Source organism: Kitasatospora sp. NPDC092039, from assembly GCF_044756065.1.
Classification (GTDB): Bacteria; Actinomycetota; Actinomycetes; order Streptomycetales; family Streptomycetaceae; genus Kitasatospora.
The window spans coordinates 113,015-169,832 of sequence record NZ_JBIVSD010000007.1; the positions used below are offsets into that span (position 1 = coordinate 113,015).

Sequence of the window (56,818 nt, forward strand, 5' to 3'; positions counted from 1 at the left end):
TCGGCAAGGTCCGGGTGCCGATCGAGGAGCTGAAGAAGCGCGGCATCCTGGTCGACCGCGACGAGGACGGCTACCTGCTGCAGATCTTCACCAAGCCGATCGGCGACCGCCCCACCGTCTTCTACGAGTTCATCGAGCGGCACGGTTCGCTCGGCTTCGGGAAGGGCAACTTCAAGGCGCTCTTCGAGTCCATCGAGCGCGAGCAGGACCGACGCGGCAACCTGTGAGCGTCGACGGGATCCGACGATCGGGTGGCCGACCAACGGGTCTCCGACGAGCGGGTCTCCGACGAGCTGGTCTCTGACGAGCGGATCTCTGCCAAACGGTCGAGGAGGACCACGGAGATGGCGTACTACCGGCAGCTGGGCAGCATCCCGCCCAAGCGGCACACCCAGCACCGCACCCCCGAAGGCGGGCTGTACTACGAGGAGTTGATGGGCGAGGAGGGGTTCTCCTCGGACTCCTCGCTGCTCTACCACCGGGGCATCCCCTCGGCGGTGGTCAACGCGGTGCCCTGGGAGCTGCCGGACCAGTCCACGGTGCCCAACCACCCGCTCCTCCCCCGTCACCTCAAGCTGCACGAGCTGTTCGCGGACCAGGACTGGAAGTCCGCGGACGTCGTCGGCAGCCGTCGGCTGGTCCTCGGCAACGGCGACGTGCGGATCTCGTACGTCGCCGCCGGGGCCCCGAGCGAGCTCTACCGCAACGGACTCGGCGACGAGTGCGTGTACGTGGAGTCCGGCTCCGGCACGGTCGAGACGGTCTTCGGCTCGATCGAGGTCGGGCAGGGCGACTACGTGATCATCCCGCGCGCCACCACCCACCGCTGGGTGCCGGCCGGCGACGAGCCGCTGCGCGCGTACTGCATCGAGGCGAACAGCCACATCACCCCGGTCAAGCGCTACCTCTCCAAGTACGGGCAGCTGCTGGAGCACGCGCCGTACTGCGAACGGGACTTCCGCGGACCGGTCGGCCCGCTGGTCGTCGACGCCCCCGGGGACGTCGACGTGCTGGTCAAGCACCGCGGACCGAACGGGATCGCGGGTACCCGCTACACGGTGCCGCACCACCCCTTCGACGTGGTCGGCTGGGACGGCTGCCTGTACCCGTACGCCTTCAACATCAGGGACTTCGAGCCGATCACCGGCCGGATCCACCAGCCGCCGCCGGCCCACCAGGTGTTCGAGGGCAACGGCTTCGTGATCTGCAACTTCGTTCCGCGCAAGGTGGACTACCACCCGCTGGCGATCCCGGTGCCGTACTACCACGCCAACGTGGACAGCGACGAGGTCATGTTCTACTGCGGCGGCGACTACGCGGCCCGCAAGGGCTCCGGCATCGGCCAGGGCTCGATCTCGCTGCACCCCGGCGGGCACACCCACGGGCCGCAGCCCGGGGCGTACGAGCGCAGCATCGGCGCGGAGTTCTTCGACGAGCTGGCCGTCATGGTGGACACCTTCCGCCCGCTGGAACTCGGCGAGGGCGGCCGGGCCGTCGAGGACGGCGACTACGCCTGGACCTGGGCCGGTCGGGGGCCCGGGCGATGAGCGCACTGCCTACGGGGGGCTCGGCCCCGGGCGGGATTCCCGGTGCGCCCCCGGGCACGATCCCCGAGCTGTTCCGCGGGCTGTTCGACGACGCGGCGGTGTTCCCTCCCGGGAACCTGCCGGTCGTCGAGGCGGTGCCCGCGCACCGCGTGCACCGCGCGGCCTGGTACGCCGAGGCGGTCGGCCCCTTCCTCTGCGGAGCCGGCCGGGTGGGCGAGCTGGCCGGGGCGGTCTCGAACTCGCCGGCGGCCGCGGGCCCTTCCGCTTCCCCGGGTACCCCGGCGGTGACGGCCGCCGCGACAGCGGGGGACCCGGCGGGGGCGGACGGCAGGGCGGCGGGCCACGGGCCGCTCAAGGTCGGGCTGGTGCTGCCGGGGGGCAGCACCGAGCTCGCCCCGGCGCTCGCCGCCGCCGCGCCGTTCGAGCTGGCCGGCGTCGAGCTGGCCGCCCGGGACGCCGCCGAGGCGGTGGCCGCGCTGGACCGGCTGCTGCCGCCCGACGTCCCGGCCGCCGTCGAACTTCCGCGCGAACTCCTGCGCGGGGACGCCCTGGACGCCGTCCTGGACGTGCTGGTGGACAGTCCGTACCGGGCGAAGTTCCGCACCGGCGGGCTGGTCGCCGAGGCCTTCCCGGACGAGGACGAGCTGGCCGCCTTCCTCACCGGCTGCGCGCGGCGCGGACTGCCGTACAAGTGCACGGCCGGCCTGCACAACGCCGTCCGGCACACCGATCCGGAGACCGGATTCGAGCACCACGGCTTCCTGAACGTGCTGCTGGCCGCGCAGGAGACCGACCGGGCGGCCGCCGCGGCGGTGCTGGCGGAGCGCGATGGCGAGGTGCTGGCCAAGGCGGTTCGGGCACTGACGGTCCATCAGGTTACCGTGATCCGGAACTCGTTCACCGCGTTCGGCACCTGTAGCATCGCCGATCCCCTGGGCGACCTGGCCGCGCTCGGCCTGCTGTCGTCGCCCAGTCCACTGCACCAGGAGGACCGTTGACCACCCCCCGCAGCTGGCTCGCCAGCGCCCAGGACTCGCCGTTCGGCGTGCACAACCTGCCGTACGGCGTCTTCACCGCCGCCGACCAGCCCGGGCGGCGCCGGATCGGCGTGCGCGTCGGGGACTTCGTGCTGGACGCCGGGGCGGCCGCCCGCGCGGCCGGCTCGCCGTCGGCGCTGCTGGAGGCGGACTCGCTCAACCCGCTGATGGCGGCGGGGCGTCCGGTCTGGACCCGGGTGCGGGCGGACCTGACCACCTGGCTCACCGACGAGTCCTTCCGCGAGGCGCTGTCGCCGGCTCTGGTGCCCGCCGACGAGGTGGAGCTGCACCTGCCGTTCGAGGTGGCCGACTACGTCGACTTCTACGCCTCGGAGCACCACGCCACCAACCTGGGCCGGATCTTCCGCCCGGGCTCGGAGCCGCTCACCCCCAACTGGAAGCACCTGCCGATCGGTTACCACGGGCGGGCGGGCACGGTCGTGGTCTCCGGCACGCCGGTGGTGCGGCCGCACGGGCAGCGCAAGGCACCCACCGACGCCGCGCCGGGCTTCGGGCCGTCGCGCCGGCTGGACATCGAGGCCGAGGTCGGCTTCGTCGTCGGCGCGCCGTCGGAGCTGGGCCGACCGGTCGTGCTGGACGACTTCCGCGAGCACGTGTTCGGCGTCTGCCTGCTCAACGACTGGTCGGCGCGCGACATCCAGGCCTGGGAGTACGTGCCGCTCGGCCCGTTCCTCGGCAAGTCCTTCGCGACCTCGGTCTCGCCGTGGATCGTCCCGCTGGACGCCCTGGAGCACGCCCGGGTCACCCCGCCGGAGCGCGACGTCGAGCCGCTGGCGTACCTGGACGACCGGGGCGGCGAGCCGTGGGGCCTGGACCTGGCGATGGAGGTCCGGCTGAACGGGCACCCGGTCTCCCGGCCGCCGTTCGCCACCATGTACTGGACGGCGCAGCAGCAGCTGACCCACATGACCGTCAACGGCGCCTCGCTGCGCACCGGCGACCTGTTCGCCTCGGGGACGGTCAGCGGGCCTGAGCGGGACACCCGGGGTGCGCTGATCGAGCTGACCTGGAACGGCGAGGAGCCGCTGAAGCTTCCGGACGGGTCGACCCGGACGTTCCTGGAGGACGGCGACGAGGTGTCCATCACCGCCACCGCGCCCGGGCCGGACGGCGCCGTGATCGGGTTCGGCGAGGTCACCGGGCGCGTGCGGGGTTGAGGGCGGCGCGCCGAGGCATCACGAGCGACGAATAACAGATGACGGACAACGGATGACAGCTGACAGATTTCATCATCTGTCAGCTGTCATCCGTTCGCCCACCTCTGCCCACCGCCCCGCCCCCGGTGGCACGCTCGGTCCGAACTAACTACAGCCCCGCCCCGCCGGTGGCGTCGACGACCCGCCCGGTCACCCAGCGGGCGTCGTCGGAGGCGAGGAAGGCGACGATGTCCGCGATGTCCTCCGGCTGCCCCACCCGGCCGAGCGCGGCGACCGACGCCGCGTACGCCTCCGCCTCCGCGTTGCCGCGCAGCCAGCCCGCGTTGACATCGGTGTCCACGATGCCGGGCGCGACCGAGTTCACCGTGATCCCGCGCGGGCCGAGCTGCTTGGCGAGGTTGAGGGTGAAGGTGTCCAGCGCGCCCTTGGTCGCGCCGTAGGCGATGATCTCGGGCATCGCCAGCCGGGCTGCGCCGCTGGAGACGTTGATGATCCGGCCGCCGTCCCGCAGCCGCTCCAGCCCGTGCTGCACCACGAAGAACGGCGCCCGGACGTTGACCGCGAACACCGCGTCGAAGTCCTCCTCGGTCAGCGACTCGAGGTCCGAACTGCGCCCGATGCCGGCGTTGTTCACGATGATGTCCACCCCGCCGTCCGGAGCGTGCGCCCCGATCCCGGCGTCGAAGGCCGCCCAGAGCGCGGCGGCGTCACCGTGCCGGCCGAGTTCGGCCCGCAGCGCGAACGCTCGCCCGCCGTCGGCGCGGATGCCGGCCACCACCTCCTCGGCCGCCGCCCCGTCCCGGGCGTAGCCGACGGCGACGGTGGCGCCGTCCCGCCCGAGCCGCCGGGCGATGGCCCGGCCGATCCCCCTGCTGCCGCCGGTGACCAGCGCCGTCTTGCCCCGAAGTCCGTACGCGCCCATGGCCGGGCCCCCTCCTGTTTGCACTCCGCGTCATTGTTGAGCGTTCGATCAAGAAAGACGCTAGCACACACTTCTTGAGCGAGTGCTCTAAAATTCGGCGCATGACAGAGGCGCAGAAGCCGACAGCGGCGTCCGGCAGCGGCACGACCAGCCCCGGGCCGGCCCCCCGACGCGGCCGCCCGCCGGCCTTCGACCGCGACGAGGCACTCGCCACGGCCACCCGGCTCTTCTGGCAGCACGGCTACGAGGCCACCTCGATCACCGACCTCACCAGCGCCATGGGCATCCGCCCCGGCAGCCTGTACGCGGCCTTCGGCGACAAGCGGTCGCTGTTCGAGGAGGTTGTCCGCCAGTACGGCCGCTCCCCCGTCGGCGCGTTCGCGACCGTCGCACTGGCGGAGGAGCCGACCGCGTACGGCGCCTTCGCCCGCATCCTGCGCGAGGCCGCCGCCGTCTACCCCGACCCGTCCCACCCGGCCGGCTGCCTGGTGATCTCCGCCGCCACCAACGTCACCCCGCAGGACGCCGGTGTCCAGGCCCAGCTGCGCGAGCTGCGCAACGCGAACCTGCGGACCTTCGAGGCCCGGCTGTCCCAGGCCCGGCAGGACGGCGAACTGCCGCCTGAGGCCGATCCCAAGGCGCTGGCCGGCTACCTCGGCACCGTCCTCCAGGGGATGTCCCAGCAGGCCCGGGACGGCGCCACCGCCGCCGACCTGGCCCGGACCGCCGAACTCGCCCTGCGCGCCTGGCCCTGAGCCGCGCCGGACTCCCCGCCCCCGGCCCGGTGATCACAACTGCCCACCCGCCCCGGTACGGTGGATCGCGGAAGCCGGCCGGGGCCGGGAGGAATGGCCCGGCCTGGAGGAACGGCCGCGCCGGCAGGAACGGACAGCGGACGCCGACCGGTCCCGGTGGACACCGGCGGACTCCGGCGGACGTCGACATCACCGAGGAACGGGAGCTTGGCCCGATGAGCACAGAGGTGGCGGAGGTCCAGGCGTTCCTGGACGGCGGCGTCGGACGGCTCGTGCTGAACCGTCCGCGGGCGCTCAACTCGCTGACCCACGGCATGGTCACCGCCCTGCGAGCCACCCTGGACGACTGGGCCACGGACGACCGGATACGCGCCGTCGTGCTGACCGGCGCGGGCGAGCGCGGCCTGTGCGCGGGCGGCGACATCCGCGCGATGCACGACGACGCCAAGGCGGGCGGGGCCGGCACCCGGGCCTTCTTCCGCGACGAGTACCGGCTGAACGCGCTGACCGCCCGCTACCCGAAGCCGTACGTCGCGGTGCTGGACGGCATCACCATGGGCGGCGGCGTCGGCGTGTCCGCCCACGGCGCGGTGCGGATCGTCACCGAGCGCTCCACCGTCGCGATGCCCGAGACCCGGATCGGCATCGTGCCGGACGTCGGCGGCAGTCGGCTGCTCGCCCTCGCCCCGGGCGAGTTGGGCACCCACCTCGGGCTCACCGCGGCCTCGATGGGCCCGGGCGACGCCCTGCTCTGCGGCTTCGCGGACCACTTCGTGTCCTCCTCGCGCGTGCCCGACCTGCTCGACGCCCTGGCCCGGAGCACCGCCGCGGCGACCGGGAGCACCACCGCCGAGGTCACCGCCCTCGTCACCGGTCTCGTCGCCGCGCACGCCGAGCCCGCGCCGCCCGCCGCGCTGGCCGCCCAGCGCCCCTGGATCGACGCCTGCTACGCGGCCGACACGGTCGAGGAGATCGTCGACCGGCTGCTGGACTCCGGCGTTCCGGAGGCCAAGGAGGCCGCCGAAGCCGTCCTGGCGAACTCCCCCACCGCCGTGAAGACCACGCTGGCCGCGCTGCGCCGCGCCCGCACGCTCCCCTCACTGGAGGCCGTGCTCGACCAGGAGTACCGGATCTCCTGCACCGCGCTGGAGAGCCATGACATGGTCGAGGGCATCCGCGCGCAGGTGATCGACAAGGACCGCACCCCCCGCTGGAATCCCGGCACGCTCGCCGAGGTGACGGAGGCGGACGTCGCCCGCTTCCTCGCCCCGCGGGAGGGTGACGAACTGGGCCTGGGCTGACCCCCGCCCCTCCTCCACCGGCACGCCTCGAGCCGCCCGTGAACCGGCCGGTCCCCCGCCGACCCCGGCCGGGGGCAACCGGCCCCGCTGTCCCGGGGTCCGTCTGGTGACCGGCGTCTCGCATACCAAGACTGGCGCGAGACGGGGCGCTTCGTAGATCGTTGGGTGGTCAGGGCGCGCCCACGGGCGCCGAGCAGCGGAAATGGGAGTCGACGGCGATGACCGAGACCGAGACCTACGAGACGATCCTGGTCGAGCGCAAGGGCCGGGTGGGGCTGATCACGCTCAACCGGCCCAAGGCGCTCAACGCGCTGAACACCCAGCTGATGAACGAGGTGGTCGCCGCCGCGACCGCCTTCGACCGGGACCCGGAGATCGGCTGTCTGGTGATCACCGGCTCGGAGAAGGCCTTCGCGGCCGGCGCCGACATCAAGGAGATGCAGGGCAACCGGTTCCCGGACGTCTACCTGGACGACTGGCTGGGCCCGTGGGACCGGCTCGGCGCCCTGCGCAAGCCGGTGGTCGCGGCGGTGGCCGGGTTCGCCCTGGGCGGTGGCTGCGAGCTGGCGATGCTGTGCGACATCCTGCTGGCGGCGGACACCGCGAAGTTCGGACAGCCGGAGATCAAGCTCGGGGTCATTCCCGGCATCGGCGGCTCGCAGCGGCTGACCCGGGCGGTCGGCAAGGCCAAGGCCATGGAGCTGTGCCTGACCGGTCGGATGATGGGCGCCGAGGAGGCCGAGCGGGCCGGGCTGGTCTCCCGGATCGTCCCCGCGGACCAGCTGCTGTCCGAGGCGCTGGCCACCGCCGAGACGGTCGCGGCGATGTCCGCCCCGGCGGCGGTCATGATGAAGGAGAGCGTCAACCGCGCCTTCGAGACCACCCTGGCCGAGGGCGTCCGCTTCGAGCGCCGGCTCTTCCACGCGGCCTTCGCCACGGCGGACCAGAAGGAGGGCATGGCGGCCTTCGCCGAGAAGCGCCCGCCGGAGTTCCAGAACCGCTGACGACGGGGACGGCTGACAGATGACAGCTGACAGATTTCAGATGATGAAATCTGTCAGCTGAACTCTGTCGGCTGTTCGCTGTCGGCTGTTCGCGGTCGGCCGTCGGTTGTCAGTTGTCGGTTGTCCACTGCCGACTGCTGCCTTCCCCCCGAGAGCCGGCGCCCCTCCGCCGCGCTCACCCCTCCTCCTCCACCGCCACCGTGTTCAGCCGGGCGAGTCCGCTGCGGGTGGCGGCGACCACGATCTGGTCGCCCGGGGCGAGCCGCCGGGTGCGGTCCGCGAAGTTCCACTGCAACGGCCCGCCGTGGGCGAGGCGCACGGCGATCACCCGGACGCCGCCCGGGTCCTCCAGGTCGTGCCGGTTCAACCCGATCAGTCCGCTGCCGTCCTCCGCCTTCAGCTCGGCGATCAGCAGCACGTGCCGGAGCACCGACAGCGTCCCGCGCACCTCGCGCCCCATCAGCGCCGCCGCGAAGGCGGGCGCGGCCAGGTAGGACACCGACCGGGAGGCCGCGTTGTCCAGCGTCCTGTAGAAGTGGCCGGCGAAGTCGTCCTCGAACAGCCGCACCACCACCCGGACCCCGGGATTGCCGTGGCGCGCCTCCAGGGCCGCCTCCAGGTTGGTGGCGTCGTCCCCGCTGACCGCGACCAGCGCCCGGCTGTGCTTCAGCCGGGCCCGGCGCAGCTGCTGCTCGAACGGTCCGTCGCCCAGCACCACCGGGATCCCCAGCGCCCGTACGGCGGCGATGCCGCGCGCCTGCGGGTCCCGCTCCATGCAGACCACCGGCACGCCCATGTCGTGCAGCTGGGTCGCGACCCGCGTGCCGACGTTGCCGAGGCCGACGACGATCACGTGGTCCCGGGTGCCCGCCCCGGGGTTGCGCGGCTGCCCGCGCCGCCCGGAGCCCAGCACCTCGACCGCGATGGCGGTGGCGACCGGCGCGAAGGTGATCCCGCAGATGGTGATCACCACCTGCGCGACCCGCTGCCAGAACCCGCCGGTGCCCGTCCCGTCGGCGATGTCGGAGAGCTGGTCCGGCTGGGCGGCGCCGGCCAGGTCGAGCAGCGTGATGTAGACGGTCCAGCCGAAGTTCCGGTTCAGGTACCAGAGCACCCCGAAGGCCAGCAGCACGGCCGCGAGGGCGGTGAGCAGCACCAGCCGCATCCGGGCGCTGGTGAAGAAGCGCATGGTGTCGAGCAGCCGCCAGCGCACCCGCCGCTTCCAGTCGATCGGCTCCCGGGGCTCGATCCGCAGGGCCTGGAGCGCCGCCCGGCCGCCCGGTTCCTCCTCCGGGGCGGGGTCGGCCGACGACACCGGTCCGCGTCGCAGGTCGCCGGGGCGGATCGGCCCGTTGTCGCCGAACTCCCGGGCGAACCGGACGAATTCGGCCGAGTCGCCCTGCTGCTCGGGCAGCAGTCGGATCCTGCCGAGGTCCTGCCGGTCGATGTGGTCGGCGACCACGCAGATCCGGTCGGAGGTGATGTCGTCGTCGAACGCGATGTGCAGGTAACGCCCGTCGACCTCCACCGAGTTGGGCCGCCCGAGCGCCGCGGAGGCGAAGGCCGGGGCGGCGGTGGCGGAGCCGGAGAGCGCGGCACCGTTCCTGAGCAACCGTTCGATGTTCTCGCCGAGCCGCTGGTTGAACATCCGGAACACGATGCGGATGTCCGGGTTGTGGTTCTGGGCGCTGAGCGCCGCGTGGATGTTCTCCTGGTCGCTCCCCTCGACCAGGGCGAGACCGCGCGCGGTGCCGATGGACACCGCGCGCAGCGCCTCCTCGGTGACGCTGGCGTACTCCACGACGGCCGCGACGCCGGAGAGTTGTTCGATCTGCGGCGCGTGGTCACGGGTTCGGTCGGCGACCAGGACGACGACCGGGACCTCGTAGTGCTCGACGAGTTCCCGGACCAGTCGGTGTGCCAGCGCGTTGCCCCCGCAGACGATGTAGTGCTGGCTGATCGGCTCGACCGGAGGGGTCCCCCACCCTTCAGAAGTCATATTGACGGATGTTATCGACGGAAAGTGTCCGGAGGGTGACGTTCCGGCGACCGCGGCGGATCCCCCGAACGGCCGTACCGGGCGCGCGGCCCCGCCGTGGCGCGGAGAGGCTGGGGTACGTTCCCTGCCCGTCAGCCGGCCGACCCGACCCCGCCCGTCCCGCGTCGCACCCGCCTCGTACCCGCGTCGCGCCCGACCAGCACGGCACCCGTCGCCCGTCGCCCGGCGTCAGCCCGAGGAGTACGCCACCGTGGCCCCTCCGATCATCACCCCCGACGGCACCCCGGTCCAGGGCCCGCTCGGACTGCTCGCCAAGGCCGCCTGGCAGGTCCTGCTGGTCGCCGGACTCGCCTCCCTCGCCCTCGGGATCGTGGTCTTCGCCTGGCCCCGGGAGACGCTCCTGGTGGTGGGCGTCCTGTTCGGCCTCTACCTGCTGGTGATCGGCATCGTGCAGCTGGTCGCCGCGTTCGGCACCCACTCCACCACCGCGCTGCGGGTGCTGGCCTTCATCAGCGGCGCGATCTGCGTGCTGCTGGGACTGCTCTGCTTCCGCAGCGCGGTGCAGTCGCTGCTGCTGCTCGCGCTCTGGATCGGGATCGGCTGGCTGTTCCGCGGGATCACCCAGCTCGCCGCCGCGCTCTCCGACCCGCTGATGCCCGCCCGCGCCTGGCAGGCCTTCGCGGGCGTGGCCAACACCCTGGCCGGCGTGCTGCTGATGGTCTGGCCGGTCGGGTCGATCACCGCGCTGACCGTGCTGGCGGGCTGCTGGCTGGTGATCCTGGGCCTCGTCGAGATCGTGACGGCGATCCAGGTGCGCGGCCAGGCCAGGCGGATCCCGTCGGGGGTCTGACCGCCCCACCCCACGGGACGTCACCTCGCGCGGTAGCCGCCTCGCCGGAGGCGCCACCTCGTGGAAGCCGTCACCTGCCGGCCGGAGCCGCCCACCGCCCGTCGACTGTTACGGGCGCGGCGCGAAGCCGATCCGGAAGGTAGCGGCCTCCAGGCGTTCCGGGTCGAGCCGGACGTCCGTCAGCCGCTCGGCGAGTGCGAACGCGGCCTCGCCGCACAGGCCGTACGCCTCCGTCTCCAGCTCGAAGCCGCAGGCGGTCAGCAGCTCCGGGACGCCGGGGGCCTCGGCGTCCGTGCCGTCCCGCTGGGTGGGGAAGAGCGGCTCGAAGTGCAGCCGCCGGACGCCGTGCTCCCACCAGTGGAAGTGGTCCACGGCGTTGACGTTGCGGAAGTGCGAGACCAGCCGGGTGCCCTCACCGAGCCGGGGGATCACCGTGTCCAGGGTGCCGAGGTAGCCGTTCGGCTCGATCGCGAGAGCCCAGCCGTCGAGTTCGGTCACCGCGACGAGCAGCCGGTCCTCGGTGAGGTCGAACAGCGCCTCGGCCTCCTCGTCCTCCTCGTCCAGGTAGGCGTCCCAGCGGGCCATCACCGCCCCCAGGCCGACGGCGTCGCTCCCCGGCAGGGCGTCGAAGCGGCGCAGCAGCTCGTCGGCCGTGAGCCCCTGCGCCCGGGTGAGGCAGTAGGCCTCGCCCAGGTCCGGGTAGCGCTCGTCGAACCAGGTGTAGTCGGTGGCGTGTGCGGTCATGACGGCGATGCTGCCAGACGCCTCGGACAGCCACCCGCCGGAGGTTCAGAGCCAGACCGGCTCGTCCGTCCCCCAGCGCCCCGGCGGGCGCGACCAGTCGGTGGGCGCTCCCTCGTACCCGATCGGCGGCAGGGCGTGGCGCAGCCGCCCGTAGTCGGAGTCGGTCTCGGCGAGCCACCGGGAGGGGTCGTACGGCTCGGACGGGACGCCCCGCGGCGTCTCCTCCGGTTCGATGCCGTGCAGCAGCCAGGAGGCCGTGCCGGCGAGGGAGAAGCGCAGGTGGCGTCCGCCGGGGCGACGGGTGCGCTGGTCGGTGAGGGAGCGCAGGACGGCGGCGGCGAGGAGGTAGCCGGTGCCGTGGTCGAGGGCCTGGGCGGGCAGCACACCGGGACGGCTTTCAGGGGCGGACCCGGGTGCGGCGGCGCGGGTGGACTCGTGGCCGGCGGCGTGGGGAGTCTCGCGGACGAACTCGTGGGCGGCGATGCCGACGCCCGCCTGGACCAGGCTGTCGAAGCCGCGCCGGCCGGCCCATCGGCCGGTCCAGCCCCAGGCGCGGATCTGGGCGAGGACCAGGTCCGGGCGGCGGGCGAACAGCGCCTCCGGGCTCAGGCCGTAGGCGTCGAGGGCGCCGGGGCGGTAGCCGGTGACGAGGACGTCGGCGGTGGCGAGCAGGTCCTCGAAGACGGCACGGTCGGCCGGCGCGGCCAGGTCGAGCCGGGTGGAGCGCTTGCCGAAGCCGGTGTCGGCGTGGGCGTCGTCGGCCTCCGGCAGCCGGGGCGAGTCGACGCGCAGGACGTCGGCACCGAGCAGGGCCAGGGTGCGGGTGGCGACCGGTCCGGCGATCACCCGGGTGAGGTCGAGGACCCGGACCCCGGCGGCGGGCCGGTCCAGCGGGGCCCCGCCGAGCGGGCGGACCGGCGCGGCCCCCGTGGCGGCACCGGTCTCCCGGTGCTCCACGAGGGGGTGCACGGCCGGGCTCACCGGCGCGACGGCCACCGCGAGCGCTCCCGCCTCGTACGCGCGCTCCTGGATCCGCTCGGCCGGCAGCCTGCCGAGCACCTCGGCGAGCTGCTCGGGGCCGGCGTCCGCGGCGAGGCCGAGGGCAGCGAGCAGCCGGGCGCGGTGGTGCGGGTAGTTGGCGTGGGTGCGCACCCAGCCGTCGGCGGTGCGCCAGAAGCCGGAGTGCGGGGCGAAGGTGACGGGCGTCCGGCCGTCGACCGTCAGGTGCCGCTCGCTGACGAAGGCGGTGGCGACCGCCCCCTGGTCCACCAGGACGGCGGGGACGGGCGCGCCGGTGCGGTGGGCCGCGAGTTCGGCCGCGGCCAGCGAACAGACGGCCACGGTCGCCCGGGCGAGCCGGCGCACCGGGAGACCGGAGGGCAGGACGTCGTCCGGGCCCTGGAAGCCCACCCATTCCAGCAGTTCGGGCGGGCCGCCGAGCGCCGCCCAGGCGTGGGCGGTCGGGCCGTCGACACACCCGGCGGACCCGGCGGACCCGGCGGACCCGGCGGTTCCGGTGGTTCCGGTGGTTCCTTCTGGCAACGGACGATCAGTCATGTCCGGCATTGTGCTCCGGTTCTCAGGCGCTCGCCGTGACGCCCGCCACCAGCATCAGCAGGACCGCCGAGACCATCGTCATCCGGCGGGCCGCCTGCGGGGTGCCGCCGAAGCGGCCGCCGAGCCGCCCGCTGGCGTGCGCGACCAGCCCGTACACGACCGCGCAGGCCAGCACGTTGAGCGAGCCGAGCGCGAGCACCTGCCCGCCGACCGGCAGCGCGGCGCCCGGATCGACGAACTGCGGCACCAGGGAGAGGTAGAGCAGCAGCCCCTTGGGGTTGAGCAGCGCGGTCAGCATGCTCTGGCGCAGCACCGTCGCGGTGGGCTGCGGCTTGGGCGCGGCCAGGGCGGCGGCGCCCCCGCCCTTGCGCAGTGCCAGCAGCATCATCACGGCGAGCACCAGCAGGTAGGCGGCGCCGGTGAGGCGCAGCACGGGCAGGGCGGCCGGGACGGCGCGCAGCGCGGCGGCCAGTCCGGCGCTGGAGAGCAGGGTGTGGACGGCGTACCCGGCGCAGACCCCGCCGACCGCGGTCAGCGCGGCACGGCGGCCCTGGCCGAGGCCTCGGGCGGCGATGTAGAGCCAGTCGGGGCCCGGGGTGCAGACCAGCAGCAGGTCGACTCCGAGGAAGAGGAGGAGGGCGTGGGTGTCCATGGGCGTGGGCGTGGCCTGTCGTGCTCGTCGCGGTGTGGGCCCGGCGCATCGGCCAGGGGTTCCCGGGGGTGTCCCGGGTGGTGGCCGGGGTAGTTCCGGGTGGGGGCCGGGTGGCCGGGGTGGTTCCGGCGGTCGGCTGGAGAGGCTCCGGCGCACCGGCCGGAGTGCCCCGGGTCAGGGGCCGGGATCTCCCGTTGACCGGTGCGGTCACTGAAGGTAGCCGGACGGGGCTGGCACGCGATGGCGACTTCTCACTGGTCGGAGGCGCGTTTTGGCAGAATATTGCGCCATGGACCGAATCGACCGCAGAATCCTCCGCGAGCTCCAGCAGGACGGGCGTCTGACCAACACCGAGCTGGCCGCGCGGGTGGACCTCACCCCCTCCCCCTGCCTGCGCCGAGTGCGCCAGCTGGAGCAGGACGGAGTGATCCGCGGCTACCGGGCGGTGCTGGACGGCGCGGCGGTCGGGCGCGGGTTCCAGCCCTTCGTGACGATCACCATGCGTCACGAGGACCAGGTGACGGTCGCCGAGTTCGAGCGCCGGGTGGCCGAGCTGCCGGAGGTGGTGGAGGCGCACCGGCTGTTCGGCGAACCCGACTACCTGCTGCGGATCGCGGTGGCCGACATCGCCGCGTACGAGCGCTTCATCACCGACGTGCTCTCCGGCCTGCCGGGCATCGCGCAGGTCAACTCGCACCTGACGATGAAGCAGGTGAAGCCCGACCGGGGGCTGCCGGTCGGCGGGTAGGGTGCGAACCGGGGGCCCGCGCGGCCACCCGTACGGGGGCCGACGACGCACTGCGACATGGGGGCTGAATTGCGCGTGATCCGCCGTCTCGACCTGGGGTACTTCGTCCGGCCGGCCGGCGAGGTGGGCGGCCCGGAGCCGCGCGTGGAGCCGGTGCTCGCGTACCTGGTCCGGCGTCCGGAGGGGCTGCTGCTGTTCGACACCGGGATCGGCGGCGGCGAGCCGGAGACCGAGGTCCACTACCGCCCGGTCCGCCGGCCGCTGCCGGAGGCGCTCGCCGCCGCCGGGGTGGCCGTCGCCGACATCGACCTGGTGGTCAACTGCCACCTGCACTTCGATCACTGCGGCGGCAACCCGCTGTTCGCCGGCACGACCGTCGTGGTCCAGGCGGAGGAGCTGGCCACCGCCCGGCGCGGCGGGTACACCATCGACGCGCTGGTCGACTTCCCCGGCGCCGAGTACCGCGAACTCGACGGCGAGGCCGAGGTGTGGCCGGGCGTGCGGGTGCTGCCCACCCCCGGCCACACCGCGGGCCACCAGTCGCTGCTGGTCGACCGCCCGGGCGGCGCGCCGGTCCTGCTGGCCGGGCAGGCGTACGACTTCGCCTCCGAGTACGGGCAGGCGCTGCTCGCCCGACGGGCGGCCCGCGAGGGCGTGGACCCGCCGCTGCCCGGGTACCGGCCCTGGCTCGACCGGGTGGCGGAGCACGGCCCGCACCGGGTGCTGTTCGCACACGACCACGCGGTGTGGGAGGCGGGCGACTGGTAGCGGCGGAAGCCGTGGCCGCTCAGGGGGCCGGCTCCGCGGGGGTGCGGACCTCCCGGGCTGTCCAGGCTTCTCGGGAGGTCCACGCTTCTCGGGAGGTCCACGCTTCTCGGGAGGTCCACGCTTCTCGGGAGGTCCACGCTTCTCGGGAGGTCCACGCTTCTCGGGAGGTTCAGGCCTCTCAGCAGGTTCAGAAGGTGAAGCGCAGCGAGCGGACCCGGTGGTCGAAGCTGGACGGGACGAGCTGCGGCTCGCCGACCGACCGCGCTTCGGGCAGGCGGGTGAGCAGCTCGTGGAAGAGCGCCGTCATCTCCTGCCGGGCCAGGTGCGCGCCGAGGCAGTAGTGCGGGCCGCCCCCGCCGAAACCGAGGTGGGGGTTGGGCGTGCGGGTGATGTCGAAGGCGTCCGGGTCGGGGAAGACCTCCTCGTCGCGGTTGGCGGAGCCGTAGAACAGCGCGACCTTCTCGCCCGCGCGCAGCAGTGTCCCGCCGGAGCCGCCCAGCTCGTGGTCGACGGCGAGGGTCCGGTTGAACTGGATGATCGGCGTGGCGTGGCGGATCATCTCGTCCACCGCACCGCCGAGCCGCCCGTCGAGGTCTTCGAGCAGCAGGGCGCGCTGCTCGGGGTGGACGGTCAGCAGGTGCAGGCCGTGGGCCAGCGCGTTGCGGGTGGTCTCGACCCCGGCGACCAGCAGCAGGCTGAAGAAGGCGCCCAGCTCGCGCCCGGTGAGCCGGCGGCCGTCCACGTCGGCGGTCACCAGCGCGGAGATCAGGTCCTCCTCCGGTCGGCGACGGCGCCGGCGGCCGATCCCGGCGACGATGCCCTGCATCCGGGCGAGCGCCCGCAGCCCGCGCCCGGGCGCCCGGAGGCGACGGCGCAGCGGGCGGGCCACGCCGATGTCCTCGGAACTGCGGTTGACCAGGTCCAGGATGGTGCGGCGCGGCCCCTCCGGGATGCCCATCATGGTGCAGATCACCTGGAACGGGAGCTCGGCGGCGACCGCGGTCACGAAGTCCTCCGGCCGCTCCCGCTCGATCCGGTCGACCAGCTCGGTGCTGATCCGCCGGACGTCCTCCTCGACCCGGTCGAGCAGCCGCGGGGTGAACGCCCGCGAGACGATCCGGCGCAGCTGGGCGTGGCGGGGGTCGTCCAGGTTGACCATCGAGTCGCCGAACGCCAGCCGGACCCAGCGGGCCGGGGCGGGGGTGGTCACGCCGGGCCCGCTGAGGAAGACGGCGGGGTTGCGGCTGGCCTCCACCACGTCGGCGTGGCGGACCAGGGCGTGGAAGCCCCGGCCGGTGGCACGGTCGCCGAAGAACACCGGGCCCGGGCGGCGGCGCAGTTCGGCGAAGGCGGCGACGCGGGCGGGGGCGGGCAGCTTCCAGAAGCCGGGGTCGGCGAGGTCGGCCAGGTCGGCGCTCGGGGGCGTGGCGGCGGAGGGCTCGGCGGCTTCTGCGGGCTCTGCGGGCTCTGCCGCGTCGGCGGGGTCGGCGGGGTCGGCCGCGTCGGCGGGGTCGGTGGTCTGGGGTGAGTCGGCCTGGTCGGCGGCTTCGGCCGGCTCGGTGGCCGCTGCCGGCTCGGCGGCTTCGGCTGAGTCGACCTGCTCCGTGGACTCGGTGGACTCGGTGGACTCGGCCGATTCATCGGCCTCGGCCGGCTTGGTGGCTGCTGCAGCCTCGGCCAGTCCGGCGGGTTCATCGGCCTCGGCGGCTTCGGCGGCTTCGGCCTGCTCGGCGGCGGCAGCCTTGGCCTTGACCTTGGCCTTGACCACCGCCCGTCCCGGGGCCGTGGCCTGCTGCGGGACGGTCGGCTCCGTGGGGGCAGCGGACTCGGCACTGTCGGCAATGGGCGCCGAGGTATCCGTCGGGGTCTCCAAGGCCGGACCTCCCTGCTTCTGAACGGCATCATCCCGATACGCACCGTATGGGGTGGTGCACATTAAGTGAGCATCGGATGCGCGCTGTCAAACCGCCCCGATGGTCGTACGAGCGGTTGTTCGGTTCGGCGTGCCGGGTGAATAGGCCAGGCCGAGGGGCCGGACCGGGCGGCGATCCGGCGGCCTGGGGGCGGGCGGCCGGGCATGGTCTCACGGCACAGAACCGGCCATCACCGGAGGGTGCGGTCCGGGTCCGGCGGGGTGGGTGCGACGATGAGTGCCATCGTGATGACCGACCGGATCCGCCTGCTGCGCGCCGTGGTCTTCGCCGCGCTGTGCGTGGCGACTGCCGCCGCCGCGCACGTCGCCATGGCCGGGTCCGGGGTGTCACCGACGGTGCTGGTCGGCGCGTTCGGGGCCGTCCTCGGACTGACCTGGCTGCTCGCCGGGAAGCAGCGCGGACTCGGGGTGACCAGCCTCTGGATGGTGGTGGCGCAGACCGCGTCGCACCAGCTGTTCGAGCAGGCCGGGGCGTTGTCCCGAGGAGGCGGCGGCCTCGGCCGGATCACCTCCACGGACTGGGCGGCCCTGCTGCTCTGCAACCCGGACCGGGCACCCGGCGGACTCTCCCCGGTCGAACTGGCGCGGATGGCGGGCATCGACCCGGACGTCCCGCCGGCCGGCGGCAGCCTGCGGCCGACGGCGGGAACGCACCACGCGACCTCGGGGGCGACGGCCCTGGATCCGGGACTGCCCGGGACGACCGGTGCGACCGGGATGACGGGGATGTCCACCGGGCCGCACGTGATGCCCGACGGGACGTTCCACGGCGCCGGGTCGTACGGCGGGGCGCAGGACCTGGTGAGCGGACCGGCGCACGACATGGCGCACGGGATGCCCCACGGCATGTCGCCCGGGATGACCGCCGCCCACGTGCTCGCCGCGCTGGCGTGCGCGCTCCTGCTCTGGCGCGGCGACGCGGCGCTCGTCCGGCTCTTCGAGCTGCTCGGCGCGCTCGGCTCGGTGGTGGCGGGGGCCCTGCTGCTCCCGCTGCTGGCGCTGTTCGCGCACCCCTTCGGCTACCGGGCCCCGGCGCCGCCCCGCCCCGCTGACGACCGGGCCCGGCCGCCGCGCTCGGTGCTGCTGACGCATGCCCTGGTCCGGCGCGGGCCGCCGGCGTTCGCCCTCGCCTGCTGACGCGCCCGCCGCCCCCTTTCCTCACCCCGGCCGCCCTCCGGTCGCCGGGACGCTCGCGACGGGCAGGTCGCCCTGCCGTACGGCCGCGCCCCGCGCCGTCGTGTCGTCAGGGTGCGGGCCCGCGTCCGCCGCCGCGCTTCCCCAGGGGTCCGGCGTGCCGCGCGCGGTTGCCCATGGACGCCGACGGCGCCGCTCTGCGCGGTGCCGCTCCCCGCCTTCCCCTCGGGACCTTCCCATGTCTGATTTCGACGGCGCACCGGCTCCGGCCGGCGCCCCCGTCCCACCGCATCCGCTCCTCGGCGCGCCCCTGCCGGGCCTACCGCTCGACGGTCTGCGGGCCGTCCGGAGCGCCCTCTCCCGGCCTGTCCTGGCCCAACCCGGCCAGCAGTCGGGCCGACCACTCCGGCGACGGCCCGTCCGCGGCGCCCGCCCGAACCCGGCCGCGCAGCTGTTCCGCGCGGGCCAGCCAGTCCCGGCAGCCGGCGCAGCGCGCGACGTGCTTGTCCAGCCGGACCTCCGGCAGGCCGCTCGGTTCGCCGTCGAGCCGGGCGGACAGGGCGATACGGAACTGTGCGCATCTCATACGACCATCGTCCTGCACGCGCGTTGTGCCGGGACCAGCCGGGTGGGAGGCCGCCGTGGATGACGAACAGCTCACCGCGCTGGCGCTGACCGCCCGCTCCGGACGGACGGCCGACGTCGAGGCCTTCGTCCGGGCGACCCAGCGGGACGTCTGGCGCTTCGTCGCCCACCTGACCGACGTGCAGTCCGCCGACGACCTCGCCCAGGAGACCTTCCTGCGCGCCCTGCGCGGCCTGCCCGCGTTCGCCGGGCGCTCCTCGGCCCGCACCTGGCTGCTGTCGATCGCCCGGCGCACGGTGATCGACCGGTACCGGATGGCCGCCGCCCGGCCGCGCTGCGCCGCGCTGCCGGACTGGCAGGAGGCGGCGGAGCGCCAGGGCGGAGCACCGACGGCCGGGTTCGAGGACGGCATCGCGCTCGACGACCTGCTCGACCGGGTGCCCGCCCAGCGACGGGAGGCCTTCGTGCTGACCCAGGTGGTCGGTCTGAGCTACGCCGAGGCGGCCGAGGTCGCCGGCTGCCCGGTCGGGACCGTCCGCTCCCGGGTCGCCCGGGCGCGGGAGGAGCTGGTGGCACGTCTGCGCGCCGCCGAGGCCGAAGCGCTCGCCCCCGCCTGCTGAGCAGCGGGCGGGGCGGAGACCGACAACGGACAGCCGACAGCTGACGATCGACGGCGAACAGATAACAGATTTCGAAATCTGTTATCTGTTCGCTGAAAGTTGCCATCTGTCGGCTGTCATCTGTCGGCTGTCGGCTGTCGGCTGTTCGCCACAGGCACCCCGCGTGCCGCCGCATCCCACCCCCATCGCACGCACACCACCCCGAGGGAAAGAAATCCCCCAGGTGTTCGGAACCGGAGCCCCCGCACGCCCGACTGCTGTACCGGACCCCGCCGCCGAGGCGGCGTCCGGTCCGGCAGCACGGGAGACGGAGGGACTTCATGACAGTGCAACCGACCCCGGCCTCCCGATACCTGACTGATCGCCAGGTCCAACCGGTCGACCGCTGGAGCCTGGTCGTGGCCGCCGGCCTGCTGTCGTTCGTCGCAATGCTCGACATGAACGTGGTCAACCTCGCGCTCACTGACATCTCGGCCGGCCTGCACGTCTCCCCCGGGATCGCCCAGTGGGCCGCGCTCGGCTACCAACTCCCGCTCGTCGCCCTGCTGTTGCCCGCCGGGCGGTGGCTGGACCAGGTCGGCACCCGTTCGGCCCTGCTGTTCGCGGTCAGCTGCTTCGCCCTGTGCAGCGCGCTGGCCGCCTGCGCCCCGTGGGCCGGTTGGCTGATCGCGGCCCGGCTGTTCCAAGGCGCCTTCGGGGCCGTGCTCTTCGTCCTGATGCCGGTGCTGGCCGCGACCTCCGTCCGGCCCGAGCTGCGCGGCCGGGCGATGAGCGTGCCCGCGACGCTCGGCCCACTCGGCGCCGTCACCGGGCCGGTGATCGGCGGCCTGCTGCTGGACCACCTGGGCTGGCGGGCGATCTTCCTCGTCAAGCTGCCGGTCTGCCTGGCCGCCGTCCTGATCGTGCGGCGCCACGCCCCGCACCGGGGCGGGCTGCGGCCGCCCGACCGGTCCTCGCTCGGCGACGCCGCGCTGATCGGCGCCGCCGTGGCCGCCACGCTGCTCGGACTCACCCTCGCCCCGCAGGCGCCGCTGTGGCTGCTGCTGGCACTGCCCGCCGTACCGCTGGTGCTGCACTGGCTGCGTCGCCCGGGCGGCCGGCCGGTGGCCGAGGTGCTGCGGGCCGCCGGGACGGCCGGGGCCAACGCCTCGGTGCTGGCGCTCGCCGCCGGCTTCGCGGCCTGCCACTACCTGCTCGCCCAGTACCTGCGCGGCCCCCGGGGCGAGAGCGCCACCGCGACCGCGCTCACCATGCTGGCGTTCCCGCTCGGCATGGTGCTGGCCGGCCGGGTCGGCGGCCGGCTGGCCGACCGCTGGGGCGCCCGGCCGACCGCGCTCACCGGTGCCGCCGTCACCACCCTCGGCCTGGCCCTGCTCGTCCCGCTGGACACCGGCTGGTCCGCCCTCGACATCGCCGCGCGACTCGCCCTCGCCGGCGCCGGGATGGGCCTCAACGGCGGCCCCACCCAGGCGCTGGTGATGTCCACCTCCCCGCCCGGAAAGCTCGCCACCGCCGGGTCCGCCGTCCAGCTCGCCCGCAGCCTCGGTTTCGCGCTCGGCCCCGCCCTCGCCACCGCCGCCTCGCTCGCCGGGGCCGGTGGCACCGCCGGGACCCGCGCCGGCATCACCCTGGCCGCCCTGGTCGCGGCCACCGCCGTCGCCCTGCTCGCCCTGCACCGCCGCCCCACGCCCTGAGCCCCGCAACACCCGTACCGAAGGACCTCCTCAGATGACCGACACCATCCCCGGCCCGGGCGCCACCGACGACGCCCCGCACTGCCCGTACGGGTACGACCGGCTCCCCTCCCCCGTCCCGCTGCACGGCCCGGCGTACAAGAGCGACCCGTACCCGCTCTACCGGCGGATGCGCGAGGCCGGGCCGGTGCACCGGGTGGAGTTCCCGAGCGGCATCCACGCCTGGCTGGTCACCGGCTACCGGGCCGCCCACGCCGCGCTCAACGACCCCCGGCTCGGCAAGAACCACGCGCTGGGCAACGACAACTGGCGCCGACGCGCGTCGATCATGCCCGAGCCGCAGCACTCCCGGCTCCAGGTCCACCTGCTCCACCAGGACCCGCCCAAGCACACCTCGATGCGCCGGCTCGTCCTGGACGCGTTCGCCCCGCGCCGGGTGGAGTCGCTGCGCCCCCGGTTCCGGGAACTGGCCGACGCGCTGGTGGACGAGCTGCCGGAGTCCGGCGGTGCGGACCTGGTGGCCGGCTTCGCGGCCCACTACCCCTTCCGGGTGCTCGCCGAAGTCATCGGCCTTCCGCCCGAGTTGGCGGAGCGATTCGACCGGGACTGGGGCAAGGTGGTCCAGCCGGTCGGGCCGCAGGACCCCGGGCGTCCGGCGTACGAGGCACGGCTGCGCGGCCTCCAGACGTACATCGCCGATGTCGTCGCCCGCAAGCGCGCCGACTGCCGGGAACCGGGCTGGGCGGCCCGGGAGGACCTGCTGGGCCGCCTCGTCGCGGCCCACGACGCAGGGGAGTTGAGCCGCGCGGAGCTCGACTCGATGGTGTTCCAGCTGCTGGTCGCCGGGCAGGAGCCGGTCACCAACCAGATCACCACCATGCTGGTCACCCTGCTGCGCCACCCCGAACAGCTCGCCCGGCTCCGCGAGGGCCTCGACGAGCCCGACCGGCTCGCCCGCGCGGTGGAGGAACTGCTGCGCCACGACGCCGCGTTCGAGCTCACCACCTGGCGGTTCTTCGCCGAGGACAGCGACCTGTTCGGCACCGCCGTCCCGGCCGGCGACTCCGTGATCGTCTCCCTCTGCGCCGCCAACCGCGACGAAGCGCAGTTCCTCGATCCCGACCGCCTCGACCTCGACCGCTCTCCCAACGCCCACCTGGCCTTCGGCCACGGCGTCCACTACTGCCCCGGCGCCGCGCTGGCCCGGGCGGAACTGCAGGTCGCCCTCGCCACCCTGCTCGGCCGGCTGACCGGCCTGCGCCCGGCCGAGGCGCCCGGCGACGGCCTGGCGGACCTGGCCTGGATCCCCGCCGTCCTGGCGCGCGGGGTAAACCGGCTGCCGGTCGCCTACGACCGCCGCCACTGACCCCCGGCGCCGAGGCACCGCCCGGCACCGCCCGCCCGCAGCCCGACACCCGTCAAACCCAGCCCCAGCCCCAGCCCCAGCTCCAGCCCAGCCCAGCCCGCAAGCCGTACCGCACGACCTTCCGTGGAGGACCCGCCATGCCGCCCGTCGGCACCGCCCCTGCCGTCACCAGCCCCGCCGCCATCACCGCCACCGTCGCCCCCGCCCTCAAGGACCGCCCCTCTGCCGAGCGACTCGCCGCCCGCGTGCTGGGCCTGCTGCTGCCGCACCGCCGCGCCGCGGACCCGGACTTCGACGCCCGCCCGGAGCACTTCCCGCTCCAGCTGGCCCGGTTGGCGGACTTCATCGCGGCCGGCGAACCGATCGTCCTGACGCTGCCCGGCTTCCCCTGCAAGTCGCCGAATCCGGCGAAGGTACTCGGCCACCTGCCGGACGAGGGCGAACGGCTGTCGCTGACCTTCCTCGACGGGCTCTGCGCCGAGATCGGCCGACTGCACGCACCCGGCGCCCGCATCCTGATCTGCTCGGACGGGCACATCTTCGGAGACCTGATCGACGTCCCGGACGACCACATAGACGCCTACTCGGACGCCCTGACCGCCATGATCGCCCGCGAGGGCCTGACCCGCCTCGACACCTTCGACCTGCGGGCCGTCCTCGGCGACCTCCCGTACGACGAGAAGCGTGCCCGGGTGCACGCCCGGTACGCGCCGAGCGTCGAGGAGTTGCGCGAAGAGGTGCTGACCGAGGAGGGGACGCTGCGGCTCTACCGGGGCATCACCCGCTTCCTCACCGAGGACGCCGTCGGCTTCCCCGGCACCCGCTCCGCCCTCCAGCGGGAGTGCCGCCGTCGCGCCTACGGCGTGATCCAGCGCAGCCGCGCCTGGGGCGAGTTGATCGCCGAGCACCACCCGCGCGCCGTCCGGCTCTCCATCCACCCGCAGCCCGCCGGAGCGTCCAAGTTCGGCATCCGGCTGCTGGCGGCAGCCGACGCCTGGACCACGCCCTGGCACTCGGCGGTCATCCACCGAACCGACGGCGGCTGGGAGTTGCTGCGCAGCGAGGAGGCCGCACGGCTCGGTCGGCTGGTCCTGCGGGACGGCCGGCCGAGCCACTACGAGAGCCGCCAGATGCTCTGACCTGGCGGCTGGCGACACGGTTCACGACCGGGTGAGCTCGAAGCCACTCGTCCGGGACGGGAGCCCGGGCGAACTACCGCCCCGGCGCGGCCGAACCGGGTGCGACGGCCTGCACCGCTGCCGGGGCGCGGTGGTCGAAGGCGATCAACGGGTCGCCGGTGAGCGGGTGTTCGACCACTGCCGCCCGTACGCCGAAGACCTCGGCCAGCAGGTCGGCGGTCAGCACCTCGCGCGGCGTACCGGAGGCCACCAGGGAGCCGTCGTGCAGGACGTGCAGGCGGTCGCAGACCGAGGCGGCGGCGTTGAGGTCGTGCAGGGCCACCAGGGTGGTGCGGCGCTGCTCGCGGAGCAGGGCGAGCAGTTCGACCTGGTGCCGGACGTCCAGGTGGTTGGTCGGCTCGTCCAGGACCAGGACGTCCGGCTGCTGGGCGAGCGCCCGGGCCAGCAGCACCCGTTGCCGTTCGCCACCGGACAGTTGGGCGAACCGGCGGTCGGCGGCCCCGGACATGCCGACCCGGTCCAGCGCCTCGGCGGTGATCCGGTGGTCCTCGGCGTCATCGGCCGCGAACGCCCGCTTGTAGGGCGTGCGGCCCATCGCGACCACCTCGCGGACGCTCAACTCGAAGTCGCCGCCGCGCTCCTGGGGCAGTGCCCCGATGTGCCGGGCGGACTGCGCCGGCCGCAGCTGCGCCAGGTCCCGTCCGGCCAGCAGCACCCGGCCGGCGCTCGGCCGCAGGTGCCGGTAGACGGTGCGCAGCAGGCTGGACTTGCCACTGCCGTTCGGCCCGACCAGTCCGGCGATCTCCCCCTCCTCGACGAGCAGGTTGGCCCCGGCCAGCACCGTCCGGCCGGCCAGGGCGACACTCAGGTCCTCGACGGCGATCCTCAACTGCGCTCCAGTCGTCGGTCCAGCAGGTAGAGCAGGGTGGGGGCGCCGAGGACGGCGGTGACCACGCCGATCGGCAGTTCCTGGCCGTCCAGGGCGGTGCGGGCCACGGTGTCGACGACGACCAGCAGCAGTGCCCCGGTGAGCGCGGACAGCGGCAGCAGCCGCCGGTGGTCGGCGCCGACCAGCAGCCGGCACACGTGCGGCACCATCAGCCCGACGAAGCCGATCGCCCCGGAGACGGCGACCAGCACCCCGGTGAGCACACTGGTGACGACGAAGACCTCGCGGCGCAGCCGGGCGACGTCCACGCCGAGCCCGGCGGCCGTCTCGTCGCCCATCAGCATCGCGTTGAGTCCTCGGGCGCGGGCCTGGAGCAGGGCCAGTCCGAGCGCCACCGCGACGGCGGGGACGGCGAGTTGGGCCCAGACGGCGCCGCCGAGGCTGCCCATCAGCCAGAACAGCACGCCCCTGGTCTGCTGTTCGTCGCGGGTCTGCAGGACCAGGTAGCTGGTGATGCCGCCGAGGAACTGGGCGATGCCGATGCCCGCGAGGACGAGGCGCAGCGGGGAGAAGCCGCCGCCGCGCCGGGCCATCAGCCAGACCAGCGAGAACGCGGCGAGCGCGCCGGCGAACGCCGCCAGGGAGACGGTGAGGCCGAGCGCGCTGCCGAAGGAGAGCTCGAGTCCGAGGGTGGTGCCGAGGACGATGGTGGCGACCGCGCCGAGCGAGGCGCCGGAGGAGATGCCGAGCAGGTAGGGGTCGGCGAGCGGGTTGCGGACGAGGGCCTGCACGGCGGTGCCGACCAGGCCGAGTCCTGCGCCCACCACTGCCGCCAACAGGGCGCGCGGGACGCGCAGTTGCCAGACGATGAGGTCGCGGGTGCCGGGTTCGGCGGCCCGGCCGGTGAGCCGGCGGGCGACCACCGACCAGACCTCGCTGGGCGGGACGTCCACCGAGCCGAGCGAGACGGCGGCGGTCAGCGCGAGCACCAGGGCGGCGACGAGGACGACGGCCAGCGGCCCGGCCCGCAGGGTGCGGGCCGGGCGGGCTTCGCCGTGCTCCTTGTGGGCGATGGCCGAAGTCACCGGCTACCGACCGTTCTTGGCGGGGTCGGCGCCCTTGACCAGGTCCGGATGGACGGTGGCGGCGATCTGCCGGACGGCGTCGGCGTTGCGCACCCCCGCGATGGTGGTCGCCTCGGAGCCGAGCCGGACGAAGTGCCCTTCCCGGACGGCCTTCAGGCCCTGGGTCGCGGGGAAGCCCTTCAGGAAGGCCTCGGCCTCGTCGAAGGCCTTGCGGGTGGCCTCCTCGCTGCCCCGGTTGCGTACGGCCAGCTGGATCCAGTCCGGGTCCTTCGCGACGACGTCCTCCCAGGAACCGGGCTTGAAGTCGGCGTCGCAGTCGGCGAACACGTTGCGCGCCCCGGCCTGGCTGATCACGGCGTTGGCGACCTGCCGTCCGCAGACCGCCACCGGCTGCTTGGTCCCGGCGTCGAAGTCGAAGACGAAGTAGCTCGGCCGCTGCCCCTCCGGCACGGCGGCGAGCGCGGTGCGGACCTCGCCGAGCTGCTTCTCCATCCCGGCGACGAGTTCCTCGGCCCGGGCGGCGGTGCCGGTGACGGCGCCGAGCCGGCGGACGTCCTCCTCGATCCCGGCGAGGTCGGTGCGCGGCGCCTTGGCGGCCTTCGGCGTCCCGGCGCAGGCGGTGGAGAGCAGGTAGACGTGCTGGATGCCGGCCGCCGCGAACTCCTCCTCGCTCGGCCCGGTGGCGCCGCCGCCCATCATCGGCATCGCGCCGAAGGTGTCCACGTAGAGGTCGGCGCCGGAGCCGAGCAGCTTCTCCTTGGGTATGCCCTTGTCCCCGAGCGCCGGCACCTTGGCGCCCTGCTCGGCGAGGGCCGCGGGCAGGGTGCCCTTGCCGGGCGGGAAGCCGGTGCCGATCACCCGCTCCCCCGCGCCGAGTCGGAGCAGCAGCTCCAGGCTGGAGGCGTTGCTGGTGACGATCCTGGCGGGCGCCTTGGCGATGGTGGTCTCCTTGCCCGCGCAGTCGGCGACCTTGACGGGGAACCCACCGCCCGGGCCGGCCTGGACGGTGACGGAGGCGTTCGGCCCGCCCTCGGTCCCGCTTCCGCAGGCCGTGGCGAACAGGGCGACAGCGGCCGCGATTCCGCAGACGACGCGAGGGCGCATGACAACTCTCCTGGTCGGTGGTGGTGCTGGGTGGTGCTCGGTGACGGTGGTGGATGGCCGTGCCGAGGGCCCGTACTGCGGACCCGGACCAGGTAGTCGGCCGGCCCGGGCGATGGGTTCCCGCGATTCGCGACCGGTCGCGGCCGGTGCGCCTGCGGGCTCGTGCGCACGCGGGTTCGTACGTACGCGGGTTCGTACGGCGCCGAGGCCCGGGACGTAGGCTGGCCGGATGGCCGACCCCACCGCCCCGCACGACGACCTCGACCTCCCCGTCCGGCTCGGGCCGCGCCCGCCCCGCCGGGTGGTCTCGCTGGTGCCGTCGCTGACCGAGGCCGTCGCCGCCACCGCACCCGGACTGCTGGTCGGCGCCACCGACTGGTGCAGCCACCCCGCCGACCTGTCCGTCACCCGGATCGGCGGCACCAAGAACCCGGACGTCCCCGGCATCCTCGCGCTCGCGCCGGACCTCGTCCTCGCCAACGAGGAGGAGAACCGGCGCCCCGACCTGAACGCGCTGCGGGCGGCCGGCGTCCCGGTCTGGGTCACCGACATCCGCACCCTGGACGACGCCTTCCGCTCCCTGGACCGGCTGCTGACCAGGGCCTGCGGGCTGCCCCGGCCGGCGTGGCTGGACGAGGCGGAGGCGGCCTGGAGCGGCGCCGGGACTGGCGCCGGGAGCGGCGACAGTCCTGCGGAGCCCGACGGCCCGCGGACCGTCGTGCCGATCTGGCGCCGCCCGTGGATGGTCCTCGGCCGCGACACCTTCGCCGGGGACCTGCTGCGCCGTCTGGGCCTGCGGCTCGTCCACGCCGACCACCCCGAGCGCTACCCGGCCGTCCCGCTGCCCGAACTGCTCGCCTGCCGACCGGAGTTGGTGGTCCTGCCGGACGAGCCCTACCGCTTCACCGCCGAGGACGGCCCGGAGGCGTTCCCCGGCACACCGGCGGCGCTGGTCAGCGGACGACACCTGACCTGGTACGGACCGTCGCTGGTCACCGCCCCCGCCGTGCTGCGGCAGGCCCTCCACCACCCGTTCGGTCCGGGAGGTACGGGCGCCTCGTAGGACGACTGCCGATCGCCAGGCCCGTCGTGGCGCCCCCGGCACGCACCCGGCGCCGAACACGAAAGGGCCCGGGACGCGTGCTCGCGTCCCGGGCCCTCGGCCCTTCGGCCGTACGTCGTCAGCCGCGCGCGGCGGACACGGCGGCGCCCAGCGCCTCCTTGATCCGGGGGCCGAGGCGGGCGAAGCCCAGCTCCTTCATCGCCGCCCGCAGCAACTCCTCGTCGTTCCGCTCGACACCGTCGCCGTCCACCCACCGCACGACGGCGAGCAGCTCGTCGGCGGAGTAGGCCGTCACCGGGCGACCGGGCGTGAAGTCCGGCTTCGCGGGACGGGCGTCGGCCTCCGGCTCAGCGGCGGGGGCCTCGGCAGCGGCCTCAGGCGCGGGCTCGGGCTCGGGCTCGGGCTCGGGCTCGGCGGAGGGCTCCTCGATCTCGACCGCAGGCGCCTCCACCACTGCCTCGGCCTCGACCACCGGCTCCGTCACCTCGACGGCGACGGCCTCGGTCTCGGGCTGGGCAGCGGGCTCCTCGATGACGGGTTCGGCCTCAGGCTCGGTCTCGGCGACCGGCTCGGCCTCTGCAGCCTCCTCCGCGACCTCGACCTCGGACTCAGGCTCGGTCTCGTCCGCGGTCTCGGTCTCGGCAGCCGGTTCCTCGACCTTGACAGGCTCCTCGGCGACCTCGGCCTCAACTGCCGCTGCTACCACGGCCTCAGGCCCGGTCTCGACTACCGGCTCGACCTCGACGGCAGGCTCGGCGGCCTCAGCGGCCGGCTCCTCGGCGGTGGGCTCCGCCGTGACGGCCTCAGGTTCGGCCTCGGTCTCGCCCACCGGCTCGGCTGCAGCCTCGGGCTCAGCCACGGGCTCGTCGGCCTCGACAGTCGGCTCCTCGACCGGAACCTCGGCGGCGGTCTCCTCGACCTCAGCGGCCTCGGCGACCGGAACGGCCTCCGGCTCTGCCTCCACCGTCGTCTCGTCCGCAGCCTCCGCCTCGGCCAGAGCGGCGGTCGCGGCGGCCACCAGGTCGTCGGCCGCCGGGGAAGGCGCCGGGAGGGTGACCACAGCGGCCGGGGCCTCCTCCTCAGCCTGCGCCGCCGACGGCTCGTCGTCAGCGGTACCCGTCTCCGGCCCCGTCTCCGCTTCGGCCTCGGCCTCGATCTCCGTCTCGGCCTCGCCCTCGGCGGCCACAGTCTCCGCAGCGGCCTCGTCGACCTCCTCGACCGGAGCCGTCACCGGAGCCGGGGTCTCCTCCACGAGTCCGGCCCGCTGACCACCGGCCAGCGCCTGCAGGGCAGCCGCCTCGGCGTCGGCCAGGTCGGCCGTCTCGTCGGCCTCGGTCTCCTCGGCCACAGCTTCCTCGACACCGGCCGCGACCGCGGTCTCAGCGACGACCTCCACCTCAGCCGCGACCTCAGCCCCGGCAGCCGCCTCGGCACTCGGCTCCTCGACCGCCGTCTCCTCGACAACAGCGGAGGCCTCCGCGAGCCCGTCCCGCTGGCCGGCGGCCAGCGCCTGGCGCGCGGTGTACGCGGCCTCGGCGGCGCGGCGGTCGGCCTTGGCCGCGGCGAGTTCGGCGAGCAGGTCGGCGAGGCCGGCCTCCTCCAGGACGGCGCGCAGGCTGCGGATGGTGGGCAGGCGGTAGAGGGTGCCCTCGTCGGCGGCGAGCCGCTCGACCAGGTCGATCAGCTCGGCGAAGGGCAGCCCGTCCAGGTCGTGGTCGGGCAGCAGGCGGGCGAGGCCGCGCAGGCCGGTGTTGATCGCCTCGAAGGCCTGGGCGGTGCGGTCGACCAGCGCGCCGTCGGAGGGCACCCGCGGGAGGGTGCCGACCGGGGCGAGGGCGGCCCAGGCGCGACGCTCGACCTCGGCGGAGGTGAGGGCCTCGTGCAGGTCCTCACGGCGGATGCGGCGGTCGGTGGCGAGCGCGACGGCCTGCTTGCGCAGCGAGCGGCCGCGCAGCCAGGAGAGCTTGACGCCGTTCTCCCGGCGCCAGGCGCTGTCGGCGGTGGCGGCGGCGAGGGCGCCGAGGTCGGCGTCGTACGCGGCGGGGAAGAGGGTCGCGGAGGTGCGGTGCACCCGCTGGAGCATCTCCACCAGCAGCGCGGTCTTGGCGACGGTGTCGGGCTCGTCCAGCTTGGCGTCGGCGGCGAGGGCGGTGACGGCCTCCCAGGTCTGCTGGAGGTCGCTGCCGCGCAGTTCGGCGAGGGCCGTGGACGCGGCGCGGGCGTCCTCGGGGGTGGCGACGGTGTCGACGGCCGCGTACCAGGCGTGGGTCTCGGCGGTGAGCGTGAAGGCCCCGAGCTCGGCGTAGCGGCCGAGGTCCTCGCGGAGGTCGGGCTCCGCTGCGGCGTCCTGGGGGTCCTTGACGTCTGCGGCGTCGGCGACGTCCGCCGGGTCGGCTGCGTCGGCGTTGCGCGAGTGAAGCACTGTCATGTGAGGTCCGGTTCTGGGCGACGACGGCGGGGCTGGCGGCGAGGGGGCGGCGGACCGGTTGCGCGGGATCGCCCCTGGGACGGGGCTGGGGGGCGCGCGGTCGGGCTGCCGGTGTGGACGCCCAGAATACGGGTGCCCGTTCGAGCCTTGCACGCACCCACCGCCCCGAACGGCGGGTGTCGTGTGCCATACCGCCCGCCTGGCCGCCACCCGGGCGGTCCGCCCGGGTGGTCCCGCAGTGCTCCGGACGGGCGTCCTCGCTGCTCACGGCTCCTCACCGCGGCTCCCCGTGCCGCCCTCCATCGGACGGACCGCGCCGACGGTCGGGCCGGCGGCCGGGACGGTCGGGGCGGTCAGGACGGTCGGGACGGCCAGGCCGGTCGGGGCGGTCAGGACGGTCGGGACGTTCGCCCGACAGACCGTCCCGCCGCCGGAGCCGTTCCAGCGGCACCTCCCGCCTGCCGCGCCCCCGCCCCTGGCCCCGTCCGCCGAGCGGCGGCCGGAACCCGGCCCGACCGAGGGCGCGCAGATCGACCGGCGCGAGGTACTCGCCGAGCGCGGTGCGGTGCCACCACGCGCCGGTTTCCCGCAGTTCGCGCCAATCGGTGAACCGGTAGAGGTAGAGGGTCGCCCGGACGTGGGTCGGCGGGGCGTCCGGGAAGGGGTTGTGGCGCAGCAGGCGCAGGGTGGCCCGGTCGCCCGACAGCAGGCGGGCGACGAAGGGCAGGAACCAGGGGCGGGCGTAGGCGGGCGAGATGCCGGCGAACCACATCAGCCAGTCGAGCCGCAGGTGGTAGGGCGCGAACTGGCGCGGGAGCCGGCGTACGTCACCGGGCTTGCCCTTGAAGCCGTACTCGCGCCAGACGGTGTGCGGGGTGAGCACGGCCTCGTCGGTGCCCTCGACCACCACCTCCTGGCGGAGCCGGTTGACGCTGCCGAAGGCGCCGTAGGTGTTGACGAGGTGCAGCCGGTTGAAGGAGCGGTTCATGGCCTGGCCACGGGAGACCATGTTGCGCACCGGCCAGTAGCTGAGCACCACGACGGCGGCGGTCAGCGCGATCACCAGCGCCTCGTACCAGACCGGGGCGCCGGGGTACGCGCGGGCGTGGACGGGCAGGCCGAGGCGGGCCGGCTGTACGGCGGCGAGGGCGAGGACGATGGTCAGCCAGTTGAGCCAGGCGAAGTTGCCGGAGGCGACCAGCCAGAGCTGGGTGGCGATGACGGCGCAGGCCGCGTAGCTCGCGACCGGCTGCGGCAGCAGCAGGGCCACCGGTACGACGAGTTGGACGACGTGGTTGACGGCCGCCTCCACCCGGTGCAGCGGGGCGGGCAGGTGGTGGAAGAACCAGCTGAGCGGTCCGGGCATCGGCTGGGTCTCGTGGTGGTACCGGAGGCAGGTCAGGTCGCGCCAGCAGCTGTCGCCGCGCAGCTTGATCAGCCCGGCGCCGAACTCGACCCGGAAGGCCAGCCAGCGCATCAGCCACAGCACCGGGGCGGGCGGGGCGGTGCCGGCGTTGCCCAGGAAGGCGGCGAGGAAGCCCGATTCGAGCAGCAGCGACTCCCAGCCGAAGGAGTACCAGGTCTGCCCGACGTTGACGATGGAGAGGTAGAGGACCCAGAGCACCGCCCACAAGAGAATCGACGCCCAGAGCGGGACGGCGGCGCCCAGCCCGGCCGCCACGGCGGCGGCGAGGGCGGCGCCGCTCCAGGCGACGGCGGCGAAGAACCGGTCGCTGTAGTGGAGGTGGAACAGGCCGGGTGACCGGCGGAACGGGACCCGGTCGGTGAACCGGGGCACCGGAAGCATGCCGTCGGTGCCGATCAGCGCGCGGAACTGCGCGGCGGCGGCCAGGAATCCGATCAGGAAGAGCGCGGCGAGCAGGCGTTGGACGAGCAGCCGGCTCAGCCAGTAGTCGGGGGCGGCGAACCAGTCCATGCGGCCCATGCCTACCATCCGGCACCCCGGGCGCGGGCCCGGCCGGGGCGGCGGCGGGCGGACGGTTCACCCGCTCGGCCCGGGCCGCGGGCCCGGCGGGCTCCGGAACGAACGCCGGAAGACGCCCGAGCGAAGCCGGTGGCGGGAAGCCGGTGGCGGGAAGCCGGTGGCGGACTGCGGGACCCGACACTGTGGCGGGCACCGGTACGGAAGCCGGTGGCAGCCCCATCAAGCGACACCCGGCGAACTCCCGGCCCCGGACGGCACCGTGGCGGGGTCCTCTCCACGGGGGTGAGAGGCACCCCGCCACGGCGGTGGACGGGTCCGCACCGGTCGGCCGGGTTCAGCCGGGCAGGCCGGGGCCGGCCTCGCCGGTGATGGCCGATCGGCCGGGCACGGAGGCGCCGCTCTGCTGGAGCCGGTCGACGAGCAGGGCGGCCAGGGTGCCGAGCTCCTCCTCGGTGCGGGACCGGGCGGTGATGTCCATGCCGACGGTGAGGACACCGTTGATCCGGCCGGTGAGCGCGGCCCGCAGCGGGGTGCAGGTGAAGCTGAAGACCTGTCGGCCGCGCTGGGCGTCCGGGCGGGCGGACTGGAGCCGGACGTCGTCGAGGACGGCGGTGCGACCGGTGTGGTACGCCTCCACGACGGCCTGTTCGAGGCCCGCCGCGCCGAGCTGCGGGTAGGCGGCGCCGATCGTCCCGTACGCCGTCGGCGCGCCGAAGGTGTCGGCGTGCTGGGCGTTGGCGTACCGGATCTCCTGGCCCGGGCCCTCGGTGAGCATGATGGGGAACGGCGAGCCGTCGAAGGCGGCGAACATCTCCTGGCGCTGGGCGAGCAGGCTGTCGCGCAACCGGATCTCGGAGAGCAGTGCTTCGGCGAGGTGCTGGATGTCGCGCAGCCGTTCGCGCCCCCACTGCCGGGGTTCCCGGTCGAGGACGCAGACGGTGCCGATGACGGTGTTGGTGTCGTCGACGAGCGGGGCGCCGAGGTAGGCGCGGACGCCGAGTTCGTCCACCACCGGGTTCCCGGCGAAGCGGGGGTAGGCGAGGATGTCGTCGAGGGCGAGCGGGGAGCGCTGGGCGACCACGTGCGGGCAGAAGCCGTGGCTCAGCGGCATCTCGCGGGTGGGAAGGTCGAAGGCGATGCCGCGGTCCGCCCAGGACGATCCGTCCTCGGCCTTGGTGTCGGCCGAACTTGGCGGAATGTAGAGCCCCCGGAACATCTGGCGCTCGTCATTGATGAAGTTGACCATCGCGATGGGGGCGCGCGTGATACTGGCTGCCAGGTGGGCGAAGCGGTCGAAGGCCTCGTCCGCGGACGGGTCGTTGAGCCCAAGGCCGCGCAGCCTGCGGGTTCGCGCGGACTCCCCGGAGGCACCCGGGAACTGGCCTTGAGTGCTCATCACATCAGTCATGGCGCACATGTAACCAGACATCAGAACGGCCGGGCGGTGCCGATCGACCGTTCCTCAGCCTTGCCGATGGCCAGTCAAAACCGCACGTGAACGACCGGTCGACGGTCGGTCACGAAGCGCTGATCGATTCCCGTCCGGGGCCCGGGCGAAACCCCTCGGCACGGGGACGGGCCGAATCACGCCAATCCAAGATCGACTCTGGGATGCCCCGGTGCCCCATACAACAATGAGCCCTGCCGAAGACACGGACGGTGCCCGTCGCCGGGACACCGCCCGGTGACGCGTGCGCCGATCGCACCGGGGCGACCGGCCGACACTCCCGCACCCCCACCCCCCGTGGGTCGCCGGAGCGGCATCGACGGCACGGACGGAGGCACGGCACCACCCGCATCGAGAGGACCGGAGCATGGCGATGGACTACTTCACCGACGACCGTCACGAGGACCTTCGCGCCGAGGTCCGTGACTTCGCGGAGAAGGAGGTGCGTCCGCGGGTGTCCAGGATGGAGGCCGAGCGGAAGATCGAGTTCGAGCTGGCCCGGGAGATCGCCCGCCAGGGCTGGATCGGCGTGACGATCCCGCGGGAGTTCGGCGGCCTCGGCCTGGGTCACGTCGCCAAGACCGTGATCATCGAGGAGCTGGCCCGGGTCAGCGGAGCCGCCGGCTCGATCGCGCAGGCCTCCCAGCTGGGCGTGGCCAAGGTCCTCCACTACGGCTCCCAGGCCCAACGCCGCAAGTGGCTGCCGAAGTTCGCCTCCGGTGAGTGCCTGCCGACCATCGCCGTCACCGAGCCGGAGTCCGGCGGGCACGTGCTCGGGATGACCGGCACCGCGGTGCGCGACGGCGACGAGTACGTGCTCAACGGCCGCAAGTGGTTCGTCGGCAACTCCCACATCGGGGACGTGCACGGCGTGGTCCTGCGCACCGGCCAGGGCAGCCGGGGCCTGTCCGCCTTCCTGGTGGAGAGCGACCGCCCGGGGTTCCGCACCGGCTCCCCCGGGTCGCAGAGCGGGCTGCACGGCTTCAGCTTCGGCGAGATCCTATTGGAGGACTGCCGCGTCCCGGCCGGCAACCGGCTCGGCCGGGAGGGGCAGGGGCTGGACGTCGCCTACTCCTCCTCCACCCTCTACGGCCGGATCAACCTCGCCGCCGTCGCGCTCGGCATCCACACCGCGATCGTCGAGGACACCGCCCGGTTCGCCGAGGGGCGCGTCCTGTACGGCCAGCCGATCAACCAACTCCCGAACATCATGCTGAAGTTGGGGGAGATGCAGTCACGGCTGATGACCGCCAGGCTGGCCGCGTACCACGCCTCCCACCTGCTCGACCACGGCCGCGCCTGCGACGCCGAGCTGATGAACGCCAAGCTGATCAACACCGAGTACGCGCTGGACTCCGCGCGCAACGCCATGGAGATCCACGCCGCCCGCGGCCTCCAGCCCGAGTTCGGCATCGAGCGCTACCTGCGGGACGCCACCCACGTCTACCCGCCGGCCGGCACCTCGGACGTCCAGCGGCTGCGGCTCGGGCAGGTCGCGTCGGGCACGTACGGCAAGCAGTGGTCGGCGGAGCTCTCCGACCTGACCAGCTGGGCCTGGAGCGAACTCGCCGCCCAGCGGGACGCCCCGGCGGAGGAACCGCCGGGGCGGCGCGGGCGGGTGCTGCCGATGCCACTGGCGGGCTGAGCCCGCCCGTCGGAGCGGCACTTGACCCGTTCGCGACGGATCCCCCAGCGGCCGCCCGGGCCGCCGGGGACCCTCGGACCGGACCGGCCGAGGGTCGTGAGCTGCGGCGTTGCGTCGTCGAACGATTCGCCCCGGACTCCACCCCTACGCCATCAGCCCCTCGCACAGGGCCAGTTGAGGTTGCGGCGCCGACACCACGGGCTGATAGCGTTCCGTGACGTCGGCGGTCGCGCTGCACCCCCGCCGGGCCCGGTGGCAGGTCGTCACCGGCTCCGGCAGTCCCGGCCTCGACTCCCTGAAGCCCGGCCGCGCCGTACGGGGTCGACCCGCCGCCCGGACCCCATCGGTCCGCGACCGGCGGCCCGGTCCCTCGGCTCGGCCCTGCAGCAAGGAATCAGATGCCAGGCATATCGGGCCCTCGCACGGGCCACCACGCCGGCCGGTCCGGCTCCCTCCGCCGCCCGCTCCTCGCCCTCGTCCTGGTCCCCGGCCTGGGCCTCGCCGCCGCCTGGGGGTACGCCCTCTACCTGCTGCGCGGGTCCGGACAGCGCACCGAACTGCTGATCGGCAGCGCGGCCGTCGCCCTGGTGCTGCTGATCAGCCTGTTCCGCGGCCTCCGGACCGCCTGGACGCTGTCCGCGCGGCTGTCCGGCCTACGGGCCGACACCTTCGCGCTCGCCCAGCGGGAGATCCCCGAGGTGGTCGAACGGCTGCGCGCCGGGGAGCAGGTGCCCGCCCCGCCCGTCTGGGCGCCGTCCCGGCGGACCGGCGACGACGTCCAGCAGGCCTCCGAGGGCCTCGCCGCCGTCCGCCAGGCCGCGGTCGCCGCCATCGTCCACCAGGCCCAGGGCCGTGAGGGGACGAAGAAGGTCTTCCTCAACATCGCCCGGCGCACCCAGATCCTGATCCACCGGCAGATCAGCATGCTGGACGCGCTGGAACGCGAGCACGAGGACCCTGAGCTGCTGCGCGAACTGTTCGCGGTCGACCACCTGGCCACCCGGATGCGGCGCAACGCCGAGAACCTGGTCATCCTCGGCGGCGCCCTGCCCGCCCGGCGCTGGCGCACCGCCGTACCCGTGGTCAACGTGCTGCGCAGCGCCGTCTCGGAGACCGAGAGCTACTCCCGGGTCGTCGTCCGGGGCGTGCCGCGCGTCTCGCTCGGCGGGCAGGCCGTCGCCGACGTCATCCACCTGGTCGCCGAACTGATCGAGAACGGCACCACCTTCTCCCCGCCGTACGCCCAGGTGCAGGTCTCCGCGCAGGAGGTCTCCGAGGGCCTGTCGGTGGAGGTCGAGGACCGCGGGCTCGGCATGACCGAGGAGGAGTACCGGCGGCTCAACGAGTACCTGGCCCACCCGCCCGAGCTGGACGTCTCCGCGCTCGGCGACGACCTGCGGCTCGGCCTGTTCGTCGTCGCGCGGCTGGCCGCCCGGCACGACGTCCGGGTCACCCTGGGGCCGTCCCCGTACGGCGGCACCCGGGCCGTGGTGCTGGTGCCCTCGGCGCTGCTGGAGCAGGCCCGGCAGCCGGCCGCGGCGCCCGGGCAGTCGGCCGCCGTGCCCGGGCTGCCGTCGGGGGCCCGGATCACCCGGGCTCCGGTGGCCGACGTGCGGCAGGCGGCGGCGGGTGGGGACGGGGCCGCCCCCGGGGAGGGGGCAGGGCCCGATGCCCTCGGGCCGGTGCCGTCGGGCGGGACGGCCGGAGGGACGGCCGGAGGGACGGCCGGTGGGACGGCCGGAGGGGTCGGCGGACTGCCGGGCGGGGGCCAGGGGGCTCCGGGGCCCTTCGGCGCCCCGGGGGCTCCGGCCGTCCCGTACACCGCGGACGGCGCAGCGGCGGGCGCCGGTACGGGCGCCGCCGGGGCGGGCGCTGTGGGCGGCGGGGGTGCCGTCCGCGCGGAGGCACCCGTCAACGGCGGCCTGGCGGTGGGCGCCGAGATCCCCGGACTGCCCGGCGCCGTGGTCGTACCCCGCCCCGTGCTGCCGCGCGTGTACGACCTGTCGGGCGGCCCCGCGGTGGGCGGTCGCGCCGCGGGAACGTCCGCAGACGGCCCGGACGGCCGGCCGCGCGCCCTTCCGGTCCTGCCGCAGCGGGCCCATGACGCCGGGACGGGCGCGCCCTCCGCCCCGCAGCAGGCCCCCGCGGAAGCCCCCGCCGGCCGGGAGACCGAGGAGCCGAAGTGACGACGCGACGGGCGCCGGCTTCGGACCCCGCCGAGTCGTTCAGGCCTTGGCGCGGGGCCTCAGGCCTTGGCGTGGGGCGTCAGGCCTTGGCGTGGGGCGTCAGGCCTTGGCGTGGACCGGGTGGAGCTCACCGAGCGATTCCACCAGCGGGGCCAGCTCGGGGACGTCGGTGGCCTCGGCCAACGTCGCCTCCAGGGCGGCGTCGTGCACCGGGCGGGCGGCCGTCAGCAGGTCCCGGCCCTCGGGCGTCAGCTCGGTGTAGATGCCGCGCCGGTCGTCCACACAGAGGAAGCGGCTGAGCAGGCCGCGGTCCTCCAGGCGGCTCACCAGCCGGGTGGTCGCGCTGCTGCTCAGCGCCGCCGCCCGGGCCAGCTGCTGCATCCGCATGTGCCAGCCGTCCTGACGGGAGAGCGCCTCCAGCACCGTGTACTCGACCACCGAGAGCTTGAACTCGGCCTGCAGCGCCTTCTCCAGCGCGGTGTCGATCATCCCGTGCAGCGCGGCGAGCGTCCGCCAGCCGCGAGCCCGGATCTCGGCCGCATCGTCGCGGATTCCCATGACTCGCCCACCCTTCCGTCGCGCTGATCGTGCCGTTTCGTGCCGTGTGCCGGACGAGGCCGTGTGCCAGGTCTCGTCCGGTGTCCTCGATCTACGACAAGTATGCCAGTAGGCGCGGAATATCGGACTGTGCAAATAGTTCGCCTTATACCTGGGCGGTTCACCCCTCTCCGGACCAGGCCGCCGCGCACAGCGCCGTGGCCAGCTCCTCGGTGTAGGAGGCCGCGGCCAGCCAGGCGGCGGCGAAAGCCTCGTGGTCGTCCGTGACGACCCGGCCGAAGACGTCGCGCGGCCGGTTCTCGGCGGCGGCCCGCAGGCCGTCGAGGAGTTCGGCGGCGGTGGCCAGTCCGGCGGCGCGCAGCAGGGCGCGGTCGGCCGCCGCCAAGGCCTCGCTCGGGGCGAGGGCGTGCCGACCGGTGGTGACCGTCTGCTCGACCCGGCGGCCGAGCACATGGACGGGCGGGCCGTACGGGGCCGGGGCCGTCGGCTGGTCCGCCCGCTCGTCGGCGGGTTGGTCCGCAGGTTGCTCCGCCCGGCCGGGCCCGGTGGGCGGGGCGGTCGCGGGCCAGGCAGGCGCGGGCCCTGCGAGGTCGGCGGTCTGGAGGCGTTCGAGGCCGAGGTTGACCCGGCCGGCCCGGTCCGCGGGCAGGGTGAGCGGGCCGGGGTCGTCCGGGGGTGTGCCGACCGCGAGCAGGTGCAGCTCCGGGCGGTCCGCGCGCTCCAGTCGGCCGATCACCCGCAGCCGTAGGCCGGGCGCGGTGGCGAGCAGCGCGAGGTTCGCCCGGAACGGCAGGCCGGGGTGGTCGTGCGCCGAGCGCAGGACGATCACCGGGCCGCCGGCGGCGCCCTGCGCCGAACCGCCTGCCGGGCCGCCCGGCGTACAGCGCGCCAGCAGTTGCGGCGTCCCGCCCGGACCGGTGGGGGCGGGACCCAGCAGCGTGACGTCCAGGAACAGCAGGTCGCTCCCGGCCGGGCGGCTCTCGTACGGCAGCTCCTGCGCCGCGAGTGCCCGGGCCACCTGGGCGGCTGCCGGTTGGCTCCAGAGCCGGGCGGCCGGCTCCGCCGTCCACGCCGCGCCCGCCGCTCGGACCGCTCGCACCGAGGCGCCGGCGCCCAGTCGGCCGCCGGTGGACCTGGTCGCGCCCTGAACGGCCAGCCCGGCGCGGCTGAACTCGCGGTGGCTGAGCGCGGCGTCGCCCAGCCGGAGCGTCCGGTTGCCCGCCCCGACCGCCTGCCGGGCGGCGGCCGCCGCGTCGTCGTCGTGCGGCATCACCTCGGCGATCGAGCTGAGGCGCCCGGTGGCGTCCACCGCCCAGCTGACCGCGCCCGCGTGGGTGGCCGTCAGCACCGGCTCGGCGAACAGGCCGTGGAGCCGCAGACCGCCCTCCTCCCGGTAGGCCTGGCGCGCGGTGCCGCGCAGCTCGGCGACCGGGGCGGCGCCGGTGGCCAGCGCGGTGGTGAGGCCGAGCAGTTCGCGCAGGCCGGCCACCAGGTCCACCAGGCGGTGGTCGGGCGCGCCGGAACGCGCCGCCCGGATCCGGGTCGCGACGGTGACCGCCGCCGCGGCCGGGCGGTACAGGCCCGCGAGGCGCGCCCGGTGGGCGGCGCGCAGCAGTTCGGCCTGGGAGACGGCACCGGCCCCGCTCACCCCGGCGGCCAGCACGGCGGCCGCGGCCCCGTGCAGGTGGCGGACGGCGGCGAGTTCGGCGGCGGTGAGGGGGGCGGCGGTGAGGGGGGCGGCGGCCGACTGGTCGGCCGGCTCCCCGGGGGTTCCCGGGGCTCCTTCCCGGCCTTCCGCGGCCGCCGCCCCTGGGGCGCCGTCGGCACCGCCGCCGGTGCCGCTCCCGGGCTCGGGCTCAGGGCCGGGCGCTGACCCGGCCTCGGGCGCGGCGCCGGCCTCGGCACCGGCCCCGGGCTCGGCGAGCGGGCAGAGGGTGACGGCGGCGGCCCGGTGCACACAGGCCGGGGCGAGCAGACAGCCGCAGCGGACGTCGGCCTCCCCGGCGACCACCCCGCCCGGGGCGTGCAGCACGAGCACCGTCTCCTCGTCCACCTCCACCCGCCACTCGTCGCCCTCCCGGGCCACCGGCCGCTCCGCCAGCTTCGCCGCCGCGGCGTCCAGCCGCTTCTGCAACCGGGCGCTCAGCCCGGCCACCACCTCGGCGACCACCTCGGGCCGCACGCCCGGCCAGTCACTCGTCCGCGCCGTCATGCTCATCGCACCTTCTCCCCCACCCAGCGGGCCAGTTCCAGCGGGCTCAACGCCGCCACGGGCATTCCGGCCGCGACCAGTTGGCCCGCGACCGCCTTCGAGTAGCGGGCCGTCCCGGTGTCGTCCAGCGCCGCGCAGCCGAGCAGGTGCACCCCGGAGTCCACCAGGGCCCGGGTCTGGGCCAGCAGCCCGCCGACCGGCCCGCCCTCCTCGAAGTCGCTGACCACCGCGATCAGCGTCCGGGACGGCACCGTCACCAGGCTCCGCGCGTAGCGCAGCCCGCGCGCGATGCTCGTGCCGCCGCCGACGCTCACCTCCAGCAGCAGGCTCAGCGGATCGTCCACCCGTTCCGTGAGGTCCAGGACCTCGGTGGAGAAGGCCACGAAGTGGGTGCTCAGCGAGGGCACCCCGGCCAGGATCGAGGCCGTCAGCGCGGCCCACACCGTGGAGGCCTCCATCGACCCGGAGACGTCCACGACCAGGATCAGCCGCCAGTCGTTGGCCTGCCGCGCCCTGGTCCGGAAGACCGGACGCTCGGGCACGATCAGGGTGCCGCCGTCCGGCCCGGGGCGGGCGGTGGCGAGGTTGGCCCGGATGGTCCGGTCCAGGTCCAGCCCGCCGCCCGGGCGGCGCGAGGGGCGCGGGACGGCGATCCCGGTCAGTGCCGGGCGCAGCCGGGTGGCCAGCTCCCGGCTCAGCTCGTCCACCAGCCGCCGCACGAGTGGGCGCAGCCGGGCCACCCGGGCCTCGGGCAGGCCGCCCGCGTGGTCCAGCACGGTGCGCAGCAGGTCGACGGACGGGCGGACGGCGGACGGGTCGATCGCCTCCAGGACGTCGGTGCGGCCCTGCGCGACGGCGGCGGCCAGTACCTCCTCGCGCACGCCGGGGCCGAACAGCGACTCCAGCTCCTCGGCCCACTCCCGTACGCCGGGGTACGGGGCCTCGCGGCCGCCCTTGCCGCTCCGGCTGTCCAGGCCCGGGCCGGAGCCCTCGCCGTGGCCGCTGCCGTACAACTCGTCCAGCGCGGTGGCGAGCCGGGCCCCGCGACCGGTCAGACCCCCGTTGCCGGGACGGCCGAGGAGCAGCCGCCAGCGCTCGGCGGGAGCGAGGGCAAGGGGCTGGGCGGTCGTGGAGGGGAGCCGCTCCGGGGCCGTGGGGACCGGTGCGACGGCCAAGGACTCCACGGGCGCCGGGAGTTCCACGGGCGCCGGGGGATCCGAGAGTTCCGGGGGATCCGAGAGTTCCGGGGGTTCCGAGAGCTCCGGGGGCAGGAGGCCGCGACGGGCGAGTGCCGCACGCGCCGCGAGGTCCGCGCGCACCCAGCCGGCGAGCACGGCGGGGCCGGCCTCGTCGGGCAGGGCGGCGAGCCGGGTGCCCAGGCGCTCCTCGACCAGGGCCAGCAGCCGGTCGCGGGCGGCCGGGCTGAGCGTGTCGAAGCCGCCGCGCAGCGCGGGCAGCCGGTCCAGGAAGGCGTCGTCGGGCAGCGAGGTGACCCGCTCCAGCACCGGTTCCAGCGCCTGCGGCGCGGAGTCGAACAGCCCCTCGGCAGCCGTCAACAGGCCGACCAGCGCCCGCCCGAGCGCGTGCCGCGCCTCCGGGCCGGTCGCGCCGTCCACCCACGAGGCGGCCCGACCGCCCAGCACCTCGGCCGGCTCCTGGCCGAGCAGCACCCGCACCGCACCGGCCGCGCCCCGCACCAACGGGCTCCCCAGCTCGGCGAGTCCGGTCAGCACGTGGGCCAGCCGCACTCCACCGAGCCGGTCCGCCCTGCGGACCAGCTCCACCAGCGCCCGGGCGTTCTGCGGGTCGTCCGATCCGCCCAGGCCCTCCAACTGCCGCACGGCGGCGACGGTGAGCAGCTCGCCTGCGGCGGCGAGGCGGGGCCGGCCCGTGGGCCCGGGGAGCGGGCCGGGACCGCTCCCCGCCGGAGCGTCGCCGCCGCAGGCGTGGCGGCCGTCGGCAACCGGCCCGTCCGGCAACGCCTCCCCGGCCGGTGCCGGGTCGGCACCGCGCGGGCCGCCGGCGTCCTTCGCCGCTGCCTCCGGTGCGTAGCCGGGGAAGTGGCCCGCGGTCAGCCGGTCGACGAGCGCCAGGGCGTCGAGGAGTTCGGGGAGGGTGGCGGAGGCGGGGAGGTCGGTGGTGAGCTGGGTGAGTCGGGTCTCCGCGAGGGCCGGGAGGGCGCAGGAGGCGGCGGCGGTGAGGCCGTCGACGATCTCGCGCGGAGTCGGTTCGTCGGTGAGGCGGGTGCGCAGGGCGCCTTCGGCGGCCTGGGCGGGGGTGACGCCGCGGGTGCCGGCGACGGTGAGCATGGCGGCGGTGGCGGGCGTCCAGTGCAGGCGCCAGCGGGTGCCGACGGTCTCGGTGCCGCCGGCGCCGGTGGTGGCGACGGGTTCGGCGTAGGGCACCTCGCAGACGGTGAGGCGGTGCAGCAGGACCTCGCGGCGGCGGTCGAGGTCGCTGCGCAGCGGGTCGAGGCGCAGGTCACGCGGGCCCGGGTCGGCGGGGCCGGGGAGGCCGAGGCCGGCGAGGAGGGTCTCGACGGCGGGGGCGAGCCCGCTGCGCGGGGCGGCGGGGGTGGGACGGCCGGTGCGAGTGCCGACCAGGACCTGTTCGAGGGCGCGGGCGACGGCCCGGCCGCGGCCGAGGGGCTCGCCCTGGGCGAGGACGGTCTGCACCGCTTCGACGAGTTCGCCGCGGCCGGGGGCGGCGTGGCCGCGCAGCCGGGCGAGGTCTCCGGCCAGGCGGACGATCTCGCGGGCGTCGGCCGGGCCGCTGGGGTGGTCCTGGGCGCGCAGGGCGGCGCAGATCCGCACCGCGGTGGTGGTGAGCGCCTCGGCGAGGCGTTCGGGGTCGCCGCCGGCGTCCAGGACGGTGTGCTGCCACTCCGGGTCGCGGATGCCCGCCGGGTAGCCGGAGCGGGCGTCGAGCAGCGGGTAGGTGTACGGGATGAGGGACAGCACGTGCCCGGGGGCGTCCGGGTGCGGCGGCTCCTCGGCGGCGAGCGGGCCGTCCAGCAGGGCGGGGGCGTGGAAGGCGCCGATCACTGCGGTGACCCGGCGCCCGCCGGCCGAGGCGGCCTGGATGCGGGCCCGCATCCAGGCCTCGCGGCGCAGGTCGTACGGGTCGACGCCGGGGCCCGTCTCGGCGTCCCGGCGCAGCGCCCAGCCGACCAGCAGTGCGGCGCGCCGGACGGCCTCCGGGGTGGATCCGGGGGCGGCCGTCTCGACCAGGCGGTCCCAGAGGTCCTCGTCGGAGCCGCGGCCGGTGAGGCGGTGGCGCAGCGCGTCGGCGACGCCGGGTGCGTCCGGGCGTCCGTCGGTGGCCGGCCGGCCCCCCGCGCGGGTGGCGCGGTGGGCGAGCGGGAGGTCGCAGGCGATGGCCTCCACCCCGTTGCGCCGGGCCCAGCGCAGGGCGGCGAGTTCCGGGGAGAAGTCGGCGAACGGGTAGAAGGCGGGCCCGGCCGCCTCCTCGGGCCCGGCCGGGGCCGCGGCGAGGGCGACCGGCGCCTCGGTCGCCTCGTCGGCGAGCCAGCCGAGCCAGGGCTGGAACTCGGCGGGCAGCTCGACCAGGACGGCGTCCGGCCGGGCCGCGTCGAGCAGCGCGGGGACCACCGCGCTGAGGGACGGCGCGTGGTGGCGCACACCGATCAGGTGCGGGCCGGGGCGGCCGGTGCCGGAGGCGGCCAGCCGGTCGGCCTCGGCCCGGACCGCCCGGTCCGCGTCGTCCGGGCGGGTGATCTCCGCGCTGCTCATCGGATCAGGCCTCCAGTGCCGAGCGGAGGTCCCACAGGGTGCGCCAGGTGGCGGCGCCCTGCTCGGCGCGGCGGCGGACCGGGCCGTCCCAGTAGCCGAGCAGCCGGGCCGCGTCGGACGGCTCGTCCTTGCGGACCACGCCGAGGAGCTGGCCGGGCAGCCGGCCGAGCAGGTCCCCGCCGTCGGGCAGGTAGGCGGCGCTGACGCCGAGCGAGGTGGCGACGGAGACCGCCTCAGCGGTGCTCATCACGGTGGACGGGCGTTCGACGTCCCAGCCTTCGGTGGAGCGGCCGGTGCGCAGGTCGCGGAAGGCGGTGACCAGGGCCTCCAGGACGGCGTCGTCCACCGCGTAGGCGGCGCCGGCCCTGGCCACCGCGGCGGTGGACTGGCGGCGGACCAGCTCGACCTCGGCGGCGAGGCTGCCGATCGGGCCGACCGTCTCGAAGTTGAACCGCCGCTTGAGCGCCGCGGACATCTCGCTGACGCCCTTGTCCCGCAGGTTGGCGGTGGCGATCAGGGTGAAGCCGGCCGCGGCGTGCAGTTGCCCGTCCGGGGTGCCGGCCAGCTCGGGGACGGCGATGCGCCGTTCCGAGAGCAGCGAGACCAGGGCGTCCTGCACCTCGGGCAGGCAGCGGGTGACCTCCTCGACCCGGGCGACCGCGCCGGTGGTCATCGCGGTGAGCACCGGCGAGGGGACGAGGGCCTCGCGGCTGGGCCCCTTGGCGAGCAGCAGGGCGTAGTTCCAGCCGTACTTGAGCTGGTCCTCGGTGGTGCCGGCGGTGCCCTGGACGGTGAGCGCGCTGCTGCCGCAGACGGCGGCGGCGAGCAGTTCGGAGAGCATCGACTTGGCGGTGCCGGGCTCGCCGACGAGCAGCAGGCCGCGCTCCCCGGCGAGGGTGACGACGCAGCGCTCGACCAGGGCGCGCTCGCCGACGAACTTCGGCTCGATGACCAGGCCCCTGCGCCCGGCCTTGAGCTTCTCGCCGCCGCTGCCCATCACGAAGGTGACCACGGCGCGCGGGGTCAGGCGCCAGCCGGGCGGGCGGGGGCCGCTGTCGTGGGCGGCGAGGAACCCCAGTTCGGCGGCGTACTTCTCCTCCGGCGGGACGGTCTGCCGGTCCGCGGCGGCGACCGTGGTGGTCGCTCCGGTGGTGGTCTGGTCGGCGGTCATCGGCGGGCCTTCCTGCGCTTGCTGGTCTGGAGCTCTTCGTAACCGGGGGCGTCGCCGTCGACGGTCCGCTGCCAGGCCCGGGCGAACAGCTCGGGGACGGGCAGGGGGACCAGCGCGGGCCGGTGGGTGGGCAGTTCGTACAGGGCGGCCTTCCAGGTTTCGGCCGGCAGCCCGGGTGCCTTGGCCTCCTGCCAGCCGCCGGGCAGGAAGAGGCCGCGGCCGGCCCGGGCGCGCTTGGCCTCCAGCACCAGGCCGGTGGCGGCGAGTTCGGCGCGGGCCTTCTTCAGCCGGGCGGGCTTCCAGCCCGTCCAGCGGGCGGCGTTGCGGTCGGTCGGGTCGGGCAGGGCGAGCAGCTGGAGGTAGAGCGCGGCCGCGTCCTCGCCCAGGCCGTGGGTGCGGGACACCTCGGCGACCAGCTCGGGGACGGACAGCTGCGGGTTCTGCAGCCAGGCCGGGCCCTCAGCGGGGGCCGGCACCGCGGCGGCGGAGGCGGCCAGCCGCTGCGACTCGCCGCGCAGCACGGACTCGATGGCCCGCCGTTCGGCCGGGAACCAGTAGCTGCTGGACAGCCCCTCCAGCAGTTCGAGCAGCGGGTCGTCCGGCCCGGTGAGGGCGGCGGGACGCAGCCAGACCCGCTCGGCCTCCTCGTGGTACGGCGTCAGGACGAGTGCCGGTCCGCAGCGGACCAGGCCGTCCCGGTCGGCGCCGCCCTCGGCGGGCAGGCCGAAGTGGGTGCGCAGGACGGCGGACAGCGAGGCGCCCTTGGCGGTGCGCATCAGGTCGAGGTCGAGCAGCAGCTCCGGATCGGCCAGGCGGTCGCGCAGCGCGTCGGCGGCCGTGGGCAGCAGCGGGCGCAGCGGGCTGTCGGCGGGCAGGTGGTAGGCGAGCCAGCGCAGTGCGGCGAGGGTGGAGCCCAGTGCGCCCGTCTCGGGGACGGCGGAGTCGTCCTCGGGGACCAGCCGCGGGCCGGCCTCGCCCACCTCGGTGAGCCGGAAGCCGGTACGGCCCGTCAGCCACGGGGTGCGGGCGGGGTTGAGCACCGCCTCGACGGTGTCGATGGACACGCCCTGGACGGTGGCCAGGGCCTCCTCGGGCAGGGTGACGAGCCGTCCGAAGCGGCGGATCCACTCCTCGGCGCCGGCGGTGATGTCCGGCCCGTCGCTCCACAGGGAATTCGGGTCGGCGGGCAGCAGGGCGCCCCAGACGGCGGCGAGGCCGTCGTGGTCGTGCCGCCGCAGCCACTGCCTGGCGGCCTTGAACTCGGCCGCCTTGAGTTCGAGTTCGGCGGGAACGGCGATGTCCATCCAGTACAGCAGGCCGGACGGCGGGCCGAGCAGCAGGGCGGAGCGGGCGGTGCCGATGCCGGTGAGCCCGCTGAAGGCCCCGGCCCTGGCACCGTCCCACGGCACGGCGCCGCGCACTGCGGCGACCTGCTGGAACGTGGCGGTCCAGGCGGCGTCGACCAGTTCCTCGGTGCCGCGCTCCTGGACCGTGGTGAAGTGCGCGACGGGCCCGAACTCCCCGCTCGGGTCGTGGTCGACGGCGAGCCAGTGCACGGTGCCGTCGGTGAACTGCCGCTGGTGGCCGACGATGACGACGGTGCGCCCGCCGTGCCGCAGCACCTCGCCCTGGCGGTGGGCCACCGGTCGGCCACTGGTGGCGTTCACGGGCTCCGGCGCCTGCTCGGCGAGAACGATCTCGCGCAGGGTGGCGCCGCGGTCGGCCAGCGGCCCCCTGGTCAGCTCGCCCAGTAGCAGGACCAGCGAGGAGCGGTGGGCGGGCTCGGTGAACGGCGAGGCCACCGCGTGGGCCAGCGCGTGGACCCGGCCGAGCAGTTGCAGCCAGCCGTGGCTGGCGTCGCCGTTGCGCAGGGTGACGGCGGCGGGGCTGCTCCAGCCCTCGCCGTCGGCGGCGGGCGGGGCGGCCAGCACGTCGGTGACGGCGCGCAGGTTGTTGAGCACCCACCAGTGGTCGCCGGAGCCCCAGTTGTTGCCGAAGCCGCCGATCTCGGGCAGCACCGCGCGCACGGCGTCGCGCAGTTCGTGGTCGCGCCCGTGCTCGGGCTGCCACTCGGTGTCCTGCTCCTTGCTCGGGCGCTCGGCCTCCGGCTGGGGGGCGAACCGGGCGACCCGGTCCAGCAGCTGGGCGGCGAGACGGGCGAGTCCGGCGACGCCGGCCAGCAGCCGCGGGTGCGCGATGCCGGGCAGGATCGCGCCGACCTCCTGGACGGGCAGGGTGCGCGGGCTGCGCCGGGCGAGCGGACGGCGCACGCCCTGGACGGTGAGCCAGCACTGCTCGTCCTCGGGGACCGGCTCGGTGTCGGTCGGCCAGGCGGCGTCGATCAGCCGGGCGGCCTGCTCGGCGGTGACGGTGCGCAGCACCTTCGAGCCCGCCTCGTCGCGCGGGCGCAGCGCGTGCCAGTGCGGGTACGGCGGGACGAGCGGGGTGCCGGCCGCGGAGAGTTCACCGGAGTGGCAGGGGCGCAGGTCGACCGTGCGGTCGGCGTCGCCGGCGAGGTCGGGCAGGTTGAGCGAGAAGTGGCCGCCGGAGGTGTGGCCTACCACCGGGGAGGCCGCGCCGGGCAGGGCGAGCCGGCCGACCGGGAAGGAGCCCGTCCGCTGTGCGGCCGGCGGCAGCACGATGCGCCCGCCGTCGGCGGTGAAGGTGGTGACGGCCTTGCCGGGATCGACCCGGACCCAGTTGCCGAGCACGGTGCCGTCGGTGCCCAGCGGCGTTCCCTCCAGGCCGGGCTGGAGCGGCAGCAGCCAGGTGCTGCGGTGGACCAGCCGGCCGGCCGCGGCGGTGGCGGCGATCACCGGCGGTTCGGCGGTGCGGCCCAGGGTGCCGGTGGCCGGGTCGAGTTCACGCAGCACGGCCTCGCCGCCGGAGGTGCGGCGCGCCGTCCAGTAGCCGGTGCCGTCGCCGAGGACGCGGTGCTCCTCGGGCATCCGGGTGTCGCCGGCGTGCAGCGGTCGCTCGCCGGTGGTGCGGCCGCCGCCGGGCAGCTGGAGGGACGGCGCCTCGGGCTCCCGGTCGCGGTAGTAGTAGCCGGCGATGGTCTCGCCCGCCAGCTCGAACTGCTCGTCCGGGCGGCTGGACCAGTACGCGAGCTGCTTGCCGTCCTGGTACCAGACGACCAGCAGCTCTCCGTCGACCAGGCGCAGCCTGGGCCGGTTGCGCTGGTGCTGCGGCTCGGGCACGCGCAGGGTGTGCTCCAGCACGATGCCCTCCGGGCCGACCACGACGGCCCGGTCGAGGCGGGCGAGGATCAGGTGCGGCCAGGCGTCCTCGATGATCAGGCCGTTCAGGCCGGCTCCGCCCAGGCTCGGGACAGGGTACTGCGGGGCGTCGTCGGCGGGCGGGTCGGCGAGCTTGCCGAGCGCCTCCTCCAGCGCGGGCCAGCCGAGTTCGTCCAGGATGCCGGCCCGGAGGGCGTCGGTGAGCAGCGCGGCGACGTCGAGGGCGGCGACCCGGTCGGCGACGGCCGGCGCGACCGTCCGGACGGCGGTGCGGTACTGGCCGAACGAGCGGACCAGGTCGGTGGCGCCGGTCAGGCCGTGGGCGGCGAACAGCTCCTCGGCGCGTTCCTCGGCCCACTCGGCGAACAGTTCGTTCAGCAGCGGCAGGGCGGGCACCTCGCGCTTGGCGGCCGTCGCCCAGGCGGCCGGCGTGGCGCGGCGCAGCAGCGGCCGGTAGCGCTCGTCGGCGCCGACGGCGGCGAGCGTCGGGCTGTCGGGACCGCACTCCGCGACCCAGTCCTGCAGCTCGAAGCCGAGGCCCTCCGGCGGGTCGGCCACCGGCACGCCCGCCGTCAGCAGGAGGTCCAGCAGGTCGATCCTGGTCCGGCTGGCGCGGATGCCGGTGTGGAGGTCCACCGGGACGGCGTCGGCCTTCAGCCGCTCGACCATCCGGCCGGCCAGCGCGATGGTGTCCGGGCAGCTGGGCCGCCGGCTGCGCCAGCCGCGGCCGTGGTGGTGGCACCAGCGCTGGAGCCAGGCGGCGGCGGGTTCGGCGCCCTCGGGGCGGGGGCCGGTGAGCAGGGCCTCGGCGCCGGTCTCGGCGAGGACCGCCAGCCAGGCGGTGTCGTGCGGGCCCGGGTCGGCGGAGGCCGGGTCGGGCAGGAGTTCCAGCAGTCGGGTGCGTACGGCCGCGTCGCTGCGGCCGAGCTCGACCAGCGCGCCGTGCCAGGACTTCCAGAACGCGGCGGGCGCCCGGTTGACCGCCGGGGAGTCCAGCAGCTCGGCGAGCAGCGCCCGTTCGTGCTCGGTGCGGTCCAGCCCGGCGGCCTTGATCAGGGCGCGGGCGTCCTCGGCGACCCCGGCGTACGGGGCCATGCCGGCCGCGGAACGCTCGGTGCACAGCTGGCGGAAGCGCTGCCAGGCGGTCAGCGGGTCGAGCCGCTGGGCGAGCTCCTTGACGTACTGGCGCAGGGACTTGACGGTGAGCGCGCCGGCCAGGGCGAACTCCAGGAAGACGGCGCGCAGCCGCTCCTCGTCCACCGTCAGGCCGTGGGTGCGCTCGGCCTCGCGGGCCTTGCCGAACCAGGCGGCGGCGTAGGTCTGGTTCTCGTGGCGGAGGAAGATCCGGCCGACCTCCTCGCAGAAGGTGGGCAGGAAGTGCGGGACGGCCCGGCCGAGACGGGTGGCGAGCTCGTCGAAGCCGTCCTTGGCTGCGCCGGGCTTGGAGGTGGCCTGGCGGGCGAGCCGCTCCATCTCCTTGACCAGGGCGAGGGCGTGGTGGCCGTTGGCCGGGTCGTGGACCAGCGCCCAGGCGGGGAAGCCGAGTGCCTCCTGGCGGACCTGGCCGACCTCGGCGGGCGCGGCCTGCGGCGCCAGGCCGAGGAAGTCGAGGGCGAGGTCCTCGGCGGGGCCGAGCGCGCCGGGGACGAGCCGGACGATCCGGCGGCCGTCGAGCGCGGGGTGGGCGTAGCTGCGGGCGGTGAGCACGTCGGCGCCGCTGTCGGGGCGGCCGACGTCGGACAGGGTGCCGGACGGGAGCACGGCTCCGGCGTCGAGCAGCTCCTCGGGCGTGACGGCGACCGGGTTCGTCGTGGCGGTCGAGTTCGTGACGGCGGTCGAGTTCGTGACGGCGGTCATTCGGCTTCCTCCCCCTGGATGGTGCGGCCCGCGTACAGGGCGGCGGCCATCCGCATGCCCTCGGACCAGGCGACCGGCCCGACCTCGGTGAGCGGCAGGGTGCGGCCGTCGGGGCCGGCCCAGCTGAGCGCGCCGGTCTCGCACTCGTCGTACTCGTAGTAGTCGCCGGCCCAGACCCGGGCCTCGACGGTGCGGCCGCCCTCGGTGACGGGCTGGACGGCGAAGCCGCCGCGGACCCGGCAGCCGAGCCTGGTGCAGCGCCCGAGCAGCTCGCGCAGCTCCCGGTAGCGGCCGCCGGCGTAGGTGGTGACCTCGGTGCCGGCCGGCAGCTCCGCGGGCCGGTGCCAGACCTCGCGGTAGAGCTGCTGGACGCGCTGGGAGACGCCGAGCTCGACGGCGAACTCGCGCAGCTCGTCGAGGTCCTGGAGCAGGACCGGGTGCGGTATCAGCACCTCGCCGTCGGTGAGGCGCACGGTGTCGCCGTCCAGGTCGACCAGGCCGAGGCCGCGCTCGGCGTCGGCGCCGCGCAGGAAGCCGGCCACGGAACCGTCGGTGGCGGTGACCACGAGGTCCTTCAGGACACCCTGCCAGGCCTCGTCCGGCCACACCGCGGTGAGCACGGCGGCGGGCACCGGCAGCGAGCGGACCATCCAGCGCTCGACGTCCTGCCGGCAGCCCCGCTCGTGCGCGGCCAGCCACTCGGCGAGCTGCTTGAGCTGGGTGACCACCGGGTCGTCACCGAGCTTCGACGGTACGGACTTGAGGTCGCGGCCCGCCGCGTTGCGGCACACCACCCTGCCCTCCCCGTCGAGCGCGACGCGGTACCCTCCCGCGCCCGTCTCCACCCATGCCACGGCCGTACTCCTCCCACCGGGGAAACACCTGTCGATCGCCTGCTGACCAGCGATGCGAGGAACGTAGCGAGGCCCACTGACAACGCGACGGGCGGGGTGAACCTGGGCCCTGACATGCAGAGTTCAAACCACTCGAACGGGTGATCGAAGATCGCGGCGGAGCAGCGCGGACCACGCCTCGGACAGCAACGCGGACCGCGCCCGGACAGCAGAGCGGGGCGGCTGCCCCCACGCAGCCGCCCCGCCAGCCCCTCGCCCCGCCGGCCGCCCCGGCGGCCACACCGCCGACCGTCCCCCGGCCGCCCCGTCAGCCCAGCGGCGCCCGGGGCACGATCACCGGAGCGCCGTCGCCCGGCGCCGCCAGCACGTGGCTGTCGATGTCGTACAGCGCCCGCACCAGCGGCGCGTCCACCACCTCGCGCGGCGGCCCGCAGGCCACCACCGCGCCGTCCCGCAGCGCGACCAGCAGGTCCGCGTAGCGGGCGGCCGCCGCGAGGTCGTGCAGCACCATGACCACCGTCCGCCCGCCCGCCGCGACCCGGCGGACCAGCTCCAGCACCTCCACCGCGTGCCCGAGATCGAGGGCGCTGGTCGGCTCGTCGAGCAGGACCACCGGGGTGTCCTGGGCGAGCACCATGGCCAGCCAGCAGCGCTGGCGCTGGCCGCCGGACAGCCGGTCGAGCCGGCGGTCGGCGAGGTCCTCCACGCCGGTGGCGCGCAGGGCCTCGGCGGTCAGCCGCTCGTCCTCCGCCGACCACTGGCGGAACAGCCCCTGGTGCGGGTGGCGGCCGTAGCGGACCAGCCCGCCGACGGTGACCGCCTCCGGCGCCTGCGGGCTCTGCGGCAGCAGCGCGATCCGGTGGGCGGCCTGGCGCGGGCGCAGCCGCCACACGTCCTCGCCACCGACCAGCACCCGCCCGCCGTCCGGCCGGTGCAGCCGCGCGACGGCCCGCAGCAGGGTGGACTTCCCGCAGCCGTTCGGGCCGACCACGGCGACCACCCGCCCGGCCGGGACGGCCAGGTCGACGCCGCCGAGCACCGGGCGCCCCGGCCCGTAGCCGGCGCTGAGTCCCTCGATCGTCAACTCCATGGCAGCTCCCCCTCGCCGGCGCGCGCTCAGCTCCCGCCGAGCGCCTTGGAGAAGTCGCCGATGACGACGTCGGCGGCGAGCGGGCCGCCCCGGGTGGACCAGACCGAGCCGTCCACGGTGACGGTGTGGTTGTTCTTCACCGCACCCAGGCCCTGGTAGGCGGGCTTGGACTGGACGTCCTTGAGCGCGGCCCTGCCGTCGTCGGTGAGGGTGGACAGGAACAGCCAGTCGCCGTCGATCTCGTTGAGCTTCTCCAGGCTGAGCGCCGGGCTGTGGGCGTTGCCGTCCTTGTCCTGCGCGGCCGGGCGGGTCAGGCCCATGTCCAGGGCGACGCCACTGGCGAACTGCTTCTTCTCCATCCAGCTCGGGCCGGTGGGGTTCCAGCGCACGATGGAGACCGCGGCGCCCTTGTTCGCGGTGAGCTCGCCGCCCGCCTTGGCGGCCTTGGCCTCGTAGTCGCCGATCACCTTGTTGGCCTGGTCGAGCTTGTTGACGGCGTTGCCGATGCCCCGGAAGGCGAGCTTCCAGTCGTCGGTGGGCGCCATGGTGACCAGCGTGGCGGGGGTGATCTCGCGCAGCTGCTTGAGCACCTGCTCGTCCTGCATGTCGCCGGCCAGGATCAGGTCGGGCTTGGCGGCGATCACCTTGTCCATCACGGGCTGGAGCAGGTTGCCGACCACCGGGACGCCCTGCACCTTGTCCTTGAGGTAGGCGGGCGGCTCGGCCAGCCCCTGGCCGTTGGTGATGCCGACGGGCTTGACGCCGAGGGCGAGCACCGCGTCCAGGTCCTCCTGGGTGAGGGTGACGATCCGCTTGGGCTCGGCGGGGACCTCGACGGCCTTGCCGGTGGCGTCCTTGACGGTCCGCTTGCCGCCGCCCGCCGCGTCCGCCGCCGGGGAGGCGGCCGCGGACGAACCCGAGGACGACGAGCCGGAGGAACCGCAGCCGGTGAGCAGGAGCGCGGCCGCCCCGGTGACGGCCAGCGCCTGGGCCGCACGGCGGCGGACGGGGCTGAGCGGGCGACGGGCGAACGGCATGAGTGCCTCCGGGCAACGGTGGTACGGGAGTTGAGCGGCGTCCGGGCAGTTCGGCGGGGCGGGGGTGCCCCACGGGTGCCCTCGGGACGGGCTCGGTCATTAGGTTAGCCTTACCTTATGACATTGTCGCAAGCCGGCGTCCACCCGGCGCCCCCCGCCACCGCGCCGGACTCGCCGCCACCGGGCGGGCGCAGTCGGCGGCCCGAGGGCACCCGCCCCACCTGGCCGGCCCTCACGGCGGCGGTGGTGCTCCTGTTCGCCCTGGCCGCGCTGTCGCTGTCGGTCGGCGCCGGCGAGGTCGGCCCCGGCCGGGTGCTGGACTACCTGCTGAACCGGGACGGCGCCCGCGCCGACGGCCGACTCGCCCTCGTCGTCGGCGACCTGCGACTGCCGCGCACCCTCACCGCCCTGCTGGTCGGCGCCGCGCTCGGCGTCGCCGGCGCGCAACTGCAGTCCGTCACCCGCAACCCGCTGGCCGAGACCGGCCTGCTCGGCGTCAACGCCGGCGCCTCGCTGGGCGTCGTGTTCGGCATCGCCGTGCTCGGCGTGCAGACCTCCTTCGGCTACCTCGCCCTCGCCTTCGGCGGCGCGGTGCTCGCCAGCACCGTGGTGCTGCTGGTCGCCAGCACCCGGGGCGGCGGCTCACCGATGCGGCTGGTGCTCGCCGGCTCCGCCGTCGCGGCGATCTTCCGCGGCCTCACCGACGTGCTGATCGTCAACTCCCCCGAGGCGTACGAGCGGTACCGGGTCTGGGTGCTCGGCTCGCTGGCCGGGGTGGAGGGCTGGACGACGCTGCGCCAGCTCGCCCCGGTGCTCGGCGCCGGATTCCTGCTCGCCGCGCTCACCACCCGGCCGCTCACCGCGCTCGCCCTCGGCGACGACCTCGCCCGCGGCCTCGGCCACCGCCCCGGGGCCACCCGGGCCGCCGTCGCCGTCGCCGTCACCCTGCTGACCGCCTCCGCGGTCGCGCTGGCCGGGCCGGTCGCCTTCCTCGGACTGCTCTCCGGCTTCCTCGCCCGCACCCTCGCCGGCCCCCGGGTCGGCCGGCTCACCCTGCTCGCCGCGCTGTTCGGCGCCGCCGTGCTGACCGGCTCGGACGTGCTCGCCCGGGTGGTGGCCCGGCCCTTCGAGGCGCCGGTGTCGGTGATCGTCGCGCTGATCGGAGCCCCGGCCCTGATCGCGATCGTCCGCTCCCGGCGCTCGGCCGCCCTGGCCATGGCCGACCCGGCCGCGTCCGCTCCTCCCCCGCGCCGGGGCGAACCGGCGCCGCCGAAACCCGACTTGACGCTGCGCTACGGCGCGTGGTCGCTGCTGCTGCCGCACCGGGCCCTGCTGGCCTCGCTCGGCCTGGCCGCCGCGCTGCTGGCCGCCGTGGTCGTCTCGGCGCACGCCGGGCAGAGCGAGCTCGGCCTCGCCCGCACCTTCCAGGCCGTGTTCGGCTACGGCGACCGGCTGGACGTGCTGCTGGTGCAGAAGTTCCGGCTCGGCCGGATCGTCGCCGGGCTCGCCGCCGGCGCCGCCCTCGGCCTGGCCGGCTGCCTGACCCAGACCCTCGCCCGCAACCGCCTGGCCACCCCCGAACTCCTCGGCGTCAACGACGGCGCGACGGCCGCCGTGCTGATCTCCGCCAGCGCCGCGGGCACCTTCGGCGCCTGGTGGGCCGGACCGCTCGGCGCGCTGGTCGCCGTCCTGATCGTCACCCTGGCCTCCGGCGGGCTCGGCGCGCGCGGCTACCGGGTGCTGGTGGTCGGGCTCGCCATGTCGGCGCTCGCCTCGGCCGTCATCCAGGTCGCGATGGCCCGGCGCTCGCTCAACTCGGCTGGCTCGCTGTACATCTGGACCAACGGAAGCCTCAACGGGCGGGACCTCGCCGTGGCCACGCCCGTGCTGATCGGGCTGGCGGTGCTGGTACCGCTCGCCCTCGTGGTGGCCCGGCGGCTGGCCGTGCTGCGCTTCGACGACAGCGTCGCCTCCGCCCTCGGCGTCGACCCGGCCCGGGTCCGGCTGGCCTGCCTGCTGCTGGCCGTCGCGCTGGCCGGGCTGGCGGTCGGCGTCTGCGGGCCGGTCGGCTTCGTAGCGCTGGCCGCACCGGTGATCGCCGGTCGGCTGGCCGGGCCCGCACGGGTGCCGGTGCTCGGCTCGGCACTGACCGGGGCCCTGCTCGTCGTGCTCGCGGACACCCTGGGACGGCTGCTGTTCGCCGGGGTGGAGATCCCCGTCGGCATCGTCACCACCGTCCTCGGCGGTCCCTTCCTGCTCTGGGTGCTGCTCAGCCGCAAGGGCAGCCCCGCCTAAGCCTTTTGGAGTCACTGCTGTGGAAACCCCGTTCATCGCCCCCGACCCCGACGACCCCGCCTACCGCCTGGTCACCTTCACCCACCGGGAGGCCGACTGCGACGGCGTGCTCGCACTGCTGCACACCGTCACCGACAAGGACCGCCACGCCGGGGACCTGTCACCGCATCTGATGTCCCGCCGGGAGGACGGGACGTGGGCGATCACCTACCGGCTGCGTGCCGACCACCGCGCTTCCTACCAGCTGTACCCGTTCCGGGGCGAGGCCCCCGGCACCACCCGCCCCGACTGGCTGCGGGTCCTCGACCACGCCCGCCCCGACCCGTACGACACCGAGCCCCGGCTGCCGGCCCGCGACGGCCGCCACCCCGCCTCGGTGCTCAGCCTGCCCGACGCGCCCGCGCAGCCGTACGTGGCTCGGCGCGACGGGGTGCCGCGCGGGCGGACGCTCGCCCGCACGGCGGCCGGGCGGCGGGTGGACGTCCACCTTCCGGCGGGGCACGAGGCGGACGGCGGACCGTACCCGGTGGCGGTGCTGCTGGACGGCGAGATGTGGGGCGAGGTGCTGTCCGTCGGCGACACCCTCGACAACCTCACGGCGGACGGCGCGATCCCGCCGACCGTCGCCCTGCTGGTGCACACCATGGGGCCGAAGCGGCCGGACGACCTTAGCTGCAACCCGGCCTTCGTCGACCTGCTCGCCGACCGGCTGCTGCCCTGGGCCGGGGCGGAGTTCGGCGCGGCGGCTGATCCTTCCGCCACCGTGATCGCCGGCCAGAGCGCGGGCGGCCTGACCGCCGCCTACGCCGCCTATCGCCGCCCGGACCGCTTCGGAAACGCGCTCTCCCAGTCCGGCTCCTTCTGGTGGCCGGACGAGACCGAGTTCGACGCGGGCAGCGAATGGCTGACCCGCCGCTTCGCCGCCGAGGAACGACGGGCGGCCCGGTTCTGGATCGAGGTCGGCTTGCAGGAGTGGATGCTCCTCGCCCAGAACCGCCACCTGCGCGACGTGTTGACGGCCCGCGGCTACGACCTCGCCTACCGCGAGTTCAACGGCGGCCACGACTACGCCTGCTGGCGCGGCGGCCTGGCGGACGGGCTGGCGCACCTGCTGGGGTCACCCGGGGGGGATGGTTTCGGGCTGATTCGCATACCTCCGGGCCATCGGGTGTCTAGCGTCGAACTTCGCACCGATCGGTCTAGAGGTACCCCTTGAACGCGTCCTCGCCCGCCACGCCGCCGATGTCGTGGCGGTACTGCGGCAACCAGATCAAGCTGTGGCGGACGCATGCCGGCGTCAGCCGCGAGGACCTGGCCGCCGAGGCCGGGTACAGCATCGAAAGTCTGCGCTCGATGGAGGCGGGACGACGGAGGCCGTCCGTGCACCTCTTGCAGGTGGCGGACGACATGTGCGGCGCGAAGGGGATC

Annotated in this window: 41 protein-coding genes and 1 pseudogene (2 of these 42 cut by a window edge); 21 read left to right on the forward strand and 21 right to left on the reverse strand. The window is 75.2% G+C overall.

The window, feature by feature from the left end; all coding sequences use genetic code 11:
* The 4 genes from hppD to fahA form a co-directional block, all read left to right on the forward strand.
* A protein-coding gene (gene hppD / locus ACIQI7_RS16345) for a 4-hydroxyphenylpyruvate dioxygenase (RefSeq protein WP_387757631.1) crosses the window boundary here: on the forward strand, positions 1-227 show its 3' portion. The gene continues 988 nt to the left of window position 1, outside the view; only the last 227 of its 1,215 coding nucleotides appear in the window; its start codon lies beyond the left edge, outside the window; the stop codon is at positions 225-227.
* Positions 228-344: 117 nt separating this feature from the next.
* Complete coding sequence (locus ACIQI7_RS16350; RefSeq protein WP_401109985.1) at positions 345-1,547, forward strand: homogentisate 1,2-dioxygenase; 1,203 nt, start codon at positions 345-347, stop codon at positions 1,545-1,547.
* Positions 1,544-2,545, forward strand: coding sequence for a hypothetical protein (locus ACIQI7_RS16355; RefSeq protein WP_401109988.1), 1,002 nt, complete (start codon positions 1,544-1,546; stop codon positions 2,543-2,545). Before ACIQI7_RS16350 ends, ACIQI7_RS16355 begins: the two co-directional genes overlap by 4 nt.
* Positions 2,542-3,762: a fumarylacetoacetase gene (gene fahA, locus ACIQI7_RS16360; RefSeq protein ID WP_401109991.1), complete on the forward strand. Its 1,221-nt coding sequence runs from the start codon at positions 2,542-2,544 to the stop codon at positions 3,760-3,762. Before ACIQI7_RS16355 ends, fahA begins: the two co-directional genes overlap by 4 nt.
* A 148-nt stretch (positions 3,763-3,910) precedes the next feature.
* On the opposite strand, the gene ACIQI7_RS16365 is transcribed toward fahA, so the two are convergent.
* Positions 3,911-4,684 carry an SDR family oxidoreductase gene (locus ACIQI7_RS16365; RefSeq protein WP_401109994.1) on the reverse strand — a complete coding sequence of 258 codons (774 nt, stop codon included), beginning with the start codon at positions 4,682-4,684 and terminating at the stop codon, positions 3,911-3,913.
* Positions 4,685-4,785: 101 nt separating this feature from the next.
* Between ACIQI7_RS16365 and ACIQI7_RS16370 the strand changes: the two genes are divergently transcribed.
* The 3 genes from ACIQI7_RS16370 (at position 4,786) to ACIQI7_RS16380 (ending at position 7,744) form a co-directional block, all read left to right on the forward strand.
* Positions 4,786-5,439: a TetR/AcrR family transcriptional regulator gene (locus ACIQI7_RS16370; protein WP_401109996.1), complete on the forward strand. Its 654-nt coding sequence runs from the start codon at positions 4,786-4,788 to the stop codon at positions 5,437-5,439.
* Between the two features lie 215 nt (positions 5,440-5,654).
* Positions 5,655-6,740: an enoyl-CoA hydratase/isomerase family protein gene (locus ACIQI7_RS16375; RefSeq protein ID WP_401109998.1), complete on the forward strand. Its 1,086-nt coding sequence runs from the start codon at positions 5,655-5,657 to the stop codon at positions 6,738-6,740.
* 218 nt (positions 6,741-6,958) lie between these two features.
* Complete coding sequence (locus ACIQI7_RS16380) at positions 6,959-7,744, forward strand: enoyl-CoA hydratase (protein WP_387757620.1); 786 nt, start codon at positions 6,959-6,961, stop codon at positions 7,742-7,744.
* Between the two features lie 175 nt (positions 7,745-7,919).
* Here the strand turns inward: ACIQI7_RS16380 and ACIQI7_RS16385 are convergent, their stop codons facing one another.
* Positions 7,920-9,743 carry an NAD-binding protein gene (locus ACIQI7_RS16385; protein ID WP_401110001.1) on the reverse strand — a complete coding sequence of 608 codons (1,824 nt, stop codon included), beginning with the start codon at positions 9,741-9,743 and terminating at the stop codon, positions 7,920-7,922.
* 250 nt (positions 9,744-9,993) lie between these two features.
* On the opposite strand from ACIQI7_RS16385, the gene ACIQI7_RS16390 reads away from it, so the two are divergent.
* A complete protein-coding gene (locus ACIQI7_RS16390) occupies positions 9,994-10,593 on the forward strand; it encodes an HdeD family acid-resistance protein (protein ID WP_387757617.1) in 600 nt (199 codons plus the stop codon).
* A gap of 108 nt (positions 10,594-10,701) precedes the next feature.
* On the opposite strand, the gene ACIQI7_RS16395 is transcribed toward ACIQI7_RS16390, so the two are convergent.
* Genes ACIQI7_RS16395 through ACIQI7_RS16405 form a run of 3 tightly spaced genes read right to left on the reverse strand, consistent with a single transcriptional unit; the run spans position 10,702 to position 13,546 of the window.
* Positions 10,702-11,337: a DUF6461 domain-containing protein gene (locus tag ACIQI7_RS16395; protein WP_401110003.1), complete on the reverse strand. Its 636-nt coding sequence runs from the start codon at positions 11,335-11,337 to the stop codon at positions 10,702-10,704.
* A gap of 45 nt (positions 11,338-11,382) precedes the next feature.
* The gene (locus ACIQI7_RS16400; protein ID WP_401110006.1) at positions 11,383-12,894 is read right to left on the reverse strand and encodes a CoA transferase; all 1,512 of its coding nucleotides are present in this window, start codon (positions 12,892-12,894) and stop codon (positions 11,383-11,385) included.
* Between the two features lie 22 nt (positions 12,895-12,916).
* Positions 12,917-13,546, reverse strand: coding sequence for a LysE family translocator (locus ACIQI7_RS16405; protein ID WP_387757613.1), 630 nt, complete (start codon positions 13,544-13,546; stop codon positions 12,917-12,919).
* 289 nt (positions 13,547-13,835) lie between these two features.
* Between ACIQI7_RS16405 and ACIQI7_RS16410 the strand changes: the two genes are divergently transcribed.
* Together ACIQI7_RS16410 and ACIQI7_RS16415 are read left to right on the forward strand one after the other, a co-directional pair.
* Positions 13,836-14,294: an Lrp/AsnC family transcriptional regulator gene (locus ACIQI7_RS16410; RefSeq protein ID WP_355251808.1), complete on the forward strand. Its 459-nt coding sequence runs from the start codon at positions 13,836-13,838 to the stop codon at positions 14,292-14,294.
* A 57-nt stretch (positions 14,295-14,351) separates the two neighbouring features.
* A complete protein-coding gene (locus ACIQI7_RS16415) occupies positions 14,352-15,062 on the forward strand; it encodes an N-acyl homoserine lactonase family protein (RefSeq protein ID WP_401110010.1) in 711 nt (236 codons plus the stop codon).
* Positions 15,063-15,249: 187 nt separating this feature from the next.
* On the opposite strand, the gene ACIQI7_RS16420 is transcribed toward ACIQI7_RS16415, so the two are convergent.
* Complete coding sequence (locus tag ACIQI7_RS16420; RefSeq protein WP_401110493.1) at positions 15,250-16,470, reverse strand: cytochrome P450; 1,221 nt, start codon at positions 16,468-16,470, stop codon at positions 15,250-15,252.
* A 738-nt stretch (positions 16,471-17,208) separates the two neighbouring features.
* On the opposite strand from ACIQI7_RS16420, the gene ACIQI7_RS16425 reads away from it, so the two are divergent.
* Positions 17,209-18,132, forward strand: a complete 924-nt coding sequence (locus tag ACIQI7_RS16425) for a hypothetical protein (RefSeq protein WP_401110014.1) — start codon at positions 17,209-17,211, stop codon at positions 18,130-18,132.
* A gap of 316 nt (positions 18,133-18,448) precedes the next feature.
* Here the strand turns inward: ACIQI7_RS16425 and ACIQI7_RS16430 are convergent, their stop codons facing one another.
* Positions 18,449-18,715 (reverse strand): zf-HC2 domain-containing protein, encoded by a 267-nt coding sequence (locus ACIQI7_RS16430; protein ID WP_401110016.1) that lies wholly within the window; start codon positions 18,713-18,715, stop codon positions 18,449-18,451.
* Positions 18,716-18,770: 55 nt separating this feature from the next.
* Between ACIQI7_RS16430 and ACIQI7_RS16435 the strand changes: the two genes are divergently transcribed.
* The 4 genes from ACIQI7_RS16435 (at position 18,771) to ACIQI7_RS16450 (ending at position 23,533) form a co-directional block, all read left to right on the forward strand.
* Positions 18,771-19,334, forward strand: a complete 564-nt coding sequence (locus ACIQI7_RS16435; protein WP_401110018.1) for a sigma-70 family RNA polymerase sigma factor — start codon at positions 18,771-18,773, stop codon at positions 19,332-19,334.
* 320 nt (positions 19,335-19,654) lie between these two features.
* Positions 19,655-21,028, forward strand: a complete 1,374-nt coding sequence (locus ACIQI7_RS16440; protein ID WP_401110021.1) for an MFS transporter — start codon at positions 19,655-19,657, stop codon at positions 21,026-21,028.
* Between the two features lie 34 nt (positions 21,029-21,062).
* Positions 21,063-22,394 (forward strand): cytochrome P450, encoded by a 1,332-nt coding sequence (locus ACIQI7_RS16445; protein WP_401110024.1) that lies wholly within the window; start codon positions 21,063-21,065, stop codon positions 22,392-22,394.
* 137 nt (positions 22,395-22,531) lie between these two features.
* A complete protein-coding gene (locus ACIQI7_RS16450; RefSeq protein ID WP_401110028.1) occupies positions 22,532-23,533 on the forward strand; it encodes an L-tyrosine/L-tryptophan isonitrile synthase family protein in 1,002 nt (333 codons plus the stop codon).
* Between the two features lie 73 nt (positions 23,534-23,606).
* On the opposite strand, the gene ACIQI7_RS16455 is transcribed toward ACIQI7_RS16450, so the two are convergent.
* From ACIQI7_RS16455 to ACIQI7_RS16465, 3 genes are read right to left on the reverse strand one after another with little or no spacing between them, the layout of a single operon-like run.
* Positions 23,607-24,422 (reverse strand): ABC transporter ATP-binding protein, encoded by an 816-nt coding sequence (locus ACIQI7_RS16455; protein WP_401110030.1) that lies wholly within the window; start codon positions 24,420-24,422, stop codon positions 23,607-23,609.
* Complete coding sequence (locus ACIQI7_RS16460; RefSeq protein WP_401110032.1) at positions 24,419-25,507, reverse strand: FecCD family ABC transporter permease; 1,089 nt, start codon at positions 25,505-25,507, stop codon at positions 24,419-24,421. The genes ACIQI7_RS16455 and ACIQI7_RS16460 overlap by 4 nt, the downstream gene beginning before the upstream one ends.
* Before the next feature lie 3 nt (positions 25,508-25,510).
* Positions 25,511-26,611 carry an ABC transporter substrate-binding protein gene (locus tag ACIQI7_RS16465; RefSeq protein ID WP_401110034.1) on the reverse strand — a complete coding sequence of 367 codons (1,101 nt, stop codon included), beginning with the start codon at positions 26,609-26,611 and terminating at the stop codon, positions 25,511-25,513.
* Between the two features lie 229 nt (positions 26,612-26,840).
* Between ACIQI7_RS16465 and ACIQI7_RS16470 the strand changes: the two genes are divergently transcribed.
* Entirely contained in the window at positions 26,841-27,674 is an 834-nt protein-coding gene (locus tag ACIQI7_RS16470) for a helical backbone metal receptor (protein ID WP_401110037.1), read from the forward strand.
* A gap of 118 nt (positions 27,675-27,792) precedes the next feature.
* On the opposite strand, the gene ACIQI7_RS16475 is transcribed toward ACIQI7_RS16470, so the two are convergent.
* The 3 genes from ACIQI7_RS16475 to ACIQI7_RS16485 form a co-directional block, all read right to left on the reverse strand.
* Positions 27,793-30,102 carry a hypothetical protein gene (locus ACIQI7_RS16475; RefSeq protein ID WP_401110040.1) on the reverse strand — a complete coding sequence of 770 codons (2,310 nt, stop codon included), beginning with the start codon at positions 30,100-30,102 and terminating at the stop codon, positions 27,793-27,795.
* Between the two features lie 274 nt (positions 30,103-30,376).
* Complete coding sequence (locus ACIQI7_RS16480) at positions 30,377-32,038, reverse strand: lipase maturation factor family protein (RefSeq protein WP_401110042.1); 1,662 nt, start codon at positions 32,036-32,038, stop codon at positions 30,377-30,379.
* A 343-nt stretch (positions 32,039-32,381) separates the two neighbouring features.
* On the reverse strand, positions 32,382-33,455 hold the full coding sequence (locus ACIQI7_RS16485) for a GAF domain-containing protein (protein ID WP_387757590.1): 1,074 nt from the start codon (positions 33,453-33,455) through the stop codon (positions 32,382-32,384).
* 406 nt (positions 33,456-33,861) lie between these two features.
* Here ACIQI7_RS16485 and ACIQI7_RS16490 point away from each other — a divergent pair, with 406 nt between their 5' ends.
* Positions 33,862-35,139, forward strand: coding sequence for an acyl-CoA dehydrogenase family protein (locus ACIQI7_RS16490; protein WP_401110045.1), 1,278 nt, complete (start codon positions 33,862-33,864; stop codon positions 35,137-35,139).
* A 398-nt stretch (positions 35,140-35,537) separates the two neighbouring features.
* Positions 35,538-37,325 (forward strand): sensor histidine kinase, encoded by a 1,788-nt coding sequence (locus ACIQI7_RS16495; RefSeq protein ID WP_401110048.1) that lies wholly within the window; start codon positions 35,538-35,540, stop codon positions 37,323-37,325.
* A 99-nt stretch (positions 37,326-37,424) separates the two neighbouring features.
* On the opposite strand, the gene ACIQI7_RS16500 is transcribed toward ACIQI7_RS16495, so the two are convergent.
* From ACIQI7_RS16500 to ACIQI7_RS16535, 8 genes are all read right to left on the reverse strand, one after another.
* The gene (locus tag ACIQI7_RS16500) at positions 37,425-37,883 is read right to left on the reverse strand and encodes a MarR family winged helix-turn-helix transcriptional regulator (protein ID WP_387757586.1); all 459 of its coding nucleotides are present in this window, start codon (positions 37,881-37,883) and stop codon (positions 37,425-37,427) included.
* 160 nt (positions 37,884-38,043) lie between these two features.
* Complete coding sequence (locus ACIQI7_RS16505) at positions 38,044-40,095, reverse strand: hypothetical protein (RefSeq protein ID WP_401110051.1); 2,052 nt, start codon at positions 40,093-40,095, stop codon at positions 38,044-38,046.
* Between the two features lie 2 nt (positions 40,096-40,097).
* Complete coding sequence (locus ACIQI7_RS16510) at positions 40,098-43,847, reverse strand: DUF5682 family protein (RefSeq protein ID WP_401110054.1); 3,750 nt, start codon at positions 43,845-43,847, stop codon at positions 40,098-40,100.
* 4 nt (positions 43,848-43,851) lie between these two features.
* Entirely contained in the window at positions 43,852-45,018 is a 1,167-nt protein-coding gene (locus tag ACIQI7_RS16515) for an AAA family ATPase (RefSeq protein ID WP_401110057.1), read from the reverse strand.
* The gene (locus ACIQI7_RS16520; protein ID WP_401110060.1) at positions 45,015-50,114 is read right to left on the reverse strand and encodes a hypothetical protein; all 5,100 of its coding nucleotides are present in this window, start codon (positions 50,112-50,114) and stop codon (positions 45,015-45,017) included. The genes ACIQI7_RS16515 and ACIQI7_RS16520 overlap by 4 nt, the downstream gene beginning before the upstream one ends.
* Positions 50,111-50,968, reverse strand: coding sequence for a DUF4132 domain-containing protein (locus ACIQI7_RS16525; protein WP_401110062.1), 858 nt, complete (start codon positions 50,966-50,968; stop codon positions 50,111-50,113). The genes ACIQI7_RS16520 and ACIQI7_RS16525 overlap by 4 nt, the downstream gene beginning before the upstream one ends.
* 307 nt (positions 50,969-51,275) lie before the next feature.
* On the reverse strand, positions 51,276-52,058 hold the full coding sequence (locus ACIQI7_RS16530) for an ABC transporter ATP-binding protein (RefSeq protein WP_401110065.1): 783 nt from the start codon (positions 52,056-52,058) through the stop codon (positions 51,276-51,278).
* 26 nt (positions 52,059-52,084) lie between these two features.
* Positions 52,085-53,095: an ABC transporter substrate-binding protein gene (locus ACIQI7_RS16535; RefSeq protein ID WP_401110066.1), complete on the reverse strand. Its 1,011-nt coding sequence runs from the start codon at positions 53,093-53,095 to the stop codon at positions 52,085-52,087.
* A gap of 117 nt (positions 53,096-53,212) precedes the next feature.
* Between ACIQI7_RS16535 and fhuB the strand changes: the two genes are divergently transcribed.
* The 3 genes and pseudogenes from fhuB to ACIQI7_RS16550 form a co-directional block, all read left to right on the forward strand.
* Positions 53,213-55,390: a Fe(3+)-hydroxamate ABC transporter permease FhuB gene (fhuB, locus tag ACIQI7_RS16540; protein ID WP_401110068.1), complete on the forward strand. Its 2,178-nt coding sequence runs from the start codon at positions 53,213-53,215 to the stop codon at positions 55,388-55,390.
* 10 nt (positions 55,391-55,400) lie between these two features.
* A pseudogene (gene fes / locus ACIQI7_RS16545) lies at positions 55,401-56,507 on the forward strand (enterochelin esterase); the annotation flags it as partial.
* 95 nt (positions 56,508-56,602) lie between these two features.
* On the forward strand, positions 56,603-56,818 hold the 5' portion of the coding sequence (locus ACIQI7_RS16550) for a helix-turn-helix transcriptional regulator (protein WP_401110070.1). 108 nt of this gene lie beyond the right edge of the window; only the first 216 of its 324 coding nucleotides appear in the window; its start codon is at positions 56,603-56,605; its stop codon lies beyond the right edge, outside the window.

What these genes read in the sequence shown, in the direction of transcription:
- ACIQI7_RS16495 (WP_401110048.1), top strand. Translation starts at nt 35,538, where the DNA reads ATGCCAGGCATATCGGGCCCTCGCACGGGCCACCACGCCGGCCGGTCC.
- ACIQI7_RS16350 (WP_401109985.1), top strand. Translation starts at nt 345, where the DNA reads ATGGCGTACTACCGGCAGCTGGGCAGCATCCCGCCCAAGCGGCACACC.
- ACIQI7_RS16375 (WP_401109998.1), top strand. Translation starts at nt 5,655, where the DNA reads ATGAGCACAGAGGTGGCGGAGGTCCAGGCGTTCCTGGACGGCGGCGTC.
- ACIQI7_RS16505 (WP_401110051.1), bottom strand. Translation starts at nt 40,095, where the DNA reads ATGACGGCGCGGACGAGTGACTGGCCGGGCGTGCGGCCCGAGGTGGTC.
- ACIQI7_RS16450 (WP_401110028.1), top strand. Translation starts at nt 22,532, where the DNA reads ATGCCGCCCGTCGGCACCGCCCCTGCCGTCACCAGCCCCGCCGCCATC.
- ACIQI7_RS16510 (WP_401110054.1), bottom strand. Translation starts at nt 43,847, where the DNA reads ATGAGCAGCGCGGAGATCACCCGCCCGGACGACGCGGACCGGGCGGTC.
- ACIQI7_RS16365 (WP_401109994.1), bottom strand. Translation starts at nt 4,684, where the DNA reads ATGGGCGCGTACGGACTTCGGGGCAAGACGGCGCTGGTCACCGGCGGC.
- ACIQI7_RS16355 (WP_401109988.1), top strand. Translation starts at nt 1,544, where the DNA reads ATGAGCGCACTGCCTACGGGGGGCTCGGCCCCGGGCGGGATTCCCGGT.
- ACIQI7_RS16405 (WP_387757613.1), bottom strand. Translation starts at nt 13,546, where the DNA reads ATGGACACCCACGCCCTCCTCCTCTTCCTCGGAGTCGACCTGCTGCTG.
- ACIQI7_RS16530 (WP_401110065.1), bottom strand. Translation starts at nt 52,058, where the DNA reads ATGGAGTTGACGATCGAGGGACTCAGCGCCGGCTACGGGCCGGGGCGC.
- ACIQI7_RS16400 (WP_401110006.1), bottom strand. Translation starts at nt 12,894, where the DNA reads ATGACTGATCGTCCGTTGCCAGAAGGAACCACCGGAACCACCGGAACC.
- ACIQI7_RS16490 (WP_401110045.1), top strand. Translation starts at nt 33,862, where the DNA reads ATGGCGATGGACTACTTCACCGACGACCGTCACGAGGACCTTCGCGCC.
- ACIQI7_RS16515 (WP_401110057.1), bottom strand. Translation starts at nt 45,018, where the DNA reads ATGACCGCCGACCAGACCACCACCGGAGCGACCACCACGGTCGCCGCC.
- fhuB (WP_401110068.1), top strand. Translation starts at nt 53,213, where the DNA reads ATGACATTGTCGCAAGCCGGCGTCCACCCGGCGCCCCCCGCCACCGCG.
- ACIQI7_RS16385 (WP_401110001.1), bottom strand. Translation starts at nt 9,743, where the DNA reads ATGACTTCTGAAGGGTGGGGGACCCCTCCGGTCGAGCCGATCAGCCAG.
- ACIQI7_RS16415 (WP_401110010.1), top strand. Translation starts at nt 14,352, where the DNA reads ATGGGGGCTGAATTGCGCGTGATCCGCCGTCTCGACCTGGGGTACTTC.
- ACIQI7_RS16395 (WP_401110003.1), bottom strand. Translation starts at nt 11,337, where the DNA reads ATGACCGCACACGCCACCGACTACACCTGGTTCGACGAGCGCTACCCG.
- ACIQI7_RS16485 (WP_387757590.1), bottom strand. Translation starts at nt 33,455, where the DNA reads ATGACTGATGTGATGAGCACTCAAGGCCAGTTCCCGGGTGCCTCCGGG.
- ACIQI7_RS16520 (WP_401110060.1), bottom strand. Translation starts at nt 50,114, where the DNA reads ATGACCGCCGTCACGAACTCGACCGCCGTCACGAACTCGACCGCCACG.
- ACIQI7_RS16465 (WP_401110034.1), bottom strand. Translation starts at nt 26,611, where the DNA reads ATGCGCCCTCGCGTCGTCTGCGGAATCGCGGCCGCTGTCGCCCTGTTC.
- ACIQI7_RS16500 (WP_387757586.1), bottom strand. Translation starts at nt 37,883, where the DNA reads ATGGGAATCCGCGACGATGCGGCCGAGATCCGGGCTCGCGGCTGGCGG.
- ACIQI7_RS16440 (WP_401110021.1), top strand. Translation starts at nt 19,655, where the DNA reads ATGACAGTGCAACCGACCCCGGCCTCCCGATACCTGACTGATCGCCAG.
- ACIQI7_RS16370 (WP_401109996.1), top strand. Translation starts at nt 4,786, where the DNA reads ATGACAGAGGCGCAGAAGCCGACAGCGGCGTCCGGCAGCGGCACGACC.
- ACIQI7_RS16470 (WP_401110037.1), top strand. Translation starts at nt 26,841, where the DNA reads ATGGCCGACCCCACCGCCCCGCACGACGACCTCGACCTCCCCGTCCGG.
- ACIQI7_RS16410 (WP_355251808.1), top strand. Translation starts at nt 13,836, where the DNA reads ATGGACCGAATCGACCGCAGAATCCTCCGCGAGCTCCAGCAGGACGGG.
- ACIQI7_RS16475 (WP_401110040.1), bottom strand. Translation starts at nt 30,102, where the DNA reads ATGACAGTGCTTCACTCGCGCAACGCCGACGCAGCCGACCCGGCGGAC.
- ACIQI7_RS16535 (WP_401110066.1), bottom strand. Translation starts at nt 53,095, where the DNA reads ATGCCGTTCGCCCGTCGCCCGCTCAGCCCCGTCCGCCGCCGTGCGGCC.
- ACIQI7_RS16380 (WP_387757620.1), top strand. Translation starts at nt 6,959, where the DNA reads ATGACCGAGACCGAGACCTACGAGACGATCCTGGTCGAGCGCAAGGGC.
- ACIQI7_RS16430 (WP_401110016.1), bottom strand. Translation starts at nt 18,715, where the DNA reads ATGAGATGCGCACAGTTCCGTATCGCCCTGTCCGCCCGGCTCGACGGC.
- ACIQI7_RS16445 (WP_401110024.1), top strand. Translation starts at nt 21,063, where the DNA reads ATGACCGACACCATCCCCGGCCCGGGCGCCACCGACGACGCCCCGCAC.
- ACIQI7_RS16480 (WP_401110042.1), bottom strand. Translation starts at nt 32,038, where the DNA reads ATGGACTGGTTCGCCGCCCCCGACTACTGGCTGAGCCGGCTGCTCGTC.
- ACIQI7_RS16425 (WP_401110014.1), top strand. Translation starts at nt 17,209, where the DNA reads ATGAGTGCCATCGTGATGACCGACCGGATCCGCCTGCTGCGCGCCGTG.